Consider the following 47,809-nt stretch of genomic DNA (forward strand, 5'->3'; position numbering starts at 1 on the left):
ATACTTATATACTTATATACTTATATACTTATATACTTATATACTTATATACTTATATACTTATATACTTATATACTTATATACTCAATACATACTACAGGGATCTGTATTTATGAAGGTAATCGCGGTATTAAATCAAAAGGGTGGTAGCGGTAAGACTACCATCGCAACGCATTTGGCTCGTGGCTTACAACTAAAAGGTCATAGTGTTTTGTTGGTGGATAGCGACCAGCAGGGCAGTGCGCGTGACTGGAGAGCGGTTGATGAAGACAATCCGGTACCAGTGATCGGGCTTGATAGACCAACACTTGATAAAGATTTAAAAAGCGTTTCTGATAAAGATTACGTGGTGATCGATGGATCGCCGCAAGCTACTAGTCTGGCTATTTCTGCTATAAAGGCGGCTGATTTTATATTGATTCCGGTGCAGCCGAGTCCTTATGATATCTGGGCAACCAGTGATTTGGTTGATTTAGTACAGCAACGTATTGAGATGATGGATGGCCAACTAAAGGCGGCCTTTGTCGTATCACGCGCCATTCAAAATACCAATATTGGTAAAGAGGTGGCAACCGCGCTGCTTGATTATAATCTTCCGGTATTAGAGACCAGAGTGATGCAGCGAGTTGCTTATCCTAATAGTGCTGCCCTTGGTAAGACAGTATTTGATACCGAATCGCCTAATAGCAATGCGATACAAGAGATAACCGCATTGGTCAGTGAGATTCAAATATTTTTTGGTGAGGAGTAGGTCATGAGTTTATCAGCAGGTCGCCCTAGTAAGAACGTTAAGGATCAGTTAGCTCTATCGGATGTGACGGACAGTCCCAAAAAGACGGTACGCGTGAATTTTAATCTAGATGAAGATAAACACATTGCGCTCAAACGGTACGCGCTTGAAAGCCGAAAAACGGTTACTGAGCTGTTGACTGAAATGATTGATGAAAAGTTGGTTGAACGATAGATATAAAAAATCGGATTTTTTATACCTAAAAAAAGGATATGTATAAAAAACTCAAAAAACTATATATATCATCGAACGCTGTGTACCTTTCTAGTATCATCAGATGCTTGTTTTCTTAAGCCAGACGTAGAAGCAAGCTGCAAAAAAAATGCCCATGGCAAAACAAGCACTGTTTCCTATATCAGTACCATATAATAGAACCAAAAACGGTTAGCAGTGCTAAGGTATATTGCCCTTAATCAAAGCGTACTCAATAACGATTTAAGTTACACAAAATATAAGGGGCTTCTAGCCCCATCATTATTCTGAACCGCCCCGAGATTGTCGGAGACTCAACTTTCTGAGAGAATACGACAATGAAAAGACAAACCTACACTCCTGAGATTAAAAAACGCGCCGTTCGCATGCTGATTGAAGCATTAAACGATTACACCTCTATGTGGTCAACCATTCAAGTTATAGTACTGAAAATAGAATCTACTTTTGGAACATTGTGGTCATGTCATAAAAAGCGCACTAATGAAACCATACTAACCAACATTCAAGACTAAGCTACACATACTAAAGAGCTTGAACGTGAAAATAAGAAGCTTACGTAAGCCAGTTAGATTACAGTAAAAGCCGCTTTTTTCGCCCAAGGAGAGATAGGACATACAATCCAGTTGTGGCTCAGTTTATTGATAACAATAAGTGTGTCTACGGTATTAGAGCAATATTGACTGTGCAATATAGAAGATATGCAATAAAATTATTTTCTACCTTTAATAAAATGCAGCAACCTAAACAAGGGTAAATTATGAGTAATTCAGATAACCACAGTCACCAAGCTCCAAACCCTAAAAATATGAATAAGGCTTTCTATATTGGAATTGGTCTAAATTCTGCATTTACGCTCATCGAGTTCATAGTGGGCTACTCAACTAATTCATTAGCTTTAATCGCAGACGCTAGCCACAACTTAAGTGATGTTGCCAGTTTAATAATCTCGTTAATTGGAATGAAATTAGCACAGAAAGCATCTACTACGCTTTATACCTATGGCTACAAAAAAGCTTCTATAATGGCTTCTCTTATTAACGCCATATTGTTAGTTACAATCGTTATAGGTATTGCGTATGAGGCCTTGGGTCGATTTGATACCATACCGGAAGTTGCAGGAAAAGTTATTATTATTACAGCTCTAATAGGTGTATTTATAAATACTGTTTCTGCTTTTGCATTCTACAAAGGTCAAAAAGACGATATTAATGTTAAAGGTGCTTTCTTGCATCTAATGGTAGATGCATTGGTCTCTGTAGGTGTCGTTATCTCGGGCATTATTATTTACTATACAAGTTGGAATATCGTTGATCCTCTAGTTAGCTTGATTATTTCAGTCGTGATACTGTTATCGACTTGGGGTCTACTAAAAGAGAGTATCAAGCTTGCTATTGACGGAGTACCTCAAAATGTTGATCTCAGTAAAATCACTGCTATCTTAGAGAGCTATAAATTTATTCAAAACTTTCATCATCTGCACATCTGGGCCTTGAGTACCACTGAGAATGCTCTGACAGTTCATATCGTACCGAAGAGCGATGTGACATTAGAAGAGACTCTTATTATGAAAGAAAATATTAAGGAAGATTTGGCGCATCAGAATATACAACATGCAACTATTGAATTTGGTATTAAGGCAGATGACAATCAAAAATCGCGTGCATTAAATGAAAGTATCAACTAAAAGATGATAGACCGTATATAGCTATCTCTTTTTAAGTATGAGGCGCGTGCTTTATGTCGACATAATTTTTTCAATCAGTTCTTATGTGATCAATAGTTTAAAACTTTTATATTTACGTGCGTTAGGACGTTACCTAGAAAAAATAAAAAACTTACGCTGATTAAATTATTATAATTAAGTTTACTATTACCCTCGTCCTCTAAGTGTGGTTAGACCTTTGCCAAAATAGCTTAGTAGTAATAACAGAGTTATTATTATCAAGATAGGATAATTTCCCATAAGCATAAAGGGAGTGTTACCAACCCGTGCCTGTATCTCACCACGTAGTACAGTACGCTCAAACTGCGGTGCGCGTTCTACAATACGACCTTTATGGTTAATGATAGCGGTAACACCAGTATTGGTCGCTCGAATAAACCAGCGCCCGTTCTCAAGCGCGCGCATTTGTACCATTTGCAAATGTTGCAATGGTCCTGCTGAAGTGCCAAACCAGGCATCGTTAGAGACCGTCAACAAAAAGTCAGTATCGATGGCATTTTTACGCGTGGTATCTGGATAAGCTACCTCATAACAGATAGCCGTCCCTATATTGTGTCCACGCACCTTTAGAGGTGACTGCTGATCACTACCACGACTATAGCTCTTAATATCCTGACTACCGGCCAAACTTGGGAAAATATCGAGCACGCCTTCAAATGGAATATACTCTCCAAAAGGCACCAGACGCTGCTTCTTGTATAGGCCTTCCGCTTCTACACCTCGAGCAATCACGCTATTGTAAAATGGGGGATACTTATCCGTACTGGCATTGAATGCCGCTTTATCCTTATAAGGGATACCAGTTATCCATGTCGTATTGGTCGCATTAGCCATTTCTATCATTTCACTAATAAAGCCCGCAGCCTCATCCTGAAACATAGGAATAGATGATTCAGGCCACACCACAACATCACGTCCCCACTCAGTGCGTGTTAACTTCGCATAAATCTTTAGCGTTTCTACTTGATACTTAGTCAGCCACTTTATATCTTGTGAAATATTACCTTGAATCAATGACACTGACAGATCAGGTGTGCCCTTAGGTTTTGTCCATTGCGGATTGACCAGCCATAATGATGTGCTAATGGCTAATAACAGTACAGAAACGATGGCATAACTACTGCGCCGAAGCAGTAGCTCTACTAAACTTGCAGCCAATAGTATGGCAACAAAAGAGACGGCAAAAACACCAGCAACGGGTGCTAAGGACGATAACCAATACTCTTCAGTAAATGCATAACCAACAAACAGCCACGGAAAGCCTGTGAATAACCAAGTTTTTAACCATTCTTGTAGCACCCAAAGAGCAGCAAATGAAAAGGGTTGTTTGCCTACCATACGGTTAAAGGCTAGTGCTAAAAATCCATGAAACAGTCCCATACCGAGACCCATCAATCCAATCATAATCAATGCGAGCCACGTTGGTGTATCGCTATAATCATGGATAGCAGTATAGAGCCAAAAGCCGCCGACGCACCATAGCCCCATACCGTAAGCTTCACCGATAATAAAAGCGCGACGACCACTCATATTTGGCACCAACAGCGCATATAAAATCGCTGGTGACACTATTGCTAGCGGCCAGAACCCATAAGGCGATAATGCAAATAAAAAAATAGCCCCTGCAAGCCATGCTGCTACTAGCGTAAGCCATAGCGGTAATTGATTTAAGTGAGTACTCAAACGCTTTTGTAGACTAATAGTAGACAGGTGCATCGCAAATTATCCAAAATTATGAGCCTTGAATTTTTAATCAAAATCCAAAACTCAGATAGACCCGTTAATACTACAGGCAGCATTTCAAAATAAAAACTGCTTATGATACCAGTCCGCACTGCTCAATGTATAAATTTACGTACCCCGTTTGATGGGTTATTATGCTACATTACCAAACGATATGAAGTGTTACTTGACCTTCTATAGCTCACAATATCTACAGTACATGAGAGAGCACTATGACCCCCTTAAAAATAAAATCCAGTCTTATATTCAATCGTCATCTGTCTAAGGGGTTGCGTGGTACGCTGGTGTTACTTGCCGCCTCATCACTATTTGCTTGTAGCCAACCGAGTAGTGGCGTATCTGATGCAAACACAACATCAGTAACAACCGAAAATGCAACAGCTATCACTTTAAAGGAAGATGAACCAAACGCTAAAAGTGCTCACATGATGACAAGGTCAGTAAGTAAACCAGACCTACTAAAAAACGTCTCAGCTACGGTCTATAAAGATGCCAATTGCGGCTGCTGTAAAGAATGGATAAGTCATGCAGAAGATAATGGTCTAAGTGCAACCGCGCAAGATGTTGCGGACTTAGCCGTATTTAAAGAGCGCTACAGCGTTCCAACTGAGATGCGTTCTTGCCATACTGTAGTCACTACTGATGATTACGTCTTTGAAGGTCATGTACCTGCTAAGTATATGGCGCAGTTCTTAGAAAATCCGCCAGTACAAGCTATGGGTCTTGCCGTACCTGGCATGCCTGTTGGTAGCCCAGGTATGGAGTATCAAAATAAATTCATGCCCTATCAGGTTATGCAGCTCAATAAAGACGGGACGACCCAAGTTTATGCTGATATTGAATCGGTAGAGCAGCAATTATAGTGTGTTAGCAGTTAAGAATACTTTGATTATAGTGTTAGCGTTAAAAGTAAATGAGGCAGGTATAAGACTGTTCTATTGCTTATAAAATGATTCTTCATCAAAAAAATCATTAGCTATTGCGACTTTAAAAGCAAAAATAACTTTGAATTTGTAACTTTTGATGACAATGTAAGCGGATTTATCGGTTATTAACCCTTAAAATAGATAAATAATTAAGGGTTAATACAAGAATATACAGGATGTATCGAAACAATTACGTAATATTACATAAGCCAGTAGGGAATTAACATCTATATCTATATTAATATTATAAATTATTATATTATCTTAATAATTAGTTAGACCCTATATAGGGTAATTACTTCATCCAATAAAAAAACGTCTGAGGGTTAAATCTATAATTTAGATTTAACCCTCAGACGTTTTTTTGCTTATAAAACAGTAGAAATTGTTGTCAATTTAGTCAGCTATATTCTGTATATGTTACACAAACTTACATTGTAAAATGTGGAATATTAGCAATTTTTTCAACATCAAAAAAGTATTTTTGGGGTTTTTAAGGGTGATGACAGGCTAAACAGCCTATGCTAAAGTCGGCTTTGTGTTTTGGCCAGCAGCTTGATTTGCAACAGCTTCGTAAGACTTCAATGATGTGCTGTGATCGCCAATAATCATTTTTTATATGAATAATATGCAGCAGAAGTATCAGTCACTATGACGTATATATACTTGAGTTGTTGAAATTTAATTGACTGCGCTGTTGTTGATAACAGACCATTTTGAATTAACCGTAGGTATTAGATTTATGAAACAGGCTTTATTGATTTTGTCAGTACTGGGTATGGGCATAGCACAAACGAGTGGTGCTGCTATCACAATCTCTCAAACAAATAATACCATCACCAATACTTCTGTGGCATCAAACTACGGTTCATCAAAAAACATCTATAGCACTAGCAGTGGTGCTTATGTTTCTAGTAATGACGAAATCAGTCAAGCTATTAGCAACCTAAGTGCGCAGGCTAAGCAAAAAGAGAGTCGGCTTTCATCATTAAACAGCCGCTTATACGCTGAAAAACAACAGCAGCAAGTCAATACAGTTCCTGATAGCAATTCAGCCCCCGCTATCGCTGCTGCTCGTGCTTCACGAGTGGCTCTATCTGGTAGCTCTGGATACTGTGCCCGTTACGTACGTAAAGCACTACAATCAGCAGGTTATGAGTTCACCCCCAATCCTTCAGCCTATCAGTACGCCACTCGTGGCACGCTTGATAAAGCAGGTTTTAGCAAAATCAGTAATGATATGCCAACCCAAGTAGGTGATGTTATTGTCTATGATCGCTCATCAAAGCGTCCACATGGCCATATCCAAATCTTTGATGGCGAAAACTGGATTTCTGATTTCCGTCAGAACAGCATCAGCCCATACAGTGGTGTCTATGCTTATACCACATGGCGTGATTCAAAATACGTGGATGACGCATCCGCATCAGATCGAAATATCTACCTTGCTATGAATGATAAATAAGACCTGATAAGTCAGCACAACATAGTTATTATTTCCTCCAACCCCAGTAGTGATCTTAATATCATTGCTGGGTTTTTTTGTGCTTAACATCAGGGTGTATTTAACCTTTCATGATTTGATCAGTTAGAAATGAACACTACTGATATCATTACTCATGACAGGAATTATCGACCAGCGCGTTTAAGATGCCACATGATACTGCTGGTGCACTACTTGCACATTTCTGACGCAAAACAGTCAAGTGCTGCTTTAAGTGCATCAATTCTTCCATTCGTATTTCTACAGCATAAATTTGCTTATCTAGTAATGAGTTCACATCACCACAGTCTTTATCAGGTTCCTCCCAGTATTCAAGTAAGATTCTTACTTCGTCTAAAGCCATGTCAAGCGTACGGCAGTGTAGGATAAATTGTAGACGTTCAATGTGCTCTTCATTATATAAACGATAATTCCCTGCGCTGCGAGAAGGCTCAGGTAATAAGTGCTCCTTTTCGTAATAGCGAATGGTTTCCACTGTGGCACCTGTGCGTTTAGCGAGCTCACCAATTTTGATTGTCATAACAACCTCTATGATTTAAATGATTAAAGTGGCTGTAAAGACTGGCGCTAGAGAAATTAAAATTACGAAACTGTAGATGAATAACCTTGACTCTAAAGCCACTAGAGGGTTCATAATATCATTATTCAAAGGGTAAATTATTATGAAATATCATATTGAAGGTATGGACTGTGCCAGTTGCATCGGCAAGATTGAAACAGCTTTGAAACGTATGCCTGGGGTTTCTGATGTTCAGCTGAATTTCGCTACAGAAACGCTAGAGCTAAATTTAGCCCCTGGTGCGCCGACTCAGGCTAGTGATATCGAAAAAACCATCAAAAGCCTAGGGTTCGGTATATCTGCCAATACTGGTCAACAAACTGTATCGGCTATTGATATTGACAGCGACAATCAGATGGCTCCGCAGGATAAGCGGTGGTGGCAAACTCAAAAAGGCAAACAGGTTGTTGGTCTCGGTATTTTGATGGGCAGCGCTTATGCACTGTCACTACTGTTCCCCGCTTATGGGATATGGGTGTTTGCCATCGCTGTGATTGTAGGCGTTTTTCCATTTGCACGCAAAGCCTTAGCACTGGCTAAAACAGGTTCATTCTTTTCAATTGAAACGCTGATGTCCGTCGCCGTGCTTGGCGCACTTATCATTGGTGAAGCTGAAGAGGCCGCAGCGGTTGTCTTTTTGTTCTCAATCGGTGAACTGTTTGAGAGTATCGCTGCTGATCGCGCTCGCGCTGGCATCAGAGCCTTATCATCGCTGGTTCCGAAAAGTGCGATTTTACTTGATGCTCAAGGTGGGCAGCGTAACGTTCCAGCGACTTCACTACAAGTGAATGACCTTGTGCTGGTGCGTCCTGGAGATAGGGTATCTGCTGATGGTTCCATTGTTCAAGGTGCGTCCAGCCTTGATGATTCGCCCGTGACGGGAGAGTCTGTTCCTGTTGCCAAGACGATGGGTGACAATGTATTTGCAGGGTCAATTAACATCGATGGTGTGCTCCAAGTGCGCGTAGAAAAGACAGCCGCCGATAACACTATTTCGCGCATTATTGATTTGGTAGAGCAAGCGCAAGCTTCCAAAGCACCCACTGCCCGTTTTATTGAGAAATTCAGTCGTTACTATACACCGGCTGTGATGGCTATTGCCGCCCTAATTATCATCGTCCCACCGTTAACCATGGGCGGAGATTGGTCAACTTGGTTATATCGAGGTCTAGCCTTATTATTGATCGCTTGTCCTTGTGCTCTTGTGCTCTCAACACCAGCTGCTATCGCCTCTGGTCTAGCGGTCGGTGCGCGCCGCGGCTTGCTGATCAAGGGCGGTAGTGCTTTAGAAACCATCGGCCAAGTGAAGACAGTCGCTTTTGACAAGACAGGCACTTTAACTGAAGGCAAACCACGCGTGACCGATGTTGTTGACATTACACAAGAGTATTCAAGTGTTCAAGGTCAGGATTCTCAGGATCAGGGTTCTCAAGGTAAAGATAAGGTATTGGCGCTCTTTGCCAGTGTGGAGACAGGTTCTAGTCACCCGCTTGCTGAAGCCATTGTCAGTCATGCCAAAGCCGCCAAAGTTGTCATACCTGTGGCTTCTAAAGCTTCTGCTACTGCGGGTAAAGCGGTACACGCAACTATCGCTGGGCGCGCGCTAGCTATCGGTTCGCCTGTTTATGCCGCAGATGAGGCATCAATTTCAGCCGAGCAACAGGCACAAATCGAGGCGCTGCAAAATGAGGGCAAGACCGTCTCAGTTCTTTTCGATGAGCAAAGTCGAGAAGTGCTTGGATTGGTCGCACTAAGAGACGAGTTACGAGACGACGCTCATGAAGGTGTGGCTCAACTTAAAGCGATGGGTGTGCGCTCCGTCATGCTAACAGGCGACAACCGCTTAACCGCTCAAGCACTTGCCAGTAATTTAGACGTGGAATGGGAAGCTGAGCTGTTGCCTGAGGACAAACTGCGCTTGCTTAACGAGATGAAGAATAACAGCAAAATAGCGATGGTGGGTGATGGTATTAACGATGCGCCAGCACTAGCAACCGCTGATGTTGGCATCGCGATGGGTGGTGGTACCGATGTGGCCATTGAGACGGCCGATATCGCATTATTGAAAAGTCGGGTTACAGACATGGCTCATCTGATTGCACTTTCGCGTGCCACCATGCGCAACATTCATCAGAACGTCATTTTCGCTTTAGGTCTCAAAGGCGTCTTTCTGATCACGACCGTATTCGGCATTACTGGACTATGGATTGCGGTTCTAGCTGATGCTGGAGCAACAGTGCTCGTTACTCTCAATGCGTTACGTTTACTGCGCTTTAAAGGAGCGCCTCCAATGGTAACTGCGCCTAAAGTAGTTAAATAAAACCCTTCGAAATCAATTAAAAACTAGAGATAGCAGCAGATTTCGGGGGTGGGTTCTAATAATAAAAATTCCACCGCTACAGTAAACTGCAACCGCATTAGAGTAAATAAGGTTAGACCGTATGTTGATTACAGAATTGGGCTATTTTGCCTTGCTTACCGCTTTTGTATTGGCGTTATTGCAGGTAATTCTGCCAACTATTGGTGTTATTCGTAACCAAGTTGCTTGGCAACGACTAGCCCCTAGCTTAGCTTGGGCACAGTTTGCCGCCATGATAACGTCATTTGGCGCTTTGATAGCAGGTTTTTATTATAATGATTTTAGCCTCAGTTACGTCGCGCAGCATTCCAATACGCTGTTGCCTTGGTACTATAAGTTATCGGCGACATGGGGCGGACACGAGGGCTCTTTGCTGCTATGGATGACCATCATGGCCACATGGTGTGCACTGGTATCATACTTTAGTCGCGGCTTGCCGTTATCAATGCGTGCGCGGGTACTAGTTATTTTGGCCGGTGTACAGTTAATGATGCTAACAATGCTGATATTTACCTCGTCACCGTTTGAGCGTACCTTACCCAATCTAGCGGTCGATGGCGCTGATTTAAATCCCGTCCTACAAGATTTCGGTCTGATTATTCATCCGCCCATGTTATATATGGGCTATGTGGGTATGGTAGTGCCTTTTGCATTTTGTATGGCGGCATTGTGGGAAGGGCGTTTAGATGCTGCTTGGACACGCTGGTCACGTCCATGGGCGCTCGCGGCTTGGGGATTTTTGACCATTGGTATTGCACTGGGCTCGTGGTGGGCCTACTACGAGCTTGGCTGGGGCGGTTGGTGGTTTTGGGATCCGGTAGAGAACGCCTCGTTTATGCCTTGGCTTGTCGGCTTAGCATTGCTGCATTCATTAGCAGTCACTGAAAAGCGCGGGGTGTTTAAAGCATGGACCATCATGCTGGCTATTTTCGCCTTTGCCTTAAGCTTGCTTGGCACGTTCCTGGTACGCTCTGGAGTCCTTACCTCAGTGCATTCGTTTGCCGCTGATCCGACGCGTGGTTTGGTTATCTTAGCTATTCTTGGCATTATCATCGGTAGTGGTCTATTGATGTTTGCCGTTCGCGGTTGGCGTTTAACCGTTGAAAGTCAATATCAGCTGATTTCACGTGAGTCCTTTTTAGTGATCAACAACGCCATCATTTTGATTGCAACCTTAGTGGTGTTGCTCGGCACCCTCTATCCTATTATCGCTGATGCCTTTGGTTTAGGACAAGTGTCCGTCGGCCCTCCTTATTTTAATGCATTATTTGTACCTTTAACGTGGCTGTTATTAATAGCTATGGGTATGGGCTCAAATATTCGCTGGAAAAAAGACACCCGTCCACTACTGGGTATAGGCATGGTCATCGCCGTTAGTAGCTTAGTATTAGCCGCCATTATTACTTACTTTGTTAATCCATCGTCTATGCTTAATATTGGTGTGACTTTAGCCGTTAGCTTTTGGGTACTGCTATGGATGGCAGTTGATTTTAAAGATAAAACTAAGAATGCGCCTAATCTTTTTAACGGTTTGCGGCAGTTGCGTCTGAGCTATTGGGGTCAACAGACTGCTCATATTGGCGTATTGGTTGCTGTCATTGGCATAGCCTTTACTAGTAGCTTGAGTATTGAGCGTGACGTAGCAATGGGTATTGGCGATACAGTCAATGTTCAAGGTTACGATTTTGAAGTAACTGAATTTTTTGAAATAAAGGGGAGTAACTTTGATGCAACGCAAGCTGAGGTTGTAGTGACTAAGAATGGCCAAGAAGTGGCAACGCTATATCCTGAAAAACGTACGTATATTATCAGCACTATGCCAACAACTGAGGCCGCTATTGACCCCAATCTTATGCGCGATGTTTATGTCGCACTGGGCGAACCTATTGCCGATGGTAGTAACCAATGGGCATTAAGGATTTATGTAAAACCATTAATTCGCTGGATTTGGTTAGGGGCAATTATCATGGCTCTAGGTGGATTAATTAGCATGCTTGATAAACGATACCGCATCAAAAAAGTTAAAGCTCCATTGCTAGTTACTGGTGATCTGGCTACTGATGGAGTCAATGAGGTAGCTATTGAACAGGCAATCTCAGCATCGACGATGTCGACACTAAAGGAGAAATAAATGACTATGTCGAATAATACTCCTGAGCAAAAAGATAGCCAAAACAGTAAGCAGCGTAACCCAAAGACAATGAAAAAAAAGCAGACGAAGCTATGGTTCTTAATTCCGCTTATCCTCTTTTTTGGTTTGGTAGTTATATTGTACATGCGCTTAGGTAAACCAACAGACATTGTGACCAATACCGCTCTTGAGCGTCCGGTTCCTACCTTTGAGCTGCCGTTATTAGCAGATACTACCCGTACTATCACCAATGATAATTTGCCGGATAAGCCGTTTTTACTTAATGTTTGGGGCTCATGGTGCCCAACTTGCGTTATTGAGCATCCGTTTTTAATGCAACTAGAAGAGCGCGGCGTTGATATCGTTGGTGTGAATTATAAGGATGAGATTGGTAATGCGCTCAGTTACTTAAACCGAGGCGGTGATCCATTTTCTATGTCTATTCAGGATTCATTGGGTCAGTTTGCTCTAGACTTAGGCATAACTGGTGCGCCCGAAACCTTTGTTGTGGATGGAGATGGCATCATTCGTCAGCATATTGTTGGTGAGGTTAATGAAGCCAATTGGCAACAGCGTGTTAAGCCGTGCCTGACCGTACTTAATGAGGCTAATAAGAACAACGATAGTCCTGATCTCATTCAGGTTGAGGAGATGTGCAAATGAACGTTATTCGAATAAGAGCTCCTCAACTAAAACCCAATATAGTTTTAAAACTAGCAAGCTTAATACTAGCGTGTCTGCTTAACATGACGGCAAACGCAGCTATTGACGTATACGATTTTGACTCACCACAGCAAGAAGCTCAGTATCGTGGATTAATAGAAGAGTTTCGCTGCCCAAAATGCCAAAATCAAAACCTTGCAGCCTCTGATGCACCGATTGCACAGGATCTAAAGCAAAAAGTCTATGATTTAATTAAAGATAGACGTAGTGATGCTGAAATACGCGTCTATATGCAAGAGCGCTACGGTGACTTTATTAGCTACAAGCCGCCTATGCGACCATCAACATGGATCCTATGGTTTTTTCCACCACTATTATTGCTCGTCTTAATTATTGGTTGGTTTTGGCAAAGTAAGCGTCGCCAAGTTGTTGCCCGTGGTCAAAGCGGCGTCACAGTGAACAGTACTGCTGCCTTGACCTCTACGGAAAAGGCTGAGCTTGATCGTCTATTATCGCAAGCTGAGAGTGTCGACCACGACATTACTAGCCTAGAGGACAAAAAATGACTCTATTTTCTACTTTTGGCTTATTTGTAACTCTAAGCTTGCTGATTGCTCTTATATTTGCGCTGATTGCTATTATGCCATGGCTACGAGCACCGCGTTTGCAGTCCAAACCAATAGACAATCAACTGCTAGATATTAATGTTGCAGTATTTCGCGAACGTTTAGCTGAGCTACAAACAGATAAAGACAGCGGTACTATTAATAATAGCCATTATCAAAATCAAAAGCTGGAGCTTGAGCGTCAGCTATTAGATGCGCAGCGTCAGATAACACCTATGGTCACCCCTGATGTCAAAAGCCGTTTAATTGTCGCAGCTTGGATCCCAATATTGGCTGCAATGGCGTATTTACTAATAGGCAATCGTACGCCCGTGTTTGATTTGTGGACAGCTGAGGACAAAGTAGGACAAGTGGCTGACGACCTATTGACAGCTAAAATTGACAAGCCGCCATCATGGGCGTTTGAAGATGGTCGTCAACTGATTAGCGCCATGCAAACCAATGTTCATCGTAATGCTGATGATCCTAATCGCTGGATGCGCCTATCCGAGCTTTTCTTATCTATGGAGGCAACTGATTCTGCGCTGGAAGCCTTATCTCGTGCCTATCGTTTAGCTCCTGAAAATGAAGAAATCGCCACCACTTATGCTCAGACTAGCTTTTTCGTTAATGAAGGTCAGTTAGACGCCAATATTCGCCGTGTATTACAAGCTATATTAGCTAAGAATCCGCAGCATGAACGGGCTCAAATGCTCATGGCAATGGGTGAGACTCGTAGTAGTAACTTTGCCCAAGCGCAAGGTTGGATTAAACGCTTACAAGGCAGCATTGTGGCCAAACCAGGTGATCATACTAAAGCTTTAGCAAGCTTAGATGAGTTAAGCAACTACGTTAGCACGCAAGAAAAGCAAGCGCTAGAAGGTATTGACGTGACAGTGAAAATTAACGCTAATTTATTACCGTTAGTGAAAGCTGATGATGTGTTGTTTGTTGCGATACGTGACGTTAAAGGAGGTCCACCGTTTGCCGCCAAACGTTTACCCATTAGTGTTATTGAGCAAGGTGAGGCCAGTATCCGCTTAAGCAATCTTGATGCGATGATGCCAGATCGCACGTTAAATTCAGCTCGTAGTGACAAAACTCAGTTAGCAGTCGTTGCTCGTATTAGTCATAGCGGTAATGCCATAGCAGAGTCAGGCGACTTATCGGGTAATCCGATAGTGATTAGTGCTGAACAGACTCAGGTTAATATTGAAATCAATCAACAGATTCCCTAATAAAAAATTATTACCGTAAGTTTCATAATACCAGAGCGGTAAGTGGAGCCGTTTTTAAAAGTGGCGCTATTAATAGTCGTATACTAAAAACATATACGTTTAACATTGTTCATTGTATAAACACAGATAAAGAAAACAACTATGACTGAATCTACCGACAGATTAGATAGTACTAAATTGAATAGCGTTGAATCGGCTAGTACTAATATTGCTGACAATAAAGTACCTATAGCTGTGAGTAGTACTCATCAATCAATTGACTCTAAAACCATGAATCATACGCCTAAAGCTATGTACGTAACCTCAGGCAACTCGATAACACCTAAAGGTAAGTTGAATAAAATGCCAAAAATGGTTGCCAATGGCAGTCGCGCTTTTATCTGGTATTTGTTGGCGATAATGGTATTAATACTTGATCAATGGACTAAGTGGTTGGCCCAAACCAAATTAGCGTTCAATGACCCCGTACCGGTCATTGAACCATTTCTCAACTGGACACTCGCTTATAACTATGGGGCAGCATTTAGCTTTTTAGCCGACGCTGGCGGTTGGCAGAAATGGTTTTTCTCAGGCTTAGCTTTTGTAATGGCTATCTTTTTAACGGTTTATTTAATCAAAGCGCCACGTGCAGCCAAGCTATTGTCCATGGGGTTAGCCTTAATGCTCGGTGGTGCGATTGGCAACTTAATCGATCGTTTAAGAATTGGTAAAGTGGTTGACTTTATCCATGTGCATTATGCTGATGTCTGGAATTATCCTATTTTCAATGTTGCAGATATAGGTGTCTGTGTCGGTGTCGCATTGATTATAATTGACATGATATTTTTAGAAAGTAAGCGTAATAAATAAGCACATTGATGCCGATTATCACAAACAAAATGAACTAGCGTCGTAGTCACTCTATACGGAAAAATACTTTTTATACTTGAGTATGTTTATAAAATGTGAACTGGAAGGTAATGTATGACTGGTATAGGTACTCACTCATTTTAGGTCTTAAAACCCAATACTTAAAAGCTCTGCGTAGAGCCATTATTATAGAGACATTGAATAATCCATAAATTCTTTATTGATAATAACAAAAGGAAAATATAGTGTCACAGGCTCAGCCAACTATTGAAAAAATTCACAGCCTTAGAAAAAAACAAGAGACCGCGTTAAAAAGTCTTACCCTTATAGGCTACCTAGAAGGCACCTCTTTCTTATTATTGCTCTTCATCGCCATGCCACTAAAATATATGCTGGATATTCCAGAAGGTGTGAAATACATCGGTATGGCACACGGTATTTTGTTTATTACCTATATCATAATACTTATAGGCTCAGCTATCAAAATGAAAATGCCTCTTTGGGCAATACCTGCGGGCGTACTCGGCTCACTCTTACCTTTTGGCCCATTTATATTCGATCATTTACTAAAAAATAACTTACAGAAAAGTGTAAGTAAAGAAGCCTAGAACAAGCTCTGCTACAAATGATACAAATGATACAAACGTATATTATTACTCAAGATTATTTTTCCTAACTAAATTACAAGCCGCCATCACTCATCATGGCGACAAATGAATAATATTGAGCAGAAATTAATCACAATAAAACTTTGATTCAGACCCAGTATGAATAGTCTTACACTCTAGTTACTTTTCCAACTTATCTTACATACTATCGACAAACCCGTCTTGTTTAAAAGCTAAACAGGTTTTGTCATCCGCGATGGATTTCCTGTTATCGTAGGGTATACCCCAAGGAAACCAGTTATTTTACCTTTCAAACCTATTAACAGACTACTTAAAGCAGACTGTTAGCATGGAACCATCTATAACAGACTTTTGAATTATAAGACTGGCTGCTGTGCTTTTTTCCTATCATTAGCCTATACCCAAAACATAAAACCTTTAAATGATAATCTATCTATCATTAGACTTTTTTATATTATTAAATGATAGTAATATCTTGTTATTATCAATGAGCACTAATTATTAAGTCTAAATAATAGAGGTGGGTTATGACTGTTCGTATTTATGTGAGAGCCAGCACTAAGGATCAAGACGCTACCAGAGCATTGGCTGATTTGGTGGCTTTCAGTACAAGTTATGATGATAACCATGTTGAGTACGTCGAGCATTTCAGTGGTACAAAGCTCGATAGACCATTATTAGCCAAGCTGCTAAAGGACGCTGAGCAAGGCGATATTCTACTGGTTGAAAGCGTGGATAGATTAAGCCGATTATCTCAAGATGATTTTGCAATTCTAAAGCAGCGTATCAAAGACAAAGGCTTGCGATTGGTGGTGGCTGATCTACCAACGACGCATACAGTTAATAATGGCATGACAGGTGAGATCCTAACAGTGATTAACCATATGCTGATCGACTTATTAGCAACGATGGCAAAGCTTGATAACGACAAGCGTAGAGAGCGTATCAAGCAGGGATTGGCTAACAGTGGCTATAAGCCCTCCGGTAAGAAGCCTAATACAACGAAACACAATCGTATTAGAGAATTAGACAGTCAAGGCAATATGACAAAAGAGGAAATCGCTAAGGCAGTTGGTGTTGGCGTAGCTACTGTTTACCGGGTGTTAAAGCCAGGCTCATAGCTGAGGTATTTTATTTTATTTTTGTTCATAAACAGCTGATATATAAGGCTTTACACGCGAGGCAAGAAGGCTTTATTTGCAGAAATAGGTACTCTATTACTACGTAGCTGTGTTAAGAACGGTGTATTTTCATCATTCAATTTCGTTCAATTATGCCCACTTAAAACGCCCTTCGATCTTTATCTAAAGACATCACAGCGTCATATAAAAATCGATTTAATGCAATGAGGCTTCATTATAATCATTATATTGCATTCATAATCGCTTTTCTGCAAAATGGCTTATCTATAATCGCTTGAGCCCCTCATGATGAATACCCCTACTTCAGACCCTATTGGCGCAGCATGGCTTATCCGTTATGCCAGCATCGAGCTGGTTTCGCCTTTATATGTCAGCAGTAGTATCGGTGGGCGCAGGCAAACCTATAAAGACGGTGATGTCATCCATAATGCTTATCAGGAAACCGCGCGTCCACTGGACACGATCATTGCGCACTTACAGTTTCACATGCGTCATGAAGTACTGAATTTGGAGTTACTGGCTCGTCTGTTTGAGCAGATAGGGGCTAATGACGTACAAGCATGGGTAAACGCTGAGCCCACAGGCAGCTATGCCCGTAGAATGGCTTTCTTGTATGAATGGCTCATGGGTCAGCAGTTAGCAGTACCGAGTAATTTAGGCGGTAACTATGTGGATGCTCTAGATGCTAAGAAGCAGGTTACTTCAAGCCCTGCGCATGTCATAAAGAATGCTCGTTGGCGTATCAATGACAATCTTGCAGGAACCCGTCATTTCTGTCCTCAATTGGTGAAAACAGAGTTGTTTACGCAAGCCGCTGCACTCGATATTGCCACAATGGTTGACAAGCTGAACGATGAATTTGGGCAAGACTTACTGATGCGTGCCTCCGTATGGATGACATTACGAGAGAGTAAAGCCAGTTTTACTATAGAAGGTGAAGGGAAAGAGTTAAAACGTATTGAACGTTTCGCCGATGTGATGGCACGGCGTACCGGCAAGGGCGATATTCCGCTTGATCCTGAGTCGCTAGCAGAGTTGCAACAAGAGATACTTGGTAGCAAAACGGTCATCCAGCAGTATGGCGTCCGTCAATCTCCAGTTTTTGTGTCGCATACCCAGGTGAATGGCTTTAAAGAAATTGTGCATTATATCGCGCCACCTGCTGATGACATTGCTAATAAGCTAGCAGGATTACAGGTATTTATGGAGAAGACTGAGGGACAATCAGCACTGATGCGTAGTGCTGTTGTCTCCTTTGCCTTTGTGTATATTCATCCATTAGCGGATGGCAATGGCCGCGTACATCGCTTTTTAATTAATGATGTCCTTAGACGAGACCAAGTCATTCATGAGCCGATTATCCTACCTATATCACAAGCCATTGCTGAGCATCCCTCAGACCGTCATGCCTATGATAAAATCTTAGACCGTGTCTCTGTGCCCCTTATGAAGCAAATCCGTGATCATTACAGCTTTGATAAACAAGCGATTACTTACCCTGATGGTATTCGCTCAAACTTAAATTTTGAAGACAGTCACCTTATTCAACCGGCATGGCGCTTTATGGACCTGACGCCTCATGTTCAGTACTTATCAGGACTGATTGCGCATGTTATTGAAAAAGAGATGCATAACGAGTCACAGTACCTAAGACAACATGACCATGCACGACTGGCGATAAAAGAGATTATTGAGATGCCCAACAGCTATGCCGATAGAATCATTCGCAGCATGCTACAAAATAAAGGTGCTAAAAGTAATAAGCTACTTAAGGATTATCCGTTTTTGGCAAATGAGGCAGTTTGGGATGACATTTTTGCTGTCGTTGTAGAAACCTTTAAAGATGAGACAGATGATTTGAATAGGTAGGGGAAACCCTGCTATACGCAGGGAAGCCTACTTTGATAATCAATCTGGTATAAATATCATCGTTGCGATGATGATTCGGCTATAAGAGATTCGGCTGAAATACCATAGCCTAAAACGTAATCAATATTTTTCTTGACCCTATTTACGCTAATAAACTACTTAAAACAGACTGTATAAAAGGAACTGCTGATAACAGACCATTGTAATTTGACAAGCCTTGATACAGATAGTCAAAATGATTTTGAGTATTTGAGTATTTGAGTATTTGAGTATTTGAGTATTTGAGTATTACTTCGCTTCTTTAGTTATGATAACCCCAGTTCGGGATAAGCGCTCAAAAAAAAGATAAAAAAAGAAGTCCAAAGTTGCTAAAGTAAGTTTACCAAGACAAACTTCACAACAAGGACTTCTTACATGGACAACCTAACCGAACTATACTGCCATATTGACGACTTTTATTAGCAATTCAAACCTGAGTTTGACGCTCACTTAATCGCAACGGGACACCAAAGGTTAAGAGCATGCCAGATAAGTGTAGCAGAGATTATGACCATCTTGGTACTGTTTCATCAACGGCGGTATCGACAGTTTAAGTCTTTTTACTACCACCATATGCATGGCATGATGAAACAGGAGTTTCCAAACCTGCCGAGCTACTCACGATTTATAAAGCTTATGCCGCGCAGTATCATGCCACTGTGTGCCTACTTGCAAAGCATGATGGGCGACTGTACAGGTATCAGCTATATTGATTCAACCAAGATAGCAGTTTGTCATAACAAACGTATCTACCGTCATAAAGTCTTTAAGGGACTTGCAACCCGAGGCAAAAGCAGCATGGGCTGGTTTTACGGCTTTAAGCTGCACGCCATTATCAATCACAAGGGCGAGCTTGTATCTGTTAAAGTCACTGCGGGTAATACGGATGACAGAGTGCCTGTTAAGGATATGGCAACGCCTGTGTTTGGCAAGGTGTTTGGGGATAGAGGCTATATCAGTAAAGCACTGAACGAGTGGCTCACAAAACACAGTGATACTAGGCTGATAACGAAACTTCGGCGTAATATGAAACCGCAAGTACTCAAGCCGATAGATGAGGCGCTACTCAATCATCGCTCTTTGGTTGAGACGGTGTTTGGGGAGCTGAAAAACTTGTGTCAGATTGAGCATTCACGCCATCGTAGTGTCACGGGTTTTATTACAAACTTGCTGTCAGGTTTGATTGCTTATCGCTGGTTTCCCTATAAACCCACCATCAAAAACATGCCTCAGCAAGGGCAGGTGGCTACATTGTAAATAGTATCAATGAGTTACAATGTGGCTTATCCCGAACTGGGGTTAGGTAAGAAGAATATTGAATTAGTTAACCGGACTTATAACAGCCTAATGCCATCTAAATAAGACCTAGACGATCACACCTGAAAGACAGGCGCGAATCCACCGCCTGGCGTACGGAAGTTAGTCACCTGACCTTGATACACACGCGCAGCAGGTAGTAACAGTTTTCCGCCATACGTATAAAGACGTATATCTACCTTTCTTGTTGTTACGATGTCATCAATTTTGAGTGATCTCTCTCCTGCAGGGACAAAGGTCTGTGCGATATAATCTTCATCCAGAATGTTTTCGAAGACGCGTCGAGTCAGTTTGCTACCGCGATAAACGCCTTTGCTTCCATGACCAGCAACTGGCTTAAAAAACAGTTGCCGCCGAGTAAGCCACAACTCTGCTGCATCGTCTCTTGATACAATCTTAGTCCTCGGTACAGACCTTTCGAGGCACTCCACTGCAGCCTCATCCAGACCCCAAGAGCGCAATATTTGGGAGTCTGATAGCAATGTCAGGTTTTGCTTATTGGCCAACATAGCATGTACGCGGGGATTGGGTGTCACTACCACAGCACCCTCTAAATAAGCCTGCTTAAGCAATACATGGTCAGGGTCCTCAAATGCAAAGTCGACAAGCCGATTGTAAATCATATCGATTTTCTGGCCATGGGCTGTTAACGTACCGTCGATATACTCGAGTTCAGAGGGATCAAGTATCACAGTATCAATACCTCTAGCTTGGAGCAGTTGACAGGCTAACTCAAACTCTAAGAACATGAACTGACTCTCGGGGTCATTGTCCACAATGGCTATCCGATTGGGCATAGCAACAGCGGACTGTCGCTGCCATTCCTGTTTGAACATGTCAAACACTGCTTCCTCGAACCTATCTAGCATTTGATTGGTTGCAGCGCTTTGCTCTGAGGGGTTGCAACAGCGTTTTTGTGCGCGAGCGAGCAACACATTCAGAAATGCGCCACCGGCATTAGTATTGACCTCGATGAGCTGAGGTCCATCGCTACCCAAGTGAAAGTCATAACCCATGAGGGCCCCTATTGGGCCTGGGTCGAAAGCAGCTATTTCTGGTGCCCACGACAGCACTTGCTCTTGATACAATGGCAGTTCGGCAGCTGACTCGATAGCCCTGACGATTCGCTCCATCGCCTCTATCTCTGTTTTGGGAACGAACACGGGTGTTGCTGAAAAAAGCTTATTAAGCTCGTTCGCTCCTATTGGATTGTTTCTAGTTTCTACCAATTGATCTTGAAGGCTTGTATTAAGCGCTTTACGATCAAGGGTAATGCAGTAGCACTCTTGGTTAAGTCGATTTGCAAGACCGTCATTTTTTTCGTTGTTATTAGTTGGGTGTTCCATTTAGAGTCCGTCGCTAAGTAGAGTACTCACGCTGACATACTCTAGTAAAAAGTAAAAAGTAAAAAAGGTTCTTGGCGTATTTAAGTAGTGCTAGCTACTTTCTAATGTTTCATTCCCTGAGACTAAATCATTATTTCGTTCATTTTTAATTAATATCTTTGCTAAGAGTAAACCCAGCTCAAATAATAGCCACATAGGAATCGCCAACAACAGCATTGATACACCATCAGGCGGTGTCACTACCGCGGCGATCCCAAAACAGCCGACTATGATATAACGACGCTTATCTTCTAAAATTTGAGTAGAAACGATTCCGGCCATTATCAGCAATAAGGTAACCACTGGAATCTCAAAAGTCAGTCCAAACACCATAAATAGCTTGAGGGCAAAGCTCAGATAACTGTCAATATCGGTCATTGGTATAACGTTCTGCGGAGCGAACATAATAAAAAATTTCAATACCCCTTTGAGTACGACAAAGTAGGAAAAAGCAACACCAGCATAAAATAGAAATATCGAAGATAGCAGTACAGGAATGGCAATTTTCTTCTCTTTTTTATATAAGCCGGAAGCTACAAATGACCAAATTTGATACAGGATATAAGGCATTGCTAAAAATGCGGCGACGAATATCGTTAAGCGAATGGGTGCCATAAAGTTTGACGTTATATCAGTGGCAATCATGGTCGAATTGATGGGTAACTGCGCCACTAATGGGTCTGATAAAAGATTATAAAGCTCGCGTGAAAATCCCACCAATACTAAGAATATAATTAAGACGACCACGCATATTCTTATTAAGTGCGTACGCAGCTCGATTAAATGTCCGGTAATAGGCATATCGCCAAGCGTACCTAACGTATCTCCAGACTCACTATTCTGTGTTGTATCTGTTGGCGCCTCAAACTCTATATCTGTTATTTTTTCTTGTCGACTTTTTTGCCGTTTAAATAGGCTCACTGATCCGCCTCCTGTTTAATGAACGAGGAGGTAGTATTCTGTTGATGGTCTTTATCATAAGGGGTGATTGACTGATGTGAAGCGTCTAGGCTTTGGTTCTGTGACTGCTCAAACTTTTGCATACTGCCACGCATTTCTGCTAATTCGCGCTTCATATCCGACTCGGTCTGACGGATTTTCGCAAGTTCATTTTGCATTTGTTGACGTGTTTCAGCTAGATCAAGCTCAGCTTCTATTTCAGATTGTAGAGTGGATACTGTACGGCGCAGTTTGGCATACCATTGCCCAGCGGTACGTGCGGCTTGCGGCAGTTTTTCTGGGCCCAATACGATTAAAGCAATGACGCCAAACAAGAGTAATTCGGAAAACCCAATATCAAACATAACAGTCACATATATTAATAGACTACTTAGTGCCGCTATTTATAAGCGGCGCGCTTCATACTTTAGGCTGGTCATCAGTGGAAATAGGGCTGATTTCCATATCATCAGCCTGATTACCTACACGCGTATTTAAATCATTACTTGCAGCTGGCGTACTATTTTCATGGCTAAGCACATGATTTTTGCGAGCATTCTCGGGTTCTTCATCTTTGACCGCTTCTTTAAAACCCTTCACCGCACCGCCTAAATCTTTACCTGCATTTTTAAGCTTGGCAGTACCAAATACGACCACCACTACGACCAATAAAATCAGCCAATGTGTAATAGAAAAGCTGCCCATAACGGTATCCTTATATTTTGTGATCTTGTTTAGACCAGTATGTGTCAGTGTGCTTTAGAACACTTTTTACCGTACCAGAATTATAGTTTCAAACGGCGCAATCGCAGCGCGTTAGCAATCACCGAGAATGACGACAAGCTCATCGCTGCCGCTGCTATCATCGGACTGAGCAGAAGCCCAAATGTGGGATAGAGCACACCTGCGGCAATAGGAACACCAAGTGCATTGTAGATAAAGGCAAAAAACAGATTCTGTCTGATATTGCGCATGGTGGCGTGGCTAAGCTTATAAGCTTTGGCAATGCCCATTAAATCACCTTTTAGCAGGGTAATGCCCGCACTCTCCATCGCCACATCGGTACCGGTTCCCATAGCGATACCAACATTAGCTTGCGCTAGCGCTGGTGCGTCGTTGATACCATCACCCGCCATAGCGACCAATTTACCGCTGTCTTGCATTTCTTTGACGATACGGTTTTTATCCTCTGGTGAGACATCCGCATGAACTTCATCAATACCTAGTTTATTGGCGACTGCCTGCGCGGTTTTTTCGTTGTCACCGGTTAGCATCACAACTTTTAAACCTGCGTCATGAAGCAGTGAAATAGCCTCTTTAGTGCTTGGTTTAATAGGGTCAGCAACTGAAATAATACCAGCAGCTTTACCGTCTATAGCCACAAACATTACCGTTTCACCGTCTTTTCTACGGACATCAGCTTTAGTGGACAGCTCATTATCAAAACTATTTAGGCTTTCCATAAGCTTAGAGTTACCAATAGCGACTTTCTTACCATCGACCACGGCTTGTACGCCTTCGCCAGTAGTCGAATTAAAGTCAGTAGCTTTAGGAATAATGAGTGATCTTTCTTGAGCTGCTCTAACGATAGCTTCTGCTAAAGGATGCTCGCTAGCGCTTTCTACTGAGGCTACCAATGCGAGGAACTCGTCTTCATCTTGACCTACCTGCGCATCAATTGCGGTAAGCTCGGGCTTACCAGCGGTCAGTGTTCCGGTCTTGTCGACGACAATGGTATCGACTTTTTCCATACTCTCTAACGCTTCAGCATTTTTGATGAGGACGCCGTTTTGCGCGCCTTTGCCGGTACCAACCATAATGGACATCGGCGTCGCTAGACCAAGGGCACAAGGACAAGCAATAATCAGTACCGCAATCGCGTTAACCAAGGCATAGGCCATAGCGGGCTCAGGGCCGAATATCGCCCAGACAATAAAGGTAATGACGGAGCAAATAAGCACGATCGGTACGAACCACCCAGCTACCTTATCTACCAATTTCTGTATAGGTGCGCGGCTACGCTGGGCTTCAGCAACCATTTGTACAATTTTAGATAATACTGAATCTGCTCCAACATTGACCGCTTCGACTAATAGCGTTCCGGTGCCATTTACCGTACCACCAGTCACTGTATCTCCTGCTACTTTTGATACAGGGATTGGCTCACCCGTCACCATTGATTCATCAACATTACTATTACCATCGATCACTGTACCATCTACGGGTAGTTTCTCACCTGGTTTAACCCGTAGCTTATCGCCAGTGACGACCTCATCAAGCGAGACTTCGACTTCTTCACCGTTTTCATCGACACGTCTTGCGGTTGGTGGTGCGAGCTCAAGCAAAGCTCTAATCGCACCTGAAGTTTGACTTCTAGCTTTGAGCTCTAATACTTGACCCAGTAGCACCAAGGTCACAATGACCGCTGCCGCTTCATAGTAGACTCCGACTTGACCAGAGGCATCTCTGAAACTGTCTGGGAAAATATCGGGAAAAAAGGTCGCGACAATACTAAAAATATAAGCAGCGCCTACGCCTATCGCAATCAAGGTAAACATATTTAGATTGCGGCTTTTTATAGACTGCCAGCCACGGACGAAAAACGGGGCGGCGCCCCAAAGCACTACAGGGGTCGCGAGCACTAACTCAGCCCATTGTAAGATCTTTGAGGAGATACCATACTGACTAAAATTAACTACGTTTAAGTCAAACATACCGCTCATCACATATATTAATAGCGGTACAGTCAACACGGTACATATCCAAAAACGACGAGTCATGTCGTCAAGCTCTGAGGTGTCCTCTTCACCGATAGTAAGCGTTTCGGGCTCAAGCGCCATACCACATATCGGACAACCGCTATTTCTAACGTCTCTCACTTCAGGATGCATAGGACAGGTATATACCGTGCCATCGTAATCAGCAGGTACTTTATCGTATTTACCGCCTTTAACAGATTTTACTCCGCTACTATCAGTATCCTTTCCATGACAGCTAGCGTGACTATCATCTTTAGCAACTTCGTCTTCAGGTTTAAGAAACATGCCACATATTGGGCAGTCACTTTTTTCAACATCTCTTACTTCTGGATGCATAGGACAAATATAGACCGTACCGCTATAATTTTCCGGTATCTTGTCGTACTTATCGTCTTCGACAGAATTTACCTCATTACTATTATTAGCATCCGCTCCATGACAATGCGCATGACTATCTTCATGGTTGTTGGATTCAGCAACCTCGTCTTCAGGTTTAAGAAACATGCCGCATATCGGACAATCGCTCTTTTCAGTATCTCTAACCTCAGGATGCATCGGGCAGATATAAACCGTACCACTATAATTTTCTGGTACTTTATCGTACTGACCACCTTTGATAGATTTTTCATCGGCAATATGTTTCATAAAACCACTCCTTGAAGACAATAAATATTTATAATAAGTACAACTCTTAAAGCACTATCATCAATCCTCGATTGCTATTCATCTAATCATTAATCTAAAAACCTCTAAAAAATAATTTCTATACTTTTCAATTGGAATTTAGTTTTTATCACGCAAATACTTGAGCAGTGCCATGATTGTTAGTACTAGTACTGCGAAAAATAGTAGCGCAAACAACAAGCAGAGAGCCATCCAACCCCAACCCATGCCTTCCATCATAGTATTTCTCCAAGACTCATAGCACTCATATTGACAGTGGTGGGCGAGCGTATACTTTTAGATGCTTACTATCACTCAAGAATAGCAATCGACAGATATTGAACATTTCGATATAGGAATAAGAGGTTTTGAAATAAGAACAGTAAAACAAAGAGCAGTTACTGCAGTTGAAGGGGTAGGTAAAAAATCACATTAATTATCTGTGCAATCTGTCCTTTTAAGGTAAAGGTACCAGCGAAGACTATAGCGCTGATACCAGGTATCACCATTTTTTCATAATCAATTTCTTAGCTTGCCATACCTCTATATATAGCCGTCTATTCGAGCTCTTCAATAAGCGCTTGCATCTCAGCGATTTCACGCTTTTGCGCTTTAATAATATCGTCAGCGAGCTGTTGTACTCTAGGGTCTTCAATATCTGCTCTTGAGCTCGTCAAAATGGCAATCGAGTGATGAGGTATCATGGCTTGCATCCAATCGACTTGATCAACCGTTGCTTGGGAACGCACACCCCAAATACCTACAGCAAACATTACTACACTTATTCCATAAACCAGTAGATTTACCTTGGTCTTCTTATACATATTACCCATAAAGGCCAGCATAATGACGGCCATACCGGCACCCATGTAGAGCGCCATATAAGCTCGGGTCTCACTAAAATAAACATGATCCAATTGATAGGTATTAAAATACATCATGATAAACATTACAATCGTAGACGTCAGAATCATCAAAGTGAACTTCACATAAGGATTCATGCCCTGTTGATGGCTTTGATGATTCATGCTGTTTTGATCAGAAGTATTCATAATATATCTCCTATAATTTTGACAATGTTAGAACCAGAATTTAACACCGGCAGTCAAACTACTGCTATCAACCGATTCATTTTCTTGACGCCGCTGGTCACGCGCACTGCCAAGAGCCGTCTCATAGCTCACACCGACGTAAGGTGCCAGTTGACGACCTAAGGTTTCATAAGTCAGTCTAACTTCAGTCTCTAATTCATTGAATCCCTTGGTGATATGATTGTCAATATCGTCTTTACTAAAAGCTGACAGACCAACTTCCGGTATCACAACCCAGTGCTGACTCAAACGCCATTCATATTCTGCACCAAGATCAAGCCTAACTTGACCATCGGTGTAGAGATATGCTCTAGCATCTGTTTCAATAAAGTAAGGCATTGTGCCGACAATACCGGCCATAATGGCAGGCTTATCATTCTTGGTATCATAGGCGACCCCTGCTTCGCCATTCCAAAAAATACTTAGCGGCTTCCAGTAAGACAATGAGGTCAGACTATCAATGTCTTTCTCATCTTTGGTCTGAACACTACCTTCACTACGTAAAGATAGACGGCGCTCATCTAGGCCATACCAAGCACTAACCTCATAATTAATCTGATCGTCATCAAACTGATAGCCTAAATCGTCTACAGAAACGCCCCATAATGGCATATCACCCATCATCATAGGCTGACCATAGCGTCCATAGGGAACACCGTTTGAATAGTCAGGACTGCGAGCATCAGCTGGAGCTTTACCACCTTGCATACCTGACATATCCATACTGCCATGGTCCATGCCTGACATATCCATGCCACTGTGATCCATATCCGACATGCCCATACCAGACATATCCATTTTGCTATGATCCATATCCGACATGCCCATACCAGACATATCCATTTTGCTGTGATCCATATCCGACATGTCCATACCAGACATATCCATTTTGCTGTGATCCATATCCGACATGTCCATACTACTATGGTCCATATCTGACATAGTCATGTCTTTTTTAGCAGTGGCAGGGTCAGCAGCATTAGCAAATGATGATGCTAGTAATACCAATGATGATACCCCAGCGAACCGTAAACCCACTTTATGTATTTTCATCTCATCTCTCACCTATCAACCAAAGATTTGCTTAAACGACCGCCACTTCTCTGAACATACCGGCTTCCATATGATAGAGCAGATGACAATGCCATGCCCATCGACCAGCTTCTCCTGTGACATCAAAGCTAATTTTTTGAGCTGGTTGCACCATCATAGTATGCTTGCGCACCTGAAACTCACCGTTAGGCATGCGCAAATCGCTCCACATCCCATGTAAATGCATCGGATGATTCATCATCGTGTCATTGACTAAGGTAATACGCACGCGCTCACCCGGCTTGATATTGACCGGCGTGGCCTCACTGAACTTAACCCCATCAAACGCCCAAATATAGCGCTCCATGTTACCGGTTAAATGTAGCTCGATCTCTCGGGTAGGCTTGCGCTGCTCCGCAAATATTGCCTCATCGACAGAGCGTAGCTGACTATAATTCAATACCTCTCTATTAATATTGCGCAGGTTGATACCTGGATCGTCAAGGTTCATACGTGGACTGTCCACACGCATATCAGACTTAAAGTCATATTCTGTTTTAGCGTGCTTAGCTTTATAACCATTAGCACCCATAGCACCCATCATATCTGCCATGGTGAGCCATTCAATTTTGTCCATAGCAGGCGTTGCCGCACGAGCACCTTCTTTGGTGGCAAGCGTTGCTGCGACATAGCCCGAACGGTCTATGTTTTGGGCAAATATGGTATGCGCATCTTTGGTCGGGGTGACAATGACATCATAGGTCTCAGCCACGCCAATACGAAAATCATCAATAGCGACTGGTGCGACATCATTACCATCCGTTGAGACGACTGTCATTTTAAGACCGGGTATGCGTACATCAAAGATGGTTTGCGCTGAGGCATTGATAAAGCGTAATTTAACGCGCTGTCCTGCTTTGACGATTTGCGCCCAATTAGCTGCGGTCGTTTTGCCATTGATAAGGTAGGTAAATGTGTTTTCACCCGACAAGTCCGTAAAATCAGTGGGCATCATGCGCATCTGATTCCACATTTTGCGCTTATCAAACGCGGTTTTCATATCCGTTTCGGCAATATCAGCAAGCAGTTTTTTGAAGTCTGGTAGATGGTAGTTGTCAAAGTCGGCGCGCTGTTTGAGCAGCTTCAAGAGATTATGCGGGTTGCGGCTGGTCCAATCACTAAGCACGATCACATGGTCTTCGTCGATAGGATGACGCTCACGCCCTTTAGGTTCAATCACAATGGCACCCAGCATACCGGTTTGTTCTTGGAACCCACTGTGTGAGTGATACCAATAAGTGCCTGATTGTTTTAATTTGAATTTATAAGTAAAGGTGCTGTTCGCAGGAATGCCATCAAAGCTAATGCCCGGCACCCCATCCATCTCAAACGGTACTAGTAGTCCATGCCAATGGATAGAGGTTGATTCATCCATCTGATTATGAACACGTATCACCACCGTATCGCCTTCACGCATTTTTAGCGTCGGTGCTGGTAGTGAATCATTGATGAGCGTCGCCATGCTCTTTTTGCCGTTCACAATAGCGGACTGTTTACTGACGTATAAATCAAACTCTTTCCCTGTCAATACAGGTACTTTATGAACGTTTTGATCACTATTAATAGTAGCGCCCTGACTGCCTGAGCGACTCGATTGTCCCAATGCGCTACTAGCAATAGTCGGCATCAAGGAGGCACCAAGGACAGCAGAGGATCCGGTTAAAAAACGTCGGCGGTTCAGTATGTTCTTTTTATTCATAATGATAACCTGATTTAATTTGAGAGATGGTGGTTAAGCTTATAGTTATAATATTTTCGATATTTAACAGAATCTATTCACATCTAAGCCAACACTACAGCTGCTGCTGAGGAGACTCAATAGCAGCATAGACTTCTGTGGTGCCGTCTTTATTAAGCTGCATTACCTTATAAGGCATGAATTTACCTTCATACTCCATACCGGGGCTACCAACCGGCATACTCGGTACGGCAAGTCCAATAGCTTGTGCAGGAGGATTTGCTAAGAATTCAGCCATGTGTTTAGCAGGGACATGCCCTTCAAAGACAAAACCGTCGGTGGTAACGGTGGTATGACAAGAGCGCATTTGCTGTGGTACGCCATAACGCTCCTTAAATAAGGATAGATCTTCCACATCGTGCGTGGTTGCACTTAATCCATTGTTTTTTGCATAGCCTACCCATTCTTTACAGCAGCCGCAGTTGGCATCTTTATAAACCGTGGCTGAGACGTTTTTGAGTAATGATGACGAGCTGTTAACGGGAGCATTTGTAGGAGCAGAACTTTCATTTTGTACTTGTGCATTCTGGGTAGCAGACTGTTCAACCTTTACTGGTTGAGAATCAGAGCCACTGGTATTAGATTGGCTGCAAGCGGCTAGCGTTAACGAGAGTGACGATGTCACCACCAATAAAAGGACACGACCGGATAACCAGCTATGTCCATTAGAAAGCACATGTGTGTAATGTCTCATTAAATTACTCCTAAACGTCTATTGTTATGCTCGATATTCTAAAAACTTACACCCTATATTTGAATTCTTATGTACTTAACTAAAAACATTAAATGCAGCACTGTTCAGTACTGCATTATTAATAGCGACAACCGTGAGTTAGGAGGCTTTCATATCTAGAAAGTATTAATGCTGCATTCCAGATCCATCATCCGACATATTCATACCCATATCACCACCATCTGACATATTCATATCACCGTCAAATGACATGTCCATCATATCGCCATCTATCCTAGTGGTTAGCATCGTGTATTGGCTTTCATCTAATTCAGGTAACGATCTAATGAAGGCTACCATTGCCCACATTCTACCGTCATCATGGGACGCGCCCCACGCAGGCATTCCAGATGCCATAATACCGTGCTTGATTGCCCAAAAGCTTTGCTTTGCACCGTCTTCTGTTTGATAACGTTTGACAATATCAGCCTTGGTAAAGTTGGGCGGCTTTGGATATAAGCTCTCACTAAAGTCAGTTTGTGCCACTCCCGGAGACAAGTGACAGCCTGCACACATATCCTTATAGTCCGCGCCACCAGAACTGATTAGCTCAACCTTCTCTAAATCTGGTACCACAATATCTTTACTGGCATTTTCTATGGAACGATTGCGAGCAGTTTCTAAAAAGCTAAACATCATTGGGCTATGCTCTTGGTCAGCTCCCACATTGACAACGCCACTAGTAACAACCGCAAACACGCTAACGATTGCCACAAATACGGTAAAGAGCGCACCCAATAAAAATTTCATATGTTTTCCTAAAAATTTATTTCCGTTAAGTGTTGACTGCTATTTAACAGAGCTAAAATTTTTAAGATTTACTGTCGTTAGTAACGCAGTGTTTTTGGTACATTTGCTTCATTTTACCCATGTTAGCCATCATCGCTTTCATGGCAGGATCGCTCATGTCCATCTTGCTATGATCCATTTTTCCCATCATATCCATATGCTTTTGCATTTTTTCACAGTTCATTTGATCTTTTTCAGCATGCATTTTAGGGTCATGCGCCATAGCTGAGGTCGATACGACAAGAGCGATGGCCGTCATTGCGATTGATTTAGACAGTAATTTAAATTGTGACATGATTAATTCCTATTGTTTGGATTAAAGGCTATTGAGTTCAATAGCTGTTAAACCAGCCTAAATGATACATTAATCATTCTGACTGGTAGATGACGTTAAGATTACAATGCTGTCATTCTCACCGCTTTAGATTTTAATGCGCGATATATTCATTTAATATGGCTTCAGCATTTCTATCACGATCGCTACCATATTTTTTCACAAAATACTTTTCAGACTGCAAGTGTTGATCTTGATGCTGTACCTGACACGCGACTCTCGCATCAACATAGCCTTTCATTTGCGCGCTAGAAATCTGTGCATCGTTATGATCTGCGTTCTTTGCAAAACTAGTGAGCGCATCACAATTACCGAGAACAGAAGCATCTAAGTTTGTGGTATGCGCATTGGCCGCTGACATGCCCACTAACATCGATACTGAAAGCAAAGCTGCTTTTTTTAATGAACTATAATTTTTCATATAAGACCCTTTAAAGATAAATAACAAACTGTTTAAGTAGGATAATTGCTTTACTCGTAGAGGCAGTCTGTATCAGAGACAAGCCAATATGCGGCGTTGATTTAGAATACTAAATGGTGGCTGACAGCTAGATGACACGGATATTACATGTTCGTTAGGAACAGCATAATATTGTCATCTTCTTGTCATTAAAACCAAATACCAGCATCTGTCTCTATCCAAAGAACACTGTTATAACAAGGGTTCCTGATAAATATATGGCTGATAAGCTAACAATGTTAGTGATACGCTGTTGACAACTATAATGATATAAAGGTAAGCAACGATGAAAGTACTGTTAGTAGAAGATGAGAAAAACCTTGGAGAATATATTAAGAAAGGCTTAACTGAGGCCGGTTTCATCGTGGATCATCACATGACAGGTTTAGATGGCTATCATGCGTTAATGACTGAAGATTTTAGTGTGGTTTTGATGGATGTCATGCTACCTGACGTCAGTGGCTTTGAGTTGGTACAGCGCTACCGAGCTGCTGGAAAGCATACGCCAGTTTTATTTTTAACGGCTAAAGATGATTTAAGCGATCGGATCAAAGGTATTGAAATTGGTGGCGATGATTATCTGACCAAGCCTTTTGCTTTTGCTGAACTGATTGTTAGAATAAAAAGCCTATTGCGCCGTGCCAATCAATCTGATTATAAAAGCTCGGTCATACACATAGCTGATCTGAAAATGGATATTGCCAAACGCACCGTTCATAGAGGCAACACTAATATAAAATTGACTGCTAAAGAGTTTGCTTTATTACAACTTTTCTTAGAACGTCAAGGTGAGGTACTGCCGCGCACTGTGATCGCCTCGCAAGTATGGGATATAAACTTTGAGAGTGATACGAATGTCATTGACGTGGCTATAAGGCGCTTGCGGATAAAAATTGATGATGGATTTGATATAAAGCTGATTCATACGGTACGCGGAATGGGCTACAAGTTAGAGCCACTGGCTGTCGACGTGGATAGTGGCATGGGCGACGATAGTATTAATAAAGACAGTCTGACATCAAATGAGACATAAATCTAAGAATCGGCGTTGGTCACTGTTATGGCGAACTATTTTTTTACTGACATTGTTCGTTATTATCTCTCAGGTTATTATCTACGCATGGGTTCAGCGCTCTGTGAGTGGACACTTTGAGCAAATGGACTCAGAAATCCTTACTCATGCAGCTTTTAACCTGCGCAAACGTATGGTTAGTTTGGAAGATCACATAGAACCATTCACAGTATCAAAGTCGCAAGCGCTAATTGATGCCAATCATCTACATTCTTCTTGGCTGGATTATGATTTAAAAACCTTAGTATCAGATAAAAATGGCAAATTATTATCCAGCGATCCCAGTAATTTCATCAATGATCTACCGGCAGATTTTAGCTTGTTACAACTATTGCAGGACTATCGCGATCAGCAGTTTATGATCAAGATAAATAATAGGCATTACCGAGCCATTATCATTACACATCAAGAGGTTTTGGCATTTATTGCTCTACCTATCGATGTGCATAATCAATATCTTATCCAGTTTAATCGCCAGCTGAGCTTGATACTTATCGCCATTACCTTATTATTGGTTTCAGTAGCAGCACTAAGTGTACACTGGGGTTTTGCTCCCCTAGCTACTATCGTACAAAAGATGAAAGGCATTAATCTTCAAAGGTTAGATGAAAGAATTGTGGTTGGCGATATGCCGTTAGAATTACGTCCACTAACGGAGTCTTATAATTCTATGATGGTCAAGCTTGAAAGTAACTTTGAATCATTATCACGGTTTTCAGACAATATCGCCCATGAGCTACGTACGCCAATAGCGACGCTGAGTACGCAAACGCAAGTCATGTTAACTAAGCCAAGAGAAAGCGACGAATACATTGAGCAATTGCATCATCAGCATGATACGTTAAAGCAGTTATCCGCCATGATTAACGATATGTTATTACTGGCAAAAACTCAAAAAGAGCTGAGTGATTCGCAAATCAGTCATGTCGATATAGAGAGCTTGATCACAAAGCTTATAGATTATTATGAGATGATTGCTGAGGATCGTGAGATAATCTTTGAAAAATCGGGTGATTTTAAAACAGTACTAGGTGATAAAGGCTTATTGCAACGGCTGTTTGCCAACCTGATGTCAAATGCGATTTATTATGCGGCTAGTAATAGCACTATTATGATATCCGCTACTGTCCTCACTTCAAGCACCTCGCTTAATGCGCCAAAAGACGATATTCAATCCCCAGAGCAGCTCTGGTTAAGAATAACTATGACCAACCGTCTAGACAAACCATTAAATCAGATTGAAGCCGATAAACTGTTTGAGCGATTCTATCGTCATGATAAAACGAATACGATGCATTCAGGAACAGGCTTAGGCTTATCTATTGTGCAAGCTATCGCCAATGCTCATAATGGCAAAGTTAGTATTACTATCAAAGATGAGTGTCTTTTTGAGGTTGCTGTAAAGTTGTTGATTGCCAGGTAGTAAATACCTTCATACTGTCTATGAACCGCTCAGATTAGATCGAAGGCGAGTTTACTTGGAAGGTCTCTCTATCCATAAGATGAGATTCTGACTTGCGATAGTTGTACTTTTCAATTGTTGGACAAAAAATTTCTTATATAAGCCTATTTCATACATTCTATTACCAATAATTATGATGCCTTTATGATGATTCATCCTCAGTATGATCCCGTAGCGCTTTCCTTGGGTCCATTGGAAGTGCACTGGTATGGGCTAATGTATTTGCTAGCCTTTGCTGCCGCTTACGGTTTGGCTTGGTATCGCAGTACCAAACGCGACAATTGGACCACCGACATGGTCTCTGACTTAGTCTTTTATGGCGCGCTTGGTGTCATCTTAGGCGGTCGTATTGGCTATGTGCTGTTTTATCAGTTCGGTGAATTACTCCAAAACCCTGCCTATATATTAAAAGTCTGGGAAGGCGGTATGTCTTTCCACGGCGGCTTTATCGGCGTCATGCTAGGTATGTGGTTCTTTGCCCGTAAATATAAAAAGACTACCTTTCAAGTATTCGATTTTATCGTTCCTTGTGTACCAACCGGCTTACTGTTTGGGCGTATCGGCAACTATATCAATGGCGAATTATGGGGTCGCGTCTCAGACGGTGGCTATAACTGGCTGACCTACTTTCCGCAAGCCGCGGCGTTTGATATGGAGCAATTACAGAGCAATCCACAATTGCAAGAATTGATGATTGAAGTCAATGGTCAATACATATTGCCTCGTCATCCATCACAGCTATATGAAGCCTTTGCCGAAGGTCTGCTGCTATTTATATTCTTATGGTGGTATTCATCAAAACCACGTCCACGTATGGCCGCCTCCGCTGTATTCTTACTAGGCTATGGCATCAGCCGCTTTATCATTGAATTCTTCCGCCAGCCAGATGCTGACCAAGGATTCATATTATTAGGTTGGATGACCAAAGGGCAAATCTTAAGCGCGCCGATGATTATCGCCGGCTTAATCATGCTGATTTATGCTTACAAACGCGGTATTTATGATTGGGGTAAGCAGTCTGCATATTAGAAATAAGTGTCGAGGTGCATGAACAAATAAATATAAATGCAGTTCTAACAAGATACATTCCATTTGCAGAATTAATACCTATGTTAGTACAAGGATTTTTATTCCTAAACCTAATTTTTTCATCAGATAGTGGAACTTCAAAAGCTAAAAACAAATTTGGATATGTAACTTTTTATGTCAATGTAACCTATTTTAGATGTTATCTGTCTTTAAAATAACCAATTTCTTAGAAATTAATACAAGGAACTACATGATGTATCGCAACAATTACGTAAGATTACATAGTTCCTTAGCGAATTAAAATTCATATTGACACTATAAATTAGTATATTATTTTAATAATTGGTTAAACCCTATATAGCATAATTACTTCACCCACTAAAAAAACGTTTGAGGATTAAATCTAAATTAAGGATTTAATCCTCAAACGTTTTTTTCTGCTTATCAAACAGGAGATATTGTTGTCAGGTTGGTCAGCTATATTCTATAAATGTTACACGAAATTACATTATAAAATAGGTATTTTTTATCATTTTATAAGCTTAAAAAGAGCTTTTATCAGATTTTTATTAGTGATGACATGCTTTACAGCCTATGCTAAAGTCCGATTTGTGTTTTGGCTAACAGTTTGACTTCCAATAAATTTATAAGGTTTTAGCGAAATCGTTGATAATGCCGGCCGCCTATGGAATAAGGGTTTGCAGCATAATTATTAGTCACCACAATGTGTATATTCTTGAGTTGTTGAGATTTAATTGACTGCTCTGTTATGGACAACAGACCATTTTGAATTAACCGTAGGTATTAGATTTATGAAACAGGCCTTATTGATTTTGTCAGTACTGGGTATGGGCATAGCACAAACGAGTACTGCTGCTGTAACGACCTTTCAAACAAGTAATAATATAACCAATATTTCTGCGGCATCAAACTACAGTTCGTCAAAAAATATTTATAGCACCAAAAGTGGTGCTTATGTTTCTAGCAATGATGAAATCAGTCAAGCAATTAGCAACTTAAGTGCGCAGGCTCAACAAAAAGAGAAACAGCTTTCGTTATCAAGTAGCCGCTTATATGCTGAAAGACAACAGCAGCAAGTCAATACTATCCCTGATAGCAATTCAGCACCCGCTATCGCTGCTGCTCGCGCTTCACGAGTGGCTCTATCTAGCAGCTCTGGATACTGTGCCCGTTACGTACGTAAAGCACTACAATCAGCTGGTTATGAGTTCACTCCAAATCCTTCAGCCTATCAGTACGCTACTCGTGGCACACTTGATAAAGCAGGTTTCAGCAAAATCAGCAATGATATGCCAACCCAAGTAGGTGATGTTATTGTCTATGATCGCTCATCAAAGCGTCCACATGGCCATATTCAAATTTTCGATGGTACAGATTGGATTTCTGACTTCCGTCAGAACAGTATCAGCCCATACAGTGGTGTCTATGCTTATACGACATGGCGTGATTCAAAATATGTGGATGACGCATCCGCATCAGATCGTAATATCTACCTTGCTATGAATGATAAATAAGACCTGAGAAGTCAGCACAACATATTTATTGCTTTTCTCCAACCCAGTAGTGATCTTACTATCATTGCTGGGTTTTTTTGTGCTTAACATCAGGGTGTATTTAACCTTTCATGATTTGATCAGTCAGAAATAGACACTACTGATATCATTACTCATTACAAGAATTATCGGCAAGCGCGTTTAAGATGCCACATGATACCGCTTGTGCACTACCTGCACATTTCTGGCGCAAAACTGAGAAATTTTTGGATTGCTAGCATTACAAGACAAATTACGAAACGACGCTCATGAAGATGTGGCTTAGCTCAAAGCGTATGGGTAAACCACCCCGAGTTCGTCGTACTCTCTAAGACTGTTTAGTCTCCGAAAACCTGAGGCGGTTCAGATGGTTTTTTGAGAGATTATGACACTCTCAAAGCGATTTGAAGTACTTGAGAAAGTTGATTATGATAGCACCTAAAGATTTACCAGAGTCATATCGAAAGACTAAACAAAAAAATGCCTCTGGGAGTTGACTCCTAGAGGCATTTAGTTTTTAATGTAGCTAACGGTTACAGAGTGCGTCAACACCCTGTAACGAACAAATAAGCATACGCAGTGCGTTATTTGAACAGCATTAAATGCCCGTGTAGGTGCATTTTATCCAAAAACTGCTTTCATATCAACCTTATTCACTATACATTTTAAAAACTGCTTGTTCGCTCGTTACATCCTTGTGCTGCTCTCTTTGTACCCGTTACCCGTCAAATGGGTGGCAGGCCTCGGCGACGACTGCGTTTGACACAGGGGTAAGCTCTCGACAGGGGGTTCTAGACATATTGAGCAACGCAATGAGTGGTTACTCGTGCATATCGTAGCGGTATATTGGGTTTATGCCCTTGCTAGCGTATGACAGCACAGTAGCGGTTAAGAGCGTGTCTAGGCGGTGCTATCAGCCGTAATCTTAACAACCGTAGCTTGATACAGTGATACGGTCTTGATGACGCGATGGGCGATGAAGTCGGCATGACTAATCACATCAAATCCAAGGAATGCACTAAAGCGTTTGTGAGTGTTTTTATTATACTCATAACTGCTTTAGGGTGAGTGTTCCTTGAAATCTGCTCAAGGCTCCAAAATCAGCATAAATTCACTTAGGCTAATTTAAGTAGTATATAGCCCACTCGGCTATATACTATAAGAGTCCAGAGAAAAATTTAGAATAGTTATTATACAGCAGTCACTTATTCAGTGAGTCGATATTGTCATGGTTGATTCATAAGCTTAGTGTGAATAGAACGAGATCTATGCCTTGGGTAAACTACCTCCCAAACTTATAACTGTTCTTTATCTTGAAATCCTAATTAAACTGAAACCTCGAATACTTTTATTTAGTCAGCATCCAAAGTATTATCTTTGTTTTGAATAAGTATTAGAGCATCTTGTGCTTTCTTAAGTTGATCTTGTAACAGAGTCACTTGTTCCTGCTTTGATAAATGACGGCTTGATAGCTCGCTATATTGTTTATTCAATACGCTATGCTCAGCTTCAAGCTTAGCCTGTGTTTGAGTCAACTGATCGTTGAGTCCTGATAGTTTGTTACGCTCAGCGATTATGGCCTTTAACTCCCCTTTAACCTCTGCTGTGTCAGTCGCTATCTCATTGCGTTCAGTAGTGACTTTCTTTAGCTCATCCTTAGTCGCGGTCAGTTCTATTTGCAGACGTGAAATTTCTGCTTTATCGCTATGAGCAGTGGCTTCAAGCGTGGCCACTTTTGATAAGTTGACGTTAAGCTCTTTTGCTTGCTGGTCAAAGCTGCTGTGTAGCTCTGCAAGTTGCACTTGGGCTGCATCTGTTTTAGCTTGCTCAAGCTCAAGCGCGTGCTGAGTATCACTGAGCGTCTGTAACAGCGTATCACGCTCAGCAGTCATTTGAGCTGTACTGATTGCTGCTGCCTCTGCCGTTGCTGTGACTTCATCGAGCTGTACCAACAAATCGGCTTGTTCACTCTCTAGCGTTTTAACCGCCTCTTGCGCCTCATCTGTTTCAGCTTGTGCCTTGGCCTTAATACTCTCTAGTGCCTCACGCTCTTTCACCAAGCGATCATTAGCGATATCAATGGCCGTCTGCCACATATCCGCACCAAGCGCTTGTAAGCGCTCAGTGATACCACTTGGTAGCTCAACCTGTCTGAGCTGCTCTTCTTCTTGGTTATCCTGACGCCAAGACTTCATCGCCTCACTGATGGTTGTGAATGAACCACCGCCCAAAGCCTTACGCACCTCAGCTAATGTTGGCTTAATTCCTTGTTCTTGCAATTGGTCGGCAGTAGCATGAATTTGCTGAATAGTGATGGCCATCATCATCGTCCTTAATTTTGTATGAATAAATATGTAATTGTTGTATATTATGTATGTAGTATAATACAATTTACAATATACTACAATACAAAATATAAAAAAACCTCAAGTGATCTTGAGGTCACGGTCATTAAATTATAGTTAGTGATCCGCTAAGTATTCTTCTAGCGCATTATTGATCATTTCTTGATAGTCACCACCTGTTTGCTTGGCTCTATCCTTAAACTTGGCAATGATACTTGGGTTGATGACGCTCGCTTCAGCAGAGAACGCTTGCGGCTTAATACTGCCACGGATAGCGTTTGACCAATCCGTAACTTCTGGAATATCTGATAAATCAATATTGTCATCACTAAGCGTTGCTAAATATTCTAAGTCCGCTTGTTGCTTTGCCGTTAGTGGTGGTAAATCGTCTATTTGATAGCTAACCTTGTTCATATTGCCTCCTCTCACTCTTTGTGGCACGCCTAGCCGAGATAATGCGTATAACCTCGCCACCATCTATGTCTGTCTGCGTATGGGCTACTAATAAGACTGCTGTGCCGTCTATTGTACCCAGCGCCTGCCACCGCTCCTCACCATTTTCATACCTGTCTTGCTGACGCAGGCATAAAGGATCTAAAAAACCCGGGTAGCTGCCTCAAATGATAAACGGTGTTTGCACTGATTGGTGATGTTTTTTTGTTCATCCCATTCAAATCTAATACTCATCTTTTCTCTCAATCAGTATGCTCTTTATAGATTGGCAATTCATCTTGACTGACAGCTGCTACTTTCTGATACTCAAAAGATAGTGGCACTTTATTGGTTTGCGCCACTTGGGTCAAAAATAATTTGATCGCTTGAGACGGTGTTAATCCATAGCTTTCAAATACCGAAAAAGCATTTTCTTTTAGCTCTTGATCGAGCCTAATATTATAATTAGTTGTCGTCATAACATCACTTTTAGCTTATTTATGTACATATAATATAAGCCATTTGTATAGGCTACGCTAGCTCAATTACTCTTTTTTTCTTTGCTATGATTTCTGCTTAGGGAACGTATAGCCTATCGCCAGTAAGTGCTTTTTGTGGGTCTTTAAAAAAGCCTCATCTCTTAATTGAGTGTGTAACCAACTAATAACTTCTTGAGTGCTTTTACCTGATGGTGCGTAACTACCAAACGGTGAGTAGTTAGCCAACAAAGGGGCAAAACGATCAATTTGCTTAACGGTTAGAGGTGGGATATCTCTATCCTCATTATTCTGATTTAGGCCCTCCTGTCCTTTTTTCTTAGTTGGCTTGGCCTTGACGGTGAATGTCAAACCTGTAACTGTGCGTCCACGTTTGATGTTTTCATAGGTGATTTTGATGTCGGTTTTCTGATTAATTTCTTTTATGGGCCCATCAACTGCATTCTCTTTCAAATTGTTGATGCGCTCATACGACTTAGGCGTGCCAAGTTCTTGCCTATATTGATCTAAAGTCATAGAAAAACCACCCTTCCCCTCAGACTTTTTTGCTAGATGGTAAAGGTCTAACGAGTAAGTCAATTTGAGGTTTAAGATATCTTCTTTTAAATATTTAGTGTAAGGGTTGAGCTTATCAAAAACCTGAAGTAAGTATATTACCTCATCTGTAAAATGCATCGATATATAGCCATCTGCATATTTCGACCTGATTAGCCATTGAACCTCTGTATCATCACCATCCTTATCCTCATAAATGAATGTACGCTTCATTAATTTTTTGCTAGCTGATTTCATTTGCTTATAAGCCGAGTTTCTATCTATTCCGCTAAGCTTAGCAAATTCAGAAGACGCAACCTCTATCGGTGTTTTTTCAGTAGCATTATTAACCCTAACCAATGGGCTCGCTAGAATAATGATGCGCTTCTCATCAATAGACATCTCTCTAAAAGCTTGAGTAATTTTATTCTGCATAACAATCCATTTTTCAGGATATTTTTTTTCGTATAGCTCGACATCATTCATTATGACAACCTCATTATGCTAGTTACTTTAAGATACTAGCATAATGCGGGATAAAAGTAGCATTTAAACGGGATAAAAGTAGCATAATGCGGGATAAAAGTAGCATAATGCGGGATAAAAGTAGCATAATAGAGTGCGTAACCCTTTAATAGCAAAGCTTACAGACTGTCTAAAAGTCTTTAAAAGTTTTTAAAAGTAAAAAATATATTTTTATTTTAAATAATAAGGAAAAAACCAAAAAACCGACGGATTTAAGATGATAATTTGATCGACCAATCACTTGTAAAACTGATCAGTAGCTCAGAATGCAATTGTCCATTTACTTAATGTTATTCCACGTTCGCATGGTTCGGATCAAGCTTAGATCTTTGAAGATCTTCAAAAGCATGGTCAAAGATATTTTGAATATCTTCGTCTGTCATTCTGGACAACCCTGTTTTCACATTCTCAATATCAGTCTCATTTTTTGTAGATAGTTTGTCTTCATTTTCAGTAGCCATTATCGACACATCTGTAAACACTTATCAAACCGTTGCTAAAAAGCCTAGAAACCACTCTTATATACGTTTTACGCTCTGTCCGATACGATGGTAGCTAAAGCTATTCTAAAACGCTTAAAACAGCCGATAACCGTCTCCTAACCTTTCGCTAATTAGTAGACGATCCAGCTGTACCTTCAATTAGGCGATTTCTAGCAGCTACTGTGCTGATGAGTAAGCATCAAGCAATGAACCGTGGTCACTGTCCTGACTGCTTTTAGGTGGTGTAAAGCTGCTTGGTGTTTCCTTAGCCTCACTTTGCATCTTATGAGCGATTGATTTTAAAAACTCACGGTGCTTTTTTAAACGAACGTACCTTTCATTATCATGGGCGTCTAAAAATATAGCTTGTAGTTCATGATTGTCATCATCGTCTAATGCGTTGGCTAACCATTCCCCCAACACCTGATGTGCCTCAAGTCTGTCCTGATTGATTTCTTTTTTAATAGCCTGTAACTGCTTTATCTTATCTGCGAATAGATCATCTGATATTACTGACATTATCTCATCCTTTTCTAGTCAACTATGATAGAGTTGATCCTAGCAGTGTACACATAGGGATGCAAGGTAGTAAAATACACAAGACCACATTGTTTCGTGGGCGCAGTAGTATTTTAACCCTCTGTTAAGAGCGAACTTAGGAGTTTGTATAAAAAAGACCCACAAGGGGTACTGTTTTTTTTACATAAACTCCGTCGTTCGGCAGGGGGCGAACCCCCTACAACCCCCAAAAAATCATCTCTCAATATTGGGTTTTTTTGCTATGAATAATAAAGGGTTTCATCTGTCGGTTAGCGCCGTTAGTAAGGCGAAAAATCATAGCGTGGTGGCAAAGTCGGCTTATAATTCTGGCTCAAAACTGGTTGATGAGCAGTCAGGAGTCGTCCACGATTACACCAGTAAAGCTAAAGACAAAATCTTAAATTTAGTGGACAGTGATGGTACTAAATACACGCAAGTTATTGAGAAAAATGTGATGCATACGGCGTTGATAACGCCAACTCTTGCTGGGGATTTGGCGGTAACGCGTGAGGGGTTTTGGAATGATATCGAACGTATTGAGACTCGTAAAAACGCGCAATTGGGTACTGAGATTGACATGATGTTTCCTGAGGGGATCACGGCTGATCAGCGCATGGTGCTGGTCGAGCGCTACGCTCAAACCTTATCTGATCGCTATAATGTGCTTGTCGATGTGGCCATCCATCGACCCCACAGTCATGAGAAACATGTGGGGAAAGGTGAAGTGGTTGAGCTGACCAGTAGTAACTTTCATGCCCATATTTTACTCTCAAGCCGTGAAGTATTAGCGGATGCGGATAAAGGTTATGTCTTATCGAAGCGTAAGAATTGGACACAGTGGTCAACCGGTGAGCGGCTATCCAAAGGACTAAATGGGCGCGGTGATGAGCTTAAATATCAACGCACCCTTTGGGCGGATATGGCTAACGAGCTATTGCCTGAGAATAAAGCGATCAATGAGAAATCGTACCGTGAGCAGGGCATTAATCGTTTACCAAAAATGAAACTGGGCAAGTCATTGTATAAGGATGTCTTAAAAGGTAAGCGCTCAGTGATTCATGAATACAACGAGACAATTGATGAGATCAATGCCTACATCGAAAAAAATGGTCTGGTAATTGAGTACGACGACAAGGGACGTATTGACCTAGAAAGCAATGAACAAGAGGTTAACGGCGTCACAATACATTATAAAAAGCGTAAACCCTTTGCGCGAATTGAGCTCAGTAATATCCGATTTGTAGATCCTGCCGTTGAACTTGAACCCGCTATCCCTAAAAGTAACAGTCAGACGCATAGTGATGCGGCCAATGATCACGCACTTGATGAGCTTTTAGCAATCTCAGCCGACTTTGTGAGTCAAAAAAAGATGGTACGCAGCGCCTTATTTTCAACCATTGATGCGCTGCATGAAGAGTTAGCGCACCAGTCTAAACAGATTATTACTATTGATAAAAACATTAAGAGTACCCAGCGGTTCACCGAGGAGGTGGGACAGGATTACAGCACGTCCCGCCAAAAAATGATTGAGCTTGCCAGGCAGATAAGCACAAAAGAGCAAAGTGAGGCACTAAAGACGGCTTTAGTGTTGGTTGAGGAGTTTAGACAAGATGATACCCTACAAACAGGCCGCGCCGTTACAAGTCTTGAGAAGCAACTGTCACAGATTGATAAAATAGTGCTGAATAATAAAGCGATGCTAGAAAAGCTGATCCCGCTTAATAATGAAGTCATTGCTGACTACAAAGGGTTGAAGGCCACGCTAAAACCCTTTGCCGCAAAGCTGAATAAACTGGCGACTGGCTTTAAAGCTCTTGATGAGATTGATATTGAAAAATCCGACTTATCCTTACAGTGGGATCAAGCGTTTGCGGATCTACAAGAGATAGATATCACCAATAACATGGATACTTATCATAAGTTTGCTGCATTTGCAGATCTGGACGTTGAGCGCTTTAAGTACCTTGAAAAAGAACGTGAGGCGCTCAGTACGTTAAAAGCGGTAGAGATAGACGCGGATGCTGACACTCGTTTGACGGCATTGGCCGCTGATGTTAAAGCGTTTAAGACCACCAATAATGAAGACATCAAACAGTTAAAGCAGCAAATTAATACCAGTAAAAAGACTTATCAGCGCTTATCACCGTTTTATGAGCAGCGTATCGCCTTACTGGATCAAAGTGAGGCGGTGATCGTGCAAGATGATGATTTATACGATGAAATCATAAGTACCAAGACTACTCAATTGAATGCAGATCGGCTTGAGGACTGGCGCAGCCGTACTATGGCGCTGCAATATCAGCTCAACAAAGCGCATGAGCAAGCAAAGCTTAAGAAAGAGGCTGAGCGCGCACGAGAGGAGGCTTTGATCAGGCGGCGAGAAACCTTAAAACAGAGGCGGCAGCAGGCATCTCTTAAGCGTCAGCGAATCAATGAGACCAAAGCATATCGAGATCGATTTGACAATTTAGTGGTACGGGTGCGTAACCGCGTTAATACCCTTGATTTTAAGGCCGTTGATGCACCGATCGAAGTGATCAACGCGGCTGAGGCGGTTGCCGCACAAGCATTTATATTCACTACTCTAAAACACACTGACAGCTTTACGACACTACAAAAAAGTTTACGAGACACCGATGCTAAAAAAATTGCAACGCAGGTGCAGAAGGCAGCAACGACGCTATGGCAACAGCTTGAGCGCTTGCCTGACAATCAAGATAAGGTCGAGGTGTTAACGAAAATCAATGAGCGCTTTGAGCACGTTCCTGCTATCACCATAGATGGGGCAACGCTCACACAAACTGTGACAGATCACCTGCAAAAAACGAAGAACGCCATCCAAGCGCATGAACAAGCACAAACACGCCGCTACCCATCACCACGTCCATTTTAGGCGGCATTATGATAATGAGCATCCCATGAATAAAGACAATAGCAATGAGCAGGACATTCACGACGAGCTTATTAATCTCGTGACCAGACTCAAACCTGTGATCGAAGCTCTGCGAGCACTGATTGGACAAGCTGACGATGTAGTGGCAACGCGCCTTGATCACTCTCTTAGCCGTATCGATACCAAGATAGATGAGATGACTTCAGTTACTCAAAAGCTGGATGGTAGCGCAAGCAGTGCCTCGAAGGCATTGAGTCAGTATCAAGAACTTGTATTAAAGCAGCTTCAAGCGGCAGTGACCACCTTTACTGACACTGAAATGCCGCGTCGTTATGATGACAAAATAGCGGGCATCATCACCGATATGAAACAGCAGATTGATACGGCTGTAGAGTCGGTCGTCACTGCTAAAAACGATAGCATAGAGGTACAAATCAGTACCATGCAAGGAGTTGCTGATAAACTTAGCGCAAGCGCGGACAATCTAGCCCTATTCACCAATCAGTACCAAGCTGGTCATAAGCAGATTATTGAAGATATTGAGACCTTTGAGACCACCACCAAAACGCGGATTGAGCAGGTCGAGGCTAGAGCTAGTAAAGACTTGGACAAAATTCATAAGTCCATTGAGACTATGAGTATTAAAAGGATTGCAGCCGCTGTCGCAGCGGGTACGATGGCTGTGATAATAAGTTTGGTGGCTCTGGTATTTTGGTATGTGCCAAGCTTTGATGAGATTGCAGAGATGAAATACCAGCAAGCAGAGCTACAGCGCGGCATCGATGAGCTTGAAACGGGTTGGAAACAGGCCTTTAATAATGCTCAAAGTGCGCAGTTTATTTTGGCTTGTGATGTTAATAAAGAGCAGCCTGATGCAATCAGCTGGTGCGTTAGAGCAGACAGTAAGAGTGTTTTGAGAGATGAGAGAGGCTTTGTTTATTATAAAATAGCTGGGGTGCCGCGTGCAAAGCCGACTGAGTAAAGACGTATGGTAATAGCGAGCTATATTGCCCAAAAGTGCGTCTTCTGAAACATATAAGACTGAAAAAAGGCTTGTTTGATTGTCGTTATCTTTGTCTATATTAAAAAGCCAGATAATGACACTTTATCTGGCTTTAAGGGTTATTGTTTCTTGTTAAACAAGAAGTCTGTAAATATAAGCTAAAGTGACTAGGCTGCTTGGTCAGTATGAGCTGTGACCAACTCTATAAAAGCAGTTTCAAGGGTACTTAACGCATAATCATCAATCATAAGACCGTCATCTATCTGTCGTTGCACCCAGACATAAATCGCTTCATCATTATAAAGAATAGCGTCAACACCAAGTAATGATGCCAGTTGTACGCCTTGCTGTACTTGTAAGCTGAATAACAGCTGAGAGGCTAAAGCTTTAGTCTGTTCACTAAACCAAGCGCAGCTGTTGAGCCGAGATAGATTGTTATTCATTGGTATTCTCCTGTAGATTATTGTGTATAAATAATGGATAAAATGACTTACTACAGGTCAAATTATACCTATATTTTAATCTATTGCAAGAGAAAATGACCTTCTATAGGTCTTTTTATACTTTTAAAGGTGATAATGTCTTATGAGCGAAGGTGTTCACTCAGGTGATTCACTGCTGTCCTCATTTATGATTTCATATAAATCACCAACATTGATTCTAAGATACGTGCATAAAGACTCGATGATATCTAGATCAACTCGGGTGGCTTCTTCATGATACATGCGAGTAATGGTGCCACGATTGATACCAGTATCTCTTGCGACATCGGCAATTTTAAGGCGTCTTTCGCCCATGATGGTCGATAAGTGACACTTCACCATAGTGGTTTCCTCATTAACGATTAGTAGTTTTTGATTGGTGAACGGATTATAACGAATATGAGCGGCTAAAGTATTCCTTTTAGTAGCTCAAATTGGTATCCAATAGCGCAATTTGCCTAGTAATAGGCAGTTTATTATGCTGTCTTTGATACAGGACGTCTATCATGATGGATATACGCTAGTTAGAAAAGGCGATGCTATTTTTACTATGAAGTATTGCTATTAATAGTGATGTGACGTACATTTTTAGTTATACTTATATACTTATATACTTATATACTTATATACTTATATACTTATATACTTATATACTTATATACTTATATACTTATATAC

General features: G+C 41.7%; 42 protein-coding genes and 2 pseudogenes. 21 read left to right on the forward strand and 23 right to left on the reverse strand.

The genetic code is table 11. From position 1 onward, the window contains the following. The first annotated feature begins 112 nt into the window (after positions 1-112). From parA to Q0895_RS12920, 3 genes are all read left to right on the forward strand, one after another. On the forward strand, positions 113-751 hold the full coding sequence (gene parA, locus Q0895_RS12910; protein ID WP_198333365.1) for a ParA family partition ATPase: 639 nt from the start codon (positions 113-115) through the stop codon (positions 749-751). A 3-nt stretch (positions 752-754) separates the two neighbouring features. After that, a complete protein-coding gene (locus tag Q0895_RS12915) occupies positions 755-964 on the forward strand; it encodes a plasmid partition protein ParG (RefSeq protein ID WP_045448060.1) in 210 nt (69 codons plus the stop codon). Positions 965-1,760: 796 nt separating this feature from the next. Continuing rightward, entirely contained in the window at positions 1,761-2,687 is a 927-nt protein-coding gene (locus Q0895_RS12920; RefSeq protein ID WP_087813585.1) for a cation diffusion facilitator family transporter, read from the forward strand. A gap of 186 nt (positions 2,688-2,873) precedes the next feature. Here Q0895_RS12920 and lnt read toward each other — a convergent pair whose 3' ends face one another. Next, positions 2,874-4,442 carry an apolipoprotein N-acyltransferase gene (lnt, locus tag Q0895_RS12925; RefSeq protein ID WP_238035573.1) on the reverse strand — a complete coding sequence of 523 codons (1,569 nt, stop codon included), beginning with the start codon at positions 4,440-4,442 and terminating at the stop codon, positions 2,874-2,876. A 239-nt stretch (positions 4,443-4,681) separates the two neighbouring features. Here lnt and Q0895_RS12930 point away from each other — a divergent pair, with 239 nt between their 5' ends. Then, entirely contained in the window at positions 4,682-5,332 is a 651-nt protein-coding gene (locus Q0895_RS12930; protein WP_011513677.1) for a DUF411 domain-containing protein, read from the forward strand. 805 nt (positions 5,333-6,137) lie between these two features. Continuing rightward, entirely contained in the window at positions 6,138-6,860 is a 723-nt protein-coding gene (locus Q0895_RS12935) for a CHAP domain-containing protein (protein ID WP_011513678.1), read from the forward strand. Between the two features lie 148 nt (positions 6,861-7,008). Here the strand turns inward: Q0895_RS12935 and cadR are convergent, their stop codons facing one another. Then, a complete protein-coding gene (gene cadR / locus Q0895_RS12940; protein ID WP_060492340.1) occupies positions 7,009-7,419 on the reverse strand; it encodes a Cd(II)/Pb(II)-responsive transcriptional regulator in 411 nt (136 codons plus the stop codon). A 142-nt stretch (positions 7,420-7,561) separates the two neighbouring features. Here cadR and Q0895_RS12945 point away from each other — a divergent pair, with 142 nt between their 5' ends. The 10 genes and pseudogenes from Q0895_RS12945 (at position 7,562) to Q0895_RS12990 (ending at position 20,239) form a co-directional block, all read left to right on the forward strand. Continuing rightward, complete coding sequence (locus tag Q0895_RS12945; protein ID WP_198333361.1) at positions 7,562-9,778, forward strand: heavy metal translocating P-type ATPase; 2,217 nt, start codon at positions 7,562-7,564, stop codon at positions 9,776-9,778. A 121-nt stretch (positions 9,779-9,899) separates the two neighbouring features. Further along, on the forward strand, positions 9,900-11,948 hold the full coding sequence (locus Q0895_RS12950; RefSeq protein ID WP_058368779.1) for a heme lyase CcmF/NrfE family subunit: 2,049 nt from the start codon (positions 9,900-9,902) through the stop codon (positions 11,946-11,948). A gap of 6 nt (positions 11,949-11,954) precedes the next feature. Beyond that, a complete protein-coding gene (locus Q0895_RS12955; protein WP_173240336.1) occupies positions 11,955-12,611 on the forward strand; it encodes a DsbE family thiol:disulfide interchange protein in 657 nt (218 codons plus the stop codon). After that, the gene (locus tag Q0895_RS12960) at positions 12,608-13,177 is read left to right on the forward strand and encodes a cytochrome c-type biogenesis protein (RefSeq protein WP_045448069.1); all 570 of its coding nucleotides are present in this window, start codon (positions 12,608-12,610) and stop codon (positions 13,175-13,177) included. The genes Q0895_RS12955 and Q0895_RS12960 overlap by 4 nt, the downstream gene beginning before the upstream one ends. Beyond that, positions 13,174-14,454: a c-type cytochrome biogenesis protein CcmI gene (gene ccmI, locus Q0895_RS12965; protein ID WP_045448072.1), complete on the forward strand. Its 1,281-nt coding sequence runs from the start codon at positions 13,174-13,176 to the stop codon at positions 14,452-14,454. Before Q0895_RS12960 ends, ccmI begins: the two co-directional genes overlap by 4 nt. 141 nt (positions 14,455-14,595) lie before the next feature. Continuing rightward, positions 14,596-15,303 (forward strand): signal peptidase II, encoded by a 708-nt coding sequence (lspA, locus tag Q0895_RS12970; protein WP_045448075.1) that lies wholly within the window; start codon positions 14,596-14,598, stop codon positions 15,301-15,303. 245 nt (positions 15,304-15,548) lie between these two features. Further along, positions 15,549-15,911 (forward strand): DUF3817 domain-containing protein, encoded by a 363-nt coding sequence (locus Q0895_RS12975; RefSeq protein WP_087813587.1) that lies wholly within the window; start codon positions 15,549-15,551, stop codon positions 15,909-15,911. A 548-nt stretch (positions 15,912-16,459) separates the two neighbouring features. Further along, positions 16,460-17,053, forward strand: coding sequence for a recombinase family protein (locus Q0895_RS12980; protein WP_011959997.1), 594 nt, complete (start codon positions 16,460-16,462; stop codon positions 17,051-17,053). A gap of 306 nt (positions 17,054-17,359) precedes the next feature. Then, the gene (locus Q0895_RS12985; RefSeq protein ID WP_087945737.1) at positions 17,360-18,943 is read left to right on the forward strand and encodes a Fic family protein; all 1,584 of its coding nucleotides are present in this window, start codon (positions 17,360-17,362) and stop codon (positions 18,941-18,943) included. Between the two features lie 414 nt (positions 18,944-19,357). Then, positions 19,358-20,239 (forward strand): annotated as a pseudogene (locus Q0895_RS12990) (IS982 family transposase). Positions 20,240-20,355: 116 nt separating this feature from the next. Here the strand turns inward: Q0895_RS12990 and Q0895_RS12995 are convergent. From Q0895_RS12995 to Q0895_RS13050, 12 genes are all read right to left on the reverse strand, one after another. Further along, the gene (locus Q0895_RS12995; protein ID WP_036599449.1) at positions 20,356-21,645 is read right to left on the reverse strand and encodes a hypothetical protein; all 1,290 of its coding nucleotides are present in this window, start codon (positions 21,643-21,645) and stop codon (positions 20,356-20,358) included. 90 nt (positions 21,646-21,735) lie between these two features. Continuing rightward, positions 21,736-22,605: a twin-arginine translocase subunit TatC gene (tatC, locus tag Q0895_RS13000; RefSeq protein WP_011959994.1), complete on the reverse strand. Its 870-nt coding sequence runs from the start codon at positions 22,603-22,605 to the stop codon at positions 21,736-21,738. Further along, positions 22,602-22,988 carry a Sec-independent protein translocase protein TatB gene (gene tatB / locus Q0895_RS13005; protein ID WP_036599454.1) on the reverse strand — a complete coding sequence of 129 codons (387 nt, stop codon included), beginning with the start codon at positions 22,986-22,988 and terminating at the stop codon, positions 22,602-22,604. Before tatB ends, tatC begins: the two co-directional genes overlap by 4 nt. A gap of 55 nt (positions 22,989-23,043) precedes the next feature. Further along, positions 23,044-23,328 (reverse strand): Sec-independent protein translocase subunit TatA, encoded by a 285-nt coding sequence (tatA, locus tag Q0895_RS13010; protein WP_011959992.1) that lies wholly within the window; start codon positions 23,326-23,328, stop codon positions 23,044-23,046. Positions 23,329-23,408: 80 nt separating this feature from the next. Further along, positions 23,409-26,027, reverse strand: coding sequence for a copper-translocating P-type ATPase (locus tag Q0895_RS13015; protein ID WP_087945736.1), 2,619 nt, complete (start codon positions 26,025-26,027; stop codon positions 23,409-23,411). 575 nt (positions 26,028-26,602) lie between these two features. Beyond that, entirely contained in the window at positions 26,603-27,097 is a 495-nt protein-coding gene (locus tag Q0895_RS13020) for a DUF305 domain-containing protein (RefSeq protein WP_060492335.1), read from the reverse strand. Positions 27,098-27,124: 27 nt separating this feature from the next. Then, complete coding sequence (locus Q0895_RS13025) at positions 27,125-28,189, reverse strand: copper resistance protein B (protein WP_045448088.1); 1,065 nt, start codon at positions 28,187-28,189, stop codon at positions 27,125-27,127. A gap of 31 nt (positions 28,190-28,220) precedes the next feature. Then, positions 28,221-29,927, reverse strand: a complete 1,707-nt coding sequence (locus Q0895_RS13030) for a copper resistance system multicopper oxidase (protein ID WP_045448091.1) — start codon at positions 29,925-29,927, stop codon at positions 28,221-28,223. A gap of 94 nt (positions 29,928-30,021) precedes the next feature. After that, positions 30,022-30,660 carry a DUF411 domain-containing protein gene (locus tag Q0895_RS13035; RefSeq protein ID WP_011959987.1) on the reverse strand — a complete coding sequence of 213 codons (639 nt, stop codon included), beginning with the start codon at positions 30,658-30,660 and terminating at the stop codon, positions 30,022-30,024. 165 nt (positions 30,661-30,825) lie between these two features. Then, on the reverse strand, positions 30,826-31,449 hold the full coding sequence (locus Q0895_RS13040) for a cytochrome c (RefSeq protein WP_045448094.1): 624 nt from the start codon (positions 31,447-31,449) through the stop codon (positions 30,826-30,828). Positions 31,450-31,510: 61 nt separating this feature from the next. Next, complete coding sequence (locus Q0895_RS13045; RefSeq protein WP_011959985.1) at positions 31,511-31,783, reverse strand: hypothetical protein; 273 nt, start codon at positions 31,781-31,783, stop codon at positions 31,511-31,513. A gap of 133 nt (positions 31,784-31,916) precedes the next feature. Next, the gene (locus Q0895_RS13050) at positions 31,917-32,243 is read right to left on the reverse strand and encodes a hypothetical protein (RefSeq protein ID WP_045448097.1); all 327 of its coding nucleotides are present in this window, start codon (positions 32,241-32,243) and stop codon (positions 31,917-31,919) included. Between the two features lie 325 nt (positions 32,244-32,568). Between Q0895_RS13050 and Q0895_RS13055 the strand changes: the two genes are divergently transcribed. From Q0895_RS13055 to Q0895_RS13070, 4 genes are all read left to right on the forward strand, one after another. Next, positions 32,569-33,315: a heavy metal response regulator transcription factor gene (locus Q0895_RS13055; RefSeq protein ID WP_045448100.1), complete on the forward strand. Its 747-nt coding sequence runs from the start codon at positions 32,569-32,571 to the stop codon at positions 33,313-33,315. Continuing rightward, on the forward strand, positions 33,305-34,777 hold the full coding sequence (locus Q0895_RS13060) for an ATP-binding protein (RefSeq protein ID WP_060492334.1): 1,473 nt from the start codon (positions 33,305-33,307) through the stop codon (positions 34,775-34,777). Before Q0895_RS13055 ends, Q0895_RS13060 begins: the two co-directional genes overlap by 11 nt. Before the next feature lie 183 nt (positions 34,778-34,960). Then, positions 34,961-35,845, forward strand: a complete 885-nt coding sequence (gene lgt / locus Q0895_RS13065) for a prolipoprotein diacylglyceryl transferase (protein WP_011959981.1) — start codon at positions 34,961-34,963, stop codon at positions 35,843-35,845. An 812-nt stretch (positions 35,846-36,657) separates the two neighbouring features. Next, entirely contained in the window at positions 36,658-37,380 is a 723-nt protein-coding gene (locus tag Q0895_RS13070) for a CHAP domain-containing protein (RefSeq protein WP_060492333.1), read from the forward strand. Between the two features lie 1,370 nt (positions 37,381-38,750). On the opposite strand, the gene Q0895_RS13075 is transcribed toward Q0895_RS13070, so the two are convergent. The 7 genes and pseudogenes from Q0895_RS13075 to Q0895_RS13105 all read right to left on the reverse strand — a co-directional run bounded on the left by Q0895_RS13075 (position 38,751) and on the right by Q0895_RS13105 (position 42,732). After that, positions 38,751-39,719 (reverse strand): DNA-binding protein, encoded by a 969-nt coding sequence (locus Q0895_RS13075; RefSeq protein ID WP_060492332.1) that lies wholly within the window; start codon positions 39,717-39,719, stop codon positions 38,751-38,753. Positions 39,720-39,860: 141 nt separating this feature from the next. Continuing rightward, positions 39,861-40,157: a hypothetical protein gene (locus tag Q0895_RS13080; RefSeq protein WP_045448295.1), complete on the reverse strand. Its 297-nt coding sequence runs from the start codon at positions 40,155-40,157 to the stop codon at positions 39,861-39,863. Beyond that, a pseudogene (locus Q0895_RS13085) lies at positions 40,144-40,430 on the reverse strand (BrnT family toxin). The gene Q0895_RS13080 and the pseudogene Q0895_RS13085 overlap by 14 nt, the downstream one beginning before the upstream one ends. 8 nt (positions 40,431-40,438) lie before the next feature. After that, complete coding sequence (locus Q0895_RS13090; protein WP_045448298.1) at positions 40,439-40,654, reverse strand: type II toxin-antitoxin system RelB/DinJ family antitoxin; 216 nt, start codon at positions 40,652-40,654, stop codon at positions 40,439-40,441. Positions 40,655-40,738: 84 nt separating this feature from the next. Next, on the reverse strand, positions 40,739-41,692 hold the full coding sequence (locus Q0895_RS13095; RefSeq protein WP_045448300.1) for a replication initiation protein: 954 nt from the start codon (positions 41,690-41,692) through the stop codon (positions 40,739-40,741). A 329-nt stretch (positions 41,693-42,021) separates the two neighbouring features. Next, positions 42,022-42,192, reverse strand: a complete 171-nt coding sequence (locus Q0895_RS13100) for a hypothetical protein (RefSeq protein ID WP_157292455.1) — start codon at positions 42,190-42,192, stop codon at positions 42,022-42,024. Between the two features lie 198 nt (positions 42,193-42,390). Next, positions 42,391-42,732 (reverse strand): hypothetical protein, encoded by a 342-nt coding sequence (locus Q0895_RS13105; protein ID WP_045448302.1) that lies wholly within the window; start codon positions 42,730-42,732, stop codon positions 42,391-42,393. A gap of 262 nt (positions 42,733-42,994) precedes the next feature. Between Q0895_RS13105 and Q0895_RS13110 the strand changes: the two genes are divergently transcribed. Next, on the forward strand, positions 42,995-45,646 hold the full coding sequence (locus Q0895_RS13110) for a MobA/MobL family protein (protein WP_299189664.1): 2,652 nt from the start codon (positions 42,995-42,997) through the stop codon (positions 45,644-45,646). A gap of 25 nt (positions 45,647-45,671) precedes the next feature. Then, positions 45,672-46,628 (forward strand): hypothetical protein, encoded by a 957-nt coding sequence (locus tag Q0895_RS13115; RefSeq protein WP_299189665.1) that lies wholly within the window; start codon positions 45,672-45,674, stop codon positions 46,626-46,628. Positions 46,629-46,816: 188 nt separating this feature from the next. Here the strand turns inward: Q0895_RS13115 and Q0895_RS13120 are convergent, their stop codons facing one another. Then, positions 46,817-47,092, reverse strand: coding sequence for a hypothetical protein (locus tag Q0895_RS13120; RefSeq protein WP_045448311.1), 276 nt, complete (start codon positions 47,090-47,092; stop codon positions 46,817-46,819). A gap of 156 nt (positions 47,093-47,248) precedes the next feature. Next, positions 47,249-47,473, reverse strand: a complete 225-nt coding sequence (locus Q0895_RS13125; RefSeq protein WP_045448313.1) for a helix-turn-helix transcriptional regulator — start codon at positions 47,471-47,473, stop codon at positions 47,249-47,251. Between the last annotated feature and the right edge of the window lie 336 nt (positions 47,474-47,809).

The sequence above is a fragment of the uncultured Psychrobacter sp. genome (assembly GCF_947495825.1).
Lineage (GTDB): Bacteria > Pseudomonadota > Gammaproteobacteria > Pseudomonadales > Moraxellaceae > Psychrobacter.

Excerpts from the sequence above, each read along its gene's own strand:
- parA (WP_198333365.1), top strand. The coding sequence starts at position 113 with ATGAAGGTAATCGCGGTATTAAATCAAAAGGGTGGTAGCGGTAAGACT.
- Q0895_RS12915 (WP_045448060.1), top strand. The coding sequence starts at position 755 with ATGAGTTTATCAGCAGGTCGCCCTAGTAAGAACGTTAAGGATCAGTTA.
- Q0895_RS12920 (WP_087813585.1), top strand. The coding sequence starts at position 1,761 with ATGAGTAATTCAGATAACCACAGTCACCAAGCTCCAAACCCTAAAAAT.
- lnt (WP_238035573.1), bottom strand. The coding sequence starts at position 4,442 with ATGCACCTGTCTACTATTAGTCTACAAAAGCGTTTGAGTACTCACTTA.
- Q0895_RS12930 (WP_011513677.1), top strand. The coding sequence starts at position 4,682 with ATGACCCCCTTAAAAATAAAATCCAGTCTTATATTCAATCGTCATCTG.
- Q0895_RS12935 (WP_011513678.1), top strand. The coding sequence starts at position 6,138 with ATGAAACAGGCTTTATTGATTTTGTCAGTACTGGGTATGGGCATAGCA.
- cadR (WP_060492340.1), bottom strand. The coding sequence starts at position 7,419 with ATGACAATCAAAATTGGTGAGCTCGCTAAACGCACAGGTGCCACAGTG.
- Q0895_RS12945 (WP_198333361.1), top strand. The coding sequence starts at position 7,562 with ATGAAATATCATATTGAAGGTATGGACTGTGCCAGTTGCATCGGCAAG.
- Q0895_RS12950 (WP_058368779.1), top strand. The coding sequence starts at position 9,900 with ATGTTGATTACAGAATTGGGCTATTTTGCCTTGCTTACCGCTTTTGTA.
- Q0895_RS12955 (WP_173240336.1), top strand. The coding sequence starts at position 11,955 with ATGTCGAATAATACTCCTGAGCAAAAAGATAGCCAAAACAGTAAGCAG.
- Q0895_RS12960 (WP_045448069.1), top strand. The coding sequence starts at position 12,608 with ATGAACGTTATTCGAATAAGAGCTCCTCAACTAAAACCCAATATAGTT.
- ccmI (WP_045448072.1), top strand. The coding sequence starts at position 13,174 with ATGACTCTATTTTCTACTTTTGGCTTATTTGTAACTCTAAGCTTGCTG.
- lspA (WP_045448075.1), top strand. The coding sequence starts at position 14,596 with ATGACTGAATCTACCGACAGATTAGATAGTACTAAATTGAATAGCGTT.
- Q0895_RS12980 (WP_011959997.1), top strand. The coding sequence starts at position 16,460 with ATGACTGTTCGTATTTATGTGAGAGCCAGCACTAAGGATCAAGACGCT.
- Q0895_RS12985 (WP_087945737.1), top strand. The coding sequence starts at position 17,360 with ATGATGAATACCCCTACTTCAGACCCTATTGGCGCAGCATGGCTTATC.
- Q0895_RS12995 (WP_036599449.1), bottom strand. The coding sequence starts at position 21,645 with ATGGAACACCCAACTAATAACAACGAAAAAAATGACGGTCTTGCAAAT.
- tatB (WP_036599454.1), bottom strand. The coding sequence starts at position 22,988 with ATGTTTGATATTGGGTTTTCCGAATTACTCTTGTTTGGCGTCATTGCT.
- tatA (WP_011959992.1), bottom strand. The coding sequence starts at position 23,328 with ATGGGCAGCTTTTCTATTACACATTGGCTGATTTTATTGGTCGTAGTG.
- Q0895_RS13015 (WP_087945736.1), bottom strand. The coding sequence starts at position 26,027 with ATGAAACATATTGCCGATGAAAAATCTATCAAAGGTGGTCAGTACGAT.
- Q0895_RS13020 (WP_060492335.1), bottom strand. The coding sequence starts at position 27,097 with ATGAATACTTCTGATCAAAACAGCATGAATCATCAAAGCCATCAACAG.
- Q0895_RS13025 (WP_045448088.1), bottom strand. The coding sequence starts at position 28,189 with ATGAAAATACATAAAGTGGGTTTACGGTTCGCTGGGGTATCATCATTG.
- Q0895_RS13030 (WP_045448091.1), bottom strand. The coding sequence starts at position 29,927 with ATGAATAAAAAGAACATACTGAACCGCCGACGTTTTTTAACCGGATCC.
- Q0895_RS13035 (WP_011959987.1), bottom strand. The coding sequence starts at position 30,660 with ATGAGACATTACACACATGTGCTTTCTAATGGACATAGCTGGTTATCC.
- Q0895_RS13040 (WP_045448094.1), bottom strand. The coding sequence starts at position 31,449 with ATGAAATTTTTATTGGGTGCGCTCTTTACCGTATTTGTGGCAATCGTT.
- Q0895_RS13045 (WP_011959985.1), bottom strand. The coding sequence starts at position 31,783 with ATGTCACAATTTAAATTACTGTCTAAATCAATCGCAATGACGGCCATC.
- Q0895_RS13050 (WP_045448097.1), bottom strand. The coding sequence starts at position 32,243 with ATGAAAAATTATAGTTCATTAAAAAAAGCAGCTTTGCTTTCAGTATCG.
- Q0895_RS13055 (WP_045448100.1), top strand. The coding sequence starts at position 32,569 with ATGAAAGTACTGTTAGTAGAAGATGAGAAAAACCTTGGAGAATATATT.
- Q0895_RS13060 (WP_060492334.1), top strand. The coding sequence starts at position 33,305 with ATGAGACATAAATCTAAGAATCGGCGTTGGTCACTGTTATGGCGAACT.
- lgt (WP_011959981.1), top strand. The coding sequence starts at position 34,961 with ATGATGATTCATCCTCAGTATGATCCCGTAGCGCTTTCCTTGGGTCCA.
- Q0895_RS13070 (WP_060492333.1), top strand. The coding sequence starts at position 36,658 with ATGAAACAGGCCTTATTGATTTTGTCAGTACTGGGTATGGGCATAGCA.
- Q0895_RS13075 (WP_060492332.1), bottom strand. The coding sequence starts at position 39,719 with ATGGCCATCACTATTCAGCAAATTCATGCTACTGCCGACCAATTGCAA.
- Q0895_RS13080 (WP_045448295.1), bottom strand. The coding sequence starts at position 40,157 with ATGAACAAGGTTAGCTATCAAATAGACGATTTACCACCACTAACGGCA.
- Q0895_RS13090 (WP_045448298.1), bottom strand. The coding sequence starts at position 40,654 with ATGACGACAACTAATTATAATATTAGGCTCGATCAAGAGCTAAAAGAA.
- Q0895_RS13095 (WP_045448300.1), bottom strand. The coding sequence starts at position 41,692 with ATGAATGATGTCGAGCTATACGAAAAAAAATATCCTGAAAAATGGATT.
- Q0895_RS13100 (WP_157292455.1), bottom strand. The coding sequence starts at position 42,192 with ATGGCTACTGAAAATGAAGACAAACTATCTACAAAAAATGAGACTGAT.
- Q0895_RS13105 (WP_045448302.1), bottom strand. The coding sequence starts at position 42,732 with ATGTCAGTAATATCAGATGATCTATTCGCAGATAAGATAAAGCAGTTA.
- Q0895_RS13110 (WP_299189664.1), top strand. The coding sequence starts at position 42,995 with ATGAATAATAAAGGGTTTCATCTGTCGGTTAGCGCCGTTAGTAAGGCG.
- Q0895_RS13115 (WP_299189665.1), top strand. The coding sequence starts at position 45,672 with ATGAATAAAGACAATAGCAATGAGCAGGACATTCACGACGAGCTTATT.
- Q0895_RS13120 (WP_045448311.1), bottom strand. The coding sequence starts at position 47,092 with ATGAATAACAATCTATCTCGGCTCAACAGCTGCGCTTGGTTTAGTGAA.
- Q0895_RS13125 (WP_045448313.1), bottom strand. The coding sequence starts at position 47,473 with ATGGTGAAGTGTCACTTATCGACCATCATGGGCGAAAGACGCCTTAAA.